Below are 57,671 nucleotides of genomic sequence, written 5' to 3' on the forward strand. Positions count from 1 at the left end.
CGACGATCCCGGCACGCGGTGGCGAACAAGCCCGGGCAATCCAGCGAACTCAGAAAGCGTGCCGAACACTATTGGCGGGACGCCCCTCCAACGGACTGGGGCAAGATGCCCCAGCTACTTTTTTCAGACAGGCTCCGAAGAGATCAGATCTTCACCGTTTCGCCGAGCACCGCGACATCGATCGCGCCGTCGTGTTGGCTGGTCAGCGCGTCGCGGAGTGAATTCGCGCGCTCGGGTTCGCCGTGGATCAGCCACACGTTTTTCTTCGGCCCGGTCATGCGGTGAAACCAGTCGAGCAACTCCGAGTGGTCGGCGTGGCCGGAGAAGGAGTCGATCGCTTCGATCGTCGCACGGACCTTCACCGGTTTGCCAAAGATGTTCACGACCGGCCGACCGTCACGGATCGCGCGACCCAGCGTGTGGTCGGCGCAGTAGCCCACGAAGAGCACGGTGTTCCGCGGGTTATCGAGCCCGTTCTTGAGATGGTGGCGGATGCGGCCCGCCTCGCACATGCCGGAGGCGGAGATGATGATACACGGACCGTTGGCGGAATCGTTGAGCTTCTTCGAGTCGTTCACGGCGCGGATCAGATGCAGGCCGTCGAAGAGGAACGGGTCGCGCTGGTCGAAGAGGAAGCGATATACCGTTTCGTTGAAGCACTCCGGGTGGATGCGGAAGATCTCGGTGGCATTCACTGCCAGCGGGCTGTCCACATAGACCGGCACCGGCTGCACCTTTCCGGAGTGGAAGAGCTGGTTGAGGATGTAGAGGAGCTGCTGCGTGCGCTCGACGGCGAAGGCCGGGATCATGACCTTGCCGCCTTTCTTCAGGGCGGTTTCCAGGATCTGCCCGAACTCGTCGGTGGCGCCCGTTGGCAGCTCGTGCTCGCGGCCACCGTAGGTGCTTTCCATCAGCACGAAATCCACGTCCCGCACCACGGCGGGGTCGCGCAGGATCTCATTGCCGCCGCGACCGATGTCGCCCGAGAAGAGGAAGCGCTTGGTCTTGCCGCCATCTTCTTTGTCGATGATCTCTAACAGCACCTGCGCCGCCCCGAGGATGTGACCGGCGTCGTAGAAGGTCACCGACACACCATCGGCCACTGGCATCGGTCGCTCGTAGCCGAGCGTCACGAACTGGCGGAGGCAGCGCTCGGCGTCTTCCTTTACATAGAGCGGCTTCACGGGTGGCAGGCCGTCCTTGGCGCGGTCCTTGTTCAGCCACTCGGTATCCTGCTCCTGGATGTGGGCGCTGTCCGCCAGCATGATCTGGCAGAGATCGCGGGTCGCGAAGGTGGTGTAGATGTTGCCGACAAAGCCCTGCTTGCAGAGATTCGGCAGGTTTCCGCTGTGATCGATGTGGGCGTGCGAGAGGATGACGATGTCGATCTCCTTCGGATCGAAGTGGGGGAACTTGCAGTTCACCTCGTAGCTGTCCTCGCGGTGGCCTTGATAAAGGCCGCAATCGAGCAGGATGCGGGTACCGTTGACCTCCAGCAAATGCTGTGAACCGGTGGTGGTGCCCGCGGCACCGCAGAATTTCAGTTTCATGGGCTTGTTAGGAAACAAGCACGGGGAGCGGGGGAGGGAAACGGGAAACTGAGATCAGAATGGAGTGGCGCGGGGGAATGGGATCTTCCTGTTGATTCGATCCGCTCCCAATCTATCGGGCCTTCAGCCCTTCGGAGTTCCTGCAACGCAAAACCCCGCCCGTTGGGCGGGGCTGAGGGATTTCGCCCCTTTGGGGCTGAAGAACTACGGCCTTTCGGCTGAAGAACTACGCCCTTTGCGGCTGAAGAACTACGCCCTTTGCGGCTGAAGAGTAAGGCCTGAAGCGTGAAGTACGTCACACCAGCTTCGCCTTCACCGCCTCGATCTCCTCGGTGAGTGACTCCCAGCGCGTGATGGAGGCTTCGAGCTTCGTGGTCACTTGTTCGATGGTATTGCTGACGAGGCGGAACTTCGCGGGCGATGCGACGACTTCGGGCTTGGAGAGGTCCGCGGTGGAATTGGCCTGCGCGGTTTCCAGATCGGCGATGCGCTTTTCCAGTGTGACGAGTTCGTCTTCCAGCGGCTTGAGCACCTGGCTGCGGAGCTGGCGTTGCTCGGCTTCCTGCCGCTTCTGGTCCTTGCGGGAAAGCGATGCCGCTGGCTGCCCGGGGTTTGCCTTGGCTTCCGCCGCGGCGGTGGCCGCGGCAGCGCGGGAGGAAAGCGTGGCTCCACCTTTCTCGTCTGCCGTCTTTTCGAGATAGTAGGTGATGTTTCCCTGGAACAAACGCGGGTCCTCGCCGGGACGGAACTCGAGGGTCTTGTGCACCACGGGATCGAGGAAGGCGCGGTTGTGAGAGACAATCATCACCGTGCCGGCGTAGTCGGCCAGCGCACGCCGGAGCACTTCCTGCGACTGCATGTCGAGGTGGTTCGTCGGCTCGTCCAGGATCAGAAAGTTGGCCGGTGCCACGAGCATGCGGACCAAGGCCACGCGGGACCGTTCGCCGCCGGAGAGCACGCCGATCTTCTTGAAGACATCGTCACCGCGGAACAGGAAGCAGCCTAACAGATTGCGCGCCTGCGGGGCCGCCTCACGGGAAGCGGCTTCCTCCACCGTTTCCAGCACCGTCTTGGTCGGATCCAATTCGTCGGCGTGGTTCTGGGAGAAGAAGGAGGTCGCGACTTTCAGGCCGAAGGAATGCTCGCCGCCGTCCGCGGCTTCCTGGCCGGTGATGATCCGGCAGAAGGTCGATTTGCCTGCGCCATTCGGTCCCACGATCGCGATCCGCTCGCCGCGATTGACCTCGAAGTCGAAGTTCTTGAACACCTGCAAGGTGCCGTAGGCCTTCGAAACCTTTTCGAGTTTCGCGACCAGATTGCCGCTGGGTGGGGCCGGGGGGAACTTGAAGTTCATCACCGCATCGGCGGCTTCCGGGGCGGGGATGCGCTCGATCTTGTCGAGCATCTTGATCCGCGACTGCACCAGCGTCGCCTTGTTGGCAGAAGCGCGGAAACGATCGATGAACCGCTGGATATCGGCGATCTCCCGCTGCTGTGAGGTATATTGCTTGAGCTGGATCTCGCGGCGCAGGACCGACTCCGTCTGATAGTAAGAGTAGTTGCCGGAATACTCCTCGCAACGGCCGTGGTGGAAAGCCAGCGTGCGAGTGCACAGGCCATCGAGCAGCGCGAGGTCGTGGGAGATCAGGATGATCGCGCCGGGGTAGGCGTAGAGATACTGTTCCACCCAGCGCTGGGTGCCGATGTCGAGGTGGTTCGTCGGTTCGTCCAGCAACAGGACTTCGGGCTCCTGCAGGAACAGCTTGGCCATCGCGATACGCATCTGCCAGCCACCGGAGAAGTGGCCGCAGTCCCGCTCGAAGTCGTCCTTGGAAAAGCCCAGTCCTTGCAAGACGGACTCCACCTTCGGCTTCATGCGCGCCGGGTCGGTGGAATCGAGCTGGATCTCCAACTCGCCGATTTCCTCAAGCAGTTCACCATAGGGTGACGATCGCGGATCCAGCTTTTCGAGTTCCGCGGAAAGCCGGTCGATCTTCTCCTGCAGCGCGATGGTTTCGCCAAAGGCGCGCATCGTCTCGTCCCACAGCGTGATGCCCTTCACGTGGATGCCTTCCTGCGGCAGGTAGCCGACGCGGGTGCCGCGGGGAACGACGACCTTGCCGCCGGAAACTTCCACGATCCCGGCGATCGCCTTCATCAGCGTCGATTTTCCCGCGCCGTTGTGACCGGCGAAGGCAATGCGCTCCCTCGGCAGGATCGAGAACGTGAGATCCGAGAAGAGGACGCGGGCGCCATATTCGACGCGGAGATTGTGGACGGAAAGCATGCGGCGGCGCGGAGACTTGCGGGACAGCGCCGCGGGGTCAAGGGAAGGGGTACGGAGCGATGCGTCCGAGCCGGCCGAGATTTGGGATAGAAAACGGAAAGAAAGTTCGTTAATTGGGGGCCGTGCGACGTTTTCTGCTGCTTCTGGCTCTGGTGCAAAGCGCTCCGGCGGAGGCGGACTATTGGGATCTGCCGCCGATCCGGTATTCGGACACGAAGGCGGTGGATTCGCTGGCAAAGCTCGCCGCCGACTTGGAATCCGGGACCCGGCGGATCGAGGGGGCGACGGCCTTGGACCGGCTGAAGTTCGTGCTGCGCGAGTTGCGGGTGCCGGCGGAGTCGCAGGTGCTCGTGTTTTCCAAGACCAGCCACCAGAACCCGCTGATTCACCCGAAGAACCCGCGGGCGCTCTTTTTCTCGGAGGATGCGTATGTCGGCTATGTGCCGGGCGGCGTGATCGAGGCGGTGGTCCACGATCCGGTGTTGGGGCCGGTGTTTTATACGATCGATGCGAGTCCCAAGGACGGCCTGAAAATCGAGCGGGATCTCTCCAACTGCATGTCCTGCCACGGCACCACGCGGACCGAAGGTGTGCCCGGTCTGCAGGTGCGCTCGGTCTTTCCCAATGTCGACGGTCACCCCCTGCTGGCGATGGGGACCAGCCATGTGAATCACGACACGCCGCTGCCGGAGCGCTGGGGCGGCTACTATGTGACGGGCCGCAGTTCGCTGCCGCATCTGGGGAATCGCACCTACGAGGAAGGTGGCGACGGAACGCCGCAGCCGAGCGATTTGGTAGAGGTCACCGGCTTGATCGACGCCTCGAAGTATCTGCGGCCGACGAGCGACATCGTGGCGCTCATGGTCCTGGAGCACCAATGCCGGATGCATAACCTGCTGACCGCGGCATCGATGCAGTACCGCCGCGCGCATTTCCTGAGCCGGGCGCTGGACCGGCAGGGTGACCCGGACGCGGGCAGTGCCGGGCGCGTGGCGGATGGAGCGGCGGAGAAAATCGCCGAGTGCCTGTTCTTCAAGGACGAGGCCGATCCGGGTGAAGGGATCGAAGGTGGCGAGGCCTTCCAGAAGACCTTCGCGGCGCACTATCCGCGGACGAAGAACGGTGAGTCGCTGGTGGATTTCCAGCTCTACGGCCGCATCTTCAAGAACCGCTGCTCCTACATGGTCTATTCACAGGCCTTCTTCGATCTGCCGCCACGGGTGAAGTCGGCGGTGATCGCAAAGATGAAGGCCGTGCTCGCGGGTGAGGAGCCGGCCTTCGACTGGTTGAAGGAATCGGAGCGGAAACGGATCTCCACCATTCTAACGGAAACGCTGCCGGACTGGCAGGGGTGACCGGGACCTGCGGTACCGGCCGGCTGATGGGAAGGACATCTTGGGGGGAGTAGGATGTCCTCCGTCACCGCCGGCCGGCCCGGTTAGGTCGGGGGGATGGGTGCAGAGGGTGAACAACCTCTTTGAAATCATTGACTGATCTCGCCCATTTGGGCGCGGATCTGAAGGGTGCGATCGACGGAAAAGGTGATGTGGCTGAGGCGCTCGAGTCCGAACGGGGTGCGGGTCAGCATTTCGATGGTGTAGATGCCATCGGTGGTAGCCAGTGAGCTGTAGTCGGAGACCGAGACGAGGTTGCCTGCGCTATACTCGTTGGTGTTATTCCATGTGGAGCCGGGAAGGACGGCACCCTCCGTGCCCAGTTTTTCCGGGCCCTTGTAGATCTGGAGCCAGATGCTGGAGCCCGGGTAAACATCGGTGTAGGTGGCCGAGAGCGTCGGCAAGTTGAAGCGGATCTTTTGACCGGCGGTGATTCCTTGGACGCCGCCGGAGGCGACCGGCCAGACTTGCACGAGGGCGGTGGCAATCTGGGATTGGGTGATGGTGCCGTCGCTCAGTGCATGGATCACGAAGTGCTCCTCGCCGTTGACCTTCGAGGGGTCGGCGGCCTTCAAGTTCGTGACCGGAAAGCTCAGGGCCGCGGTGCCATTGGTGGTGATGTAGGCGCTCGTCAGTGGCTTGCCGCCCAGGGCGGTGGTGAGCGGAATCGATGTTTGCTTGGCGGCGGTGTAGGCGGCGGTGTGATGTTCCATCAACACGCGGGTCGAGGCCAGCGGCAGGCCCGTGCCGGCGAGGAGGCCCGAGACGGTATAGGTCACGGTGAACGGTTGGTCAGCGCGGGTGCGGGGGACCTTGGTGTAAGGATCCAACGTCTTGACGGTGATGCTGGCGGCGGGCAGGTAGGCTCCGACCAGCTTCTGATCGAGCAGGTAGTCCTTGGCGTTGGCCTGCTCGATGGTCCAGAGCTGGAACAGCGAACCCTTGCCTTCCAGCACGCCCGAGGATGCGGCCTGGCCCTTGGAAACGACGGGCATGTTCCACGCCACGCCTGTTTCCTGCTGGGTCTGGCGGATGAAATTGGTGTAGCCTTCTCCTGCGGCGAATGCCTGCGAGCAGAGAACAAGGCTGGATAGAAGGAGCGCTTTCATCGGGTGGAGGCTACGGGAGTGGCAGGCGGCTGGGTGCGGACGGAGATCGGACCGCCGAGATGGACGGCCACAACGACCTTGTTGAACTTCTGCCATGCCTCGAGACGGCTGGGAGGAAGCGGCTTCTTGCCCGCGGCGTGATCAAAGGTGACTTCTTCGGTGAAGAGCCAGTTGCGGTTGACGGTGAGAAACTCGATCCAGGGAAGCAGGGTTCCGACGGGCTTGGCACCCACACGCGCGGCGAATGCCGGCGGGACATGAAGGACTGCGCCCTTCGGGACGATCGTCCAGTGGATGCCGTCGTTGAGGATATCGGATTGCTTGATCAACGATTGATCCCCCGGGCGAACCACCGGTGCTTCCGTGGCTGCTGCCGGTTGTGGGATGGCCGCGAGCGGGGAGGCGGACTTCTGACGCGCCGCGATTTCCGCGGGCGTGATGCGGTCTGTCATCGTCGGAGCGGCCAAGGTTACATTGGCGAGAGCGAGCAGGAGCAGGGTGGCTTTCATCCGGGGGGAGATGAGGGGGTGGGGGGAGACAGAGGGGTTATTCGAAGGTGACAAGGACCACGAGGTCCTGCAGGTCGAAGCCGGAGTTGGAGGTGTTGGTCTGGCCCAGCTCCATGAGCAGGATCAGGTCACGGTCACCGATCTTCACGGTCTTCGTCACCGTGTCCATGTAGGGCTTGAGGAAGCTTTCGATGGAACTGCCGTTGAGCGCCGGTACCGTGGTGGGGACACGGTCGCCGTTCGTCAGCATGACCAGGTTCTTGGTGGTCTGCGCGGTGTTGTAGAGAGGCAGCCAGCCGCCGTCGCGGTAGCCGCGGCCGGCGAAGTTGATGGTATCGCCTTTCTTCACGTTGGTCTGTAGCACCGGAATGCCGGGCAGCACGTTGGTCTGAAGACCATAGTAGATCCGCGACCAAGAGGCGCTGTTCTTGCTCCACATGACCTCGACCGGGAGGAACGAGAGAATGGATTCCTGGAACGAGGCACCAAGCACGCGGACCTTCATCTTGAGATCCTTCTTCGGCTTGATGATGTTCGGCGGGACAATTTCCACCACGCTGGTGACCGGCGCGGGGTATTCGATTTCCCAAGTGAGCTGGGACTTCATGCCGACGCGCACCAGGTCACGATCGACGCTGAGAGTGCCGCGGGGGATGTCGAGGTCGGCTGCGGAGGCGATGCCAAGGAGAGACAAGCACGCAAACGCGCCGATCGCCAGGCATCTGCCACCGAGGGGCAGAGGGAATTTCATGGGGGGTGGGGGGGGTGACAGCGTCAGCGGGGGGGCTGACGGGGACCATGAAACGGCCGCGGGGCCCGAAAATCAAGAGGTCCGGCGCATACTACGCGATTGCGTAATCCCGGTGAGGGTGGGCGAAAATTCGATGTAGATCATTGATTTATAGTGCTCTTATACCCCAATAAAAATCCCCGCGGTTGGCATATGGAACGCCGGCCGCAGGGATGGGATTTAGTTCGGAAAACTTAATCAAGTTCTCAACCCAGCTCTCAATCGAGCTTTATTTGTCGAGGATCGAGTTCCAGTGCTCCACGTGATCCTTCTGGCTTTCGAAAAGCGCGGTGGTGTCGTCGTGGATGGTGATCGACTTGATCGAATCGCCCTGGCGGATGGCATTCACCACGTCCTGGCCCTTGGTGACTTCGCCGAAGACGGCGTGCTTGCCATCGAGGTGCGGGGTTGCGAGGTGGGTGACGAAGAACTGGCTGCCATTTGTGTTCGGACCGGCGTTGGCCATCGAGAAGAGGCCCGGCTTGTCGTGCTTGAGCGAGCGGTCGATCTCATCGGCGAACTTGTACCCGGGACCGCCACGGCCGGTGCCGGTCGGGTCACCGCCCTGGATCATGAAATTGGCGATCACCCGGTGGAAGGCCACGCCCTCGTAGTAGCCGCGCTTGGCGAGATTGAGGAAATTGGCGGAGGTGATGGGCACCTTGGAGGCAAAGATGGTGCCTTCGATATCTCCCTTGTCGGTGTGCAGCGTGATGCGGATGTCGGACATGGCCGCTAGCCTCACCGAAGGCAGCGACCGGAGGCCAGAAGGAAATGCGTTTCCCGCGGGCTCACGCTCACACGTCGTGGTGGAACCACAGTGTCACGCACAATGCGGCTCCCACCGACCAGGTCACCCATGCCCACGGGGTAAAGTAGGGATAGATCATGAGCGCGAGACCGATCGCGACCGGCTTCCAGCGGTCCAGCGCCTTCCCATATCGCCACGCACCGATGCCGATGATGCTGAAGAGCAAGCCGGCGATGATGTTGGATGGCTGAAACATCGGGAGAGGCTTAGCATTTGCTTCCCGCCTACGCAAGCCGGGCGACCACATCCGCCGGAGAGGCTCCGGCCTCACGCAGGCTGCGGATCGAAAGTGCATCGTGGCGCTTGGCGAGCCGGACGCCCTTTTCGTCCGTTACCAGCTCGTGGTGGAGGTAGAGCGGTTCGGGAAACCGCAGCAAGGCCTGGAGGATCCTGTGGACGTGGGTCGAGGGCAGCAGATCCTCCCCGCGGGTCACCAGAGTGACCTGCTGGAAGGCATCGTCCACGACCACGGCGAGATGGTAGGAGGTGCCGATGTCCTTGCGGGCCAAGACCACGTCGCCCAGCAGGCCGGGATTCACGGCGATCCGGCCGTGGCGCGAGTCGGTGAAGGAGAGTTCGCCGGTGATGGCCGCCGCCTTTGGGGCATCGAGACGCCAGGCCGGTTGCTGTCCGGCGGCGAGGCGGGTGTTTCGCTCGTTCTCCGACAGCCGCCGGCAGGTGCCGGGATACAGCGCGCCCTCCGGGCCGTGCGGCGCGCTGACCATGCGGGCGACTTCTTCCTCGATCTCCCGTCGCGTGCAGAAACACGGGTAAGCGACTCCCAAGCGACGGAGATCCTCCAGTGCGGCAGAGTAGGCTGCGGTCCGCTCGGACTGCCGCAGCGCGGGGCCGTCCCATTCGAATCCCAGCCAGCGCAGGTCTTCTTCAATCGCCTCGTAGAACTCGGACTTCACCCGGGTGTGATCGATGTCCTCGAAGCGAAGCAGGAATCGGCCGCTGTCCCGGCGGGCCTGATCATGGGCGACCTTGGCGGCGTAGGCGTGACCGAGGTGCAGTCGGCCGGTCGGACTCGGGGCAAAGCGGGTGACGGTAGCGGGCATCGGGCATCGGGCGAGGCGGCGCCAATCTAGCAGCCTGAACCCGCGATCGAAAAGAGCAGGATTCCGTCCCCGGGCTCGGCCGTTTTTTCCCGAATTCGTCCGGTCCATCCCGCCATGAAGGGGCGATAAATACACCATCAGCCACGACGGCGTCCTACTTTTCCGAATTCGACAGGCTGCTAGCCGTGGCGCATGCAGTAGACGAAGGTGATGACGCCCGCGATTGCCGCGAGGGCGAACACGATCTGTCCGGCTAGAACCGCCAAGGTGGGTGGCAGTCCCATCAGTCCCAGCAGAAGCGCTCCGACAATCGTGCAGATGCAGCCGGCAACGAGCAGCGAGAAAGTTGCCACCATGAGCACGGGAGCGAGAGCTCCACGGTGTTCCGGTTCAGCCGCGGCGCGCAGGAGCCCCTCGGACGCATCGAGGCGGTACCGCTGGCCCGTGCCCGTGTCCTTGCTCTGACCCGATGCGGGCGCTGGAAGAACGGGGCAACAAGCCCGAATGAAAGGAGCACTGAACCGCCTGTGTGCGTTTGCGGATGGGGGATTCATGGCGTCAGATATTTTTGGTGATTCAGAATTGGGCTGCACGAGGCACCTGAATTTTTGTGAGGCCGGGCGTTTTCCGCGATGAGATGATAGCACATGAAGCCGGATCCGCTATCATTTCTACATCCTATGTTTGCCTCGGTGGTCGTCATGCCGGGCAGGCGGGTGAGCCCGTCTCGAGATACTCCCGCGCATGTCGAGGCCGAGCCGCCGATGTTGGGCGGCGCGGCCGCAACATCAGGCAACGCGTCGTCGGCGGCCCATGAGCAGCATTCCGGACAGCACCCCCATCACCGCAATGCCCGGTTCCGGGATCGCCCCCAGGCCCGAAATTGACTGGCCCACCACGATATCGCCGGTGATTGCCGAGACGGCGCCAAAGTTCACGGCATTAAGATACACATGCAGGGCATTGGTGGTCAGACCGGTGCCACTGATCCCGTCTCCAGTAGCGATCTGCTCATTCAACACGATCGTCAGACCGATGATCCCGCCGGCATCCAACAGGATGGTATTCGGTGCCGGCGAACTGTCGATGTTCACAAAGATGGCGTTGCCGCCGACCGTGATGTTAAGATCCTGGAACACGCTGGTCCCTACCGATCCCAAGACCCCGAAATCACCCGAACTGGTCGAGGTCGATCCCAGGGTGGTCGCGGTGATGTTCAGCAAATCGCCGGGCAGGACGCTTTCCACCAGCAACACGGTCAATCCGTTGATGGTGCTCGTGCCGGAGGCCAGTCTAGTTCCGGCGAATCCATCGACGTTGGAATTGGCTGACGAGTTGATCGCGCCGTCGCCATCGTCGGTGGCCGCGCCGCTCCCGAGAACCGCCGAGACATTGACGGTGAGTACGGAGTTGGTCGTGGCGTACATCGCGGGCGCGGTGCCCGAAGAAGTGCCCAGCGGTCCCGCCTCCAGGTCCGCGAGGCTGAGCGCTGAGACATCGACGTCGATCCCGGTACCGCTTGAGGTGCCAAAGGTGACCACCGCCTGACAAGGCAGTGCTGCCGACATCAGAAGGATTGCCGCGTGGATTGAGCGGACCGTGGATTGTAGTTTCATATGGAGTCCGTTGTTATGTAGTCTTATATTCAGATGCCGGGGAAATTCAGAGGGACAGGCCGTCGTTGAAATGCCTGTCCCTCTGATGGGCGAATGCCCCACGGCGGCGGTTGGATGACCGTGACACCTTCCGTGCCGCACCCCGGGTTTCGGACGGTTTTATCTGAGGCGCACAATTACAAGATGTGCGGAAACCGCATGGGTTCCTCCCGCAACGGGCGTAATGGTTAACGCAGGCGTATTGCCTGTAGGATTGAGCACCGTGAGCGTCGAGCCAGGCACCGTCGTTTGGACCAAGCAGGTACCCACGATCTGACTGGTGCCGGTAGCCCTGCCGACAGTCGTGTATTCAAGCTCGATGATCGTTCCGTTTCCCGTCCCCGACGAATCGAGGCCGAGCACCAGTTGGCCGGGTTCCGTCACGCTAACCTGAAAGTTCACTTGATAAACGCCGATCTCCGGCAAGAGGAACTCATTGTTGCTGACACGGATGATGTTGCTGAAAGGGCCGTCCCGTGGGAACTCCACAGGACTTCCGGCCGCGACGGTCGCCGCGTTGTCGAGGGGCATCATGGCGTAGAAATCTCCATAATAACTGCCTGACACGCTTTCAGCGCCGTCCACTCCATCGGTTCCAGCCTGTCCCTGAGGTCCAGCCGGCCCTGTGGCTCCGGTTGGCCCCACAGCTCCTGTGACTCCGATGGATCCTGTCACTCCGATCGGGCCAATCGGTCCTGCCGGCCCAGTGGCTCCGGTGGGTCCTGCGGCTCCATCTTGGCCATCGGCTCCATTCATTCCCGCTGGTCCTGCCGGTCCCGTGGCACCTGCTGGTCCTGCTGGGCCAACGGCTCCAGTCATTCCAGTGGCTCCCGCTGGTCCTGCAACTCCATCTTGGCCGTCGTTTCCATCCATTCCCGCAGGTCCTGCGGGCCCCGTGGCACCTGCTGGTCCGACGGACCCTGTCACTCCGATCGGTCCAATCGGGCCAACCGGTCCTGCCGACCCCGTGGCACCTGCTGGTCCTGCTGGGCCGACGGCTCCTGTCATTCCAGTGGCTCCCGCTGGGCCTGGAGCTCCATCTTGTCCATCGGCTCCATCCATTCCTGCAGGCCCTGCCGGCCCCGTGGCTCCCGCTGGTCCAACGGACCCTGTCAGTCCAACCGGCCCAATGGGTCCGATCGGTCCTGCCGACCCCGTGGCTCCCGCTGGTCCAACAGACCCTGTCAGTCCAACCGGCCCAATGGGTCCAATCGGTCCTGCCGATCCCGTGGCACCTGCTGGTCCAGCCGGGCCAATGGCTCCGGCGGTTCCATTCGCACCCTTCGGTCCGGCCGGCCCTGGGGCTCCGTCGTCACCATCGTCCCCGGTGGCACCCTTAGGTCCGGTCGCTCCGGCGGACCCGGTGGCACCCTTCGGTCCGGCCGGTCCTGTGGAGCCGGTGGCACCCTTGGCACCGGTTGCTCCTGTGGAGCCGGTGGCACCTTTGGCACCGGTCGCTCCTGTGGATCCCGTGGCACCCTTGGGTCCGACCGCACCTGCGGGGCCTACGGGACCAGCGGGGCCCGCCGGTCCTGGCGGCCCAGGCGGGCAGTCACAGTCTTCTTCGTCGTCGTCGGGCGGGACACCGTCACATTCGCAAAGCTGAATATTCTCCCTATCAAGCACCCGGTTGTCCGGACTCGTGGTGAAGACCAGGGAGTGGACGCCAGGGCCGAGGCCGGTTGGCCGCATTGCGGTGTAAGTCTGCCTCGCATAATCATAAACGCCAACCAGGGTCACTCCGTCCAGTTTGGCCGTAATGGTGCCGTAGCGGGGGAAATTATCCAACTTGACGGTCAGGCTGATGCAGTCACAGGCGGTGACGCCGACGATGGTATTTGCCACGGCGGTTGATCCCATCGCCACAACGGCGAGCGGAATGAGCCAGGACCGGGAGAAGGAGCGGAATACCCGCCCGGATGCCTCACGCCAGCTTGTGGGCGGTGAATGCGGTTTGAAAATTTCTGGGCCAATGGTTTTCATGGATGCTATTTCTTTCTGCTCGATGGTGATAACTGAAGTTGGATGACGTCCTTGTGGGGGCGGATTGATTCCGGTGGGTGAGGCGTCTCTTCATGGACGCCCCGCCTTACGTTCAAGAACGCGACTTCAGGGTGACAAACGCATTGCTAGCGTTCATTCATAACGATATTGAATTGGGGGGGACTGAATATTCCGCTACATCAGCAGCGGGCACTCCCTCGGAATTCAACGGCGTAACTTTTCATGTCACATCGTAACTATCCCCGTTACGGCGGCAGAAAGGGGCGAAACAATCAGAACCTCCACGACACCGGCCGGTCCGGGTGTGGGGTGTAGGAGCAGAAATAGCCGGTCTTGATCCGGGCGGAGAGGTGGTGGCCGAGTGGGGGGATGGCGTCGGCGATCCTTTGGATGGCCTGTTTGATGCGCTTGGTCACGGCGCAGCGGGCGCGTTCGGCTTCGAAGGAGGTCTTGCGGTCGCGGCCGCCGAGGCCGGTGGCGTCGGCGAGGTACTCGGCGATGGCGTTGATCTCGGCGCGGGCTGTGGCGGACCGGTCGGGATCGTTGAAGCGTTCGGATTCATCCTCTTGCTCGCGCAGGTCGTCGAGGCGGCGTTTGCATTCCGCTTTGGCCTGGGGATCGAGCAAGGGGGTGCCGTCATGGCGGCTGGTCAGGACGAGTTGACCTTGGTCTCCATGGAGACGGCAGCTTGGAATCGCAGCGGGACGAGAGGATGATGCTTCAGAATCGCAGGCGACGAGATCGCTGACATGAAATTCGCGTCCGGGCGAGCGTAGCAGGAAGGCGAGGCTCTCCATGCCCTTGTTGCTTTTCAGCAATGCGAATTGCCCGTGGTAGCGGACGGTCCAGAAATCGTTCTGCCGCAGGAAACCGGCCTCGTCATGCGGCTGGAAAGCGGGTGGCCGGGAAACGGGTGGCTGGGCAACGGGTGGCTGGGAAACCAATCCGCCGACATTCTCCATCAGCGCGCGGGTGGCCGTTTCGATGTCATGCGAGCCGTCGTCCAAGGTTTCGGGGAGACCGATGGTGTCCCGGGTGGTTGGCAGAGCATTCGGGAATTCCCCTTGGTCGAGTTCAGCCATCGCGTTCGCCACGATATCGATCCGTAAAATATGCGGATGCCATGGCTCGAGGAGCACGCGGCCCTCGGCGCAGCACGCGTGCTGTCCGATGAACTCGAGGAGACGGAGGATCTGGTGGGCGTCGCGTTTGACGCGGGTCCAGTCCTTCATATCCAATAGCATGACCAGGCGGTCATAAAACGAGCTCGCCTCCCGGAATAACTCCGCGCAATCCCCGGCGGTGAGCTCGAATGGCATAGCCGGGAGGGTCCGCCTCGCCGCATCAAGGCGGGCATGTTGAAAGTGCAGAACCGTCTCCTCTCCCCGCACGCGGCATCCATCCGGGCGTCCGTCCATTTCAAATTGCTGGAGGCCCATGGGCTGGCGGACGAGAATGATTTGCCGCCCATCCGCACCCGAGCTGAGGAGGACATTGAACGCGGGATCATAGGGCCAGCTAGCCAGGCAATTCCTGAGATCCACCTCCTGAATCACGGCCGGGCTTGGGCGGCGGCTCAATTCTGATCTGGCCTTGAGACCAATTTCCAAAAGTTCGATGGCCCGTTCCACGGGTTGGTGCCCTTCAGGGGGGGCGTGGGATTTCATCTCTCGAACCAAATCGGGGGGGAGATAAAAGGGGGTTTTCATCGCGGGGAGCGTGAGGTTGGCGACGGGAGTGCCGACATTCCTGGTGGTATGGGCAGTGGTGGATCGGCGGGGATGGATCTCCGCTCTGGGTGCCGCCGTCGGGTTCAGAACGGGCGCACTGGGGGATTCACGCGCGCGGGGGGATTCACATCGCCAATGATAATTTTTTGATTCTCGGTTGTTCAGCACTAGGTAAGCTCGATTGTTATCATTCCAAACTCTATTTTGATAAATTCCTGTCTCGAATGCTGATTTAGCAGCTTTCCGATAGTTTTCGCGGTGTCCCGGCCACTTCAGCCTCAGCGTGATCGCTCCCGGCTCGGCACCAAGGCGCTGGCCCTGGCCCTGGTCTGGAGCAGGCGGGGGGTCTCGATTCTGTAACTCCTGCTGGGTCGCGACGGCTTTGCGGGTATCCCGGCGTGTCTGACCGGGATACCCGGAAAGCCTGTTTTTCGAGCCGGAAGATCCTTTCGCGCTTTCCCGATCTGGTGTTAGGATGACGGGAACCCTGTTTCTCTCCCCATGCCGCGGACCCACATTCTCGCGCTCGATCAAGGAACCACCTCCTCGCGAGCCGTCGTTTTCGACCACGAAGGCCACCCGGTGGCGGTCGGCCAGCGGGAATTTCCCCAGCAGTATCCACGACCCGGATGGGTGGAGCACGATCCGCTCGCCATCTGGGCCAGCCAGTGGTCCACCGCGGTCGAGGCGCTCGGGAAGGCTGACCTGGTTGCGGAGGACGTCGCCGCGATCGGCATCACCAACCAGCGCGAAACGACCCTGGTGTGGGAGCGTGACAGCGGCCGGCCGGTTTACCCGGCGATCGTCTGGCAGGACCGCCGCACCGCCGACGATTGCGCCCGGCTGAAAGCCGACAGCGTGGAGTCGCTTTTCACTGCCAAGACCGGTCTGCGGCTCGATCCCTATTTCTCCGGCACCAAGCTGCGGTGGATTCTCGATAACGTCGAAGGTGCGCGAGCCAAGGCGGAGGCGGGCAAGCTGATGTTCGGCACGGTTGATAGCTGGCTGCTGTGGCGGCTCACGGGCCGCACCGTCCACGCCACCGACGCGACCAATGCTTCCCGGACCTTGCTCTACAATATTCATCGCGGGGATTGGGATGACGAACTGCTGGGGATCCTCGGCATTCCTCGCTCGATGCTTCCGGAGGTGAAGGACAGCAGCGGAGTCTTCGGCGAGTCGATGGAAGGGATTCCCATCGGGGGGATTGCAGGTGACCAGCATGCGGCGCTCTTTGGCCAAGGTTGCTTCTCGCCGGGCATGGCGAAGAACACCTATGGCACCGGCTGCTTCATGCTGATGCATACCGGAGATGAGGCAGTGACCTCGCGGAACAACCTGCTCACCACGGTGGCGTGGCAGATTGGCGGGAAAAGGGAGTATGCGCTTGAAGGGTCGGTCTTCATCGGCGGCGCATTGATCCAGTGGCTGCGTGATGAACTGCAGCTCGTGCGGTCTGCCGAGGAGTGCAACCAGCTCGCGGCGAGCGTTCCGGACAGTGGCGGCATGTACCTCGTGCCGGCCTTTGCCGGGCTCGGTGCTCCTTACTGGGATCCGTATGCCCGTGGCGCGGCCTTTGGCATGAGCCGCGGCACCAACCGCGCCCACTTTTGCCGCGCGGCGCTCGAAGCCATCGCTTACCAGAGCGCCGAACTCGCCGAGTGCATGGTGCGTGACAGCGGCATCGACTTGAAGGATCTGCGCGTCGATGGTGGCGCGGTGCGCAGCGACTTGCTGATGCAGTTCCAGGCGGACTTGTTAGGCGTCGATGTCGTGCGGCCGAAGGACATCGAGAGCACGGCCGCCGGTGCTGCGTTTCTTGCGGGTCTCGCCATTGGCTTCTGGAAGGACCGGGATGAAATCCAGCGATGTCGGGAGGTGGAACGGGTCTTTTCACCACAGCGGCCAGGTTCGGAAATGGTTCCGCTGTTGGCCGGTTGGCGCAAGGCGGTCGAGCGCTCCGGGGCGTGGGAATCATGAAGCGCGCCGAACACCTCGCCGCGCTGGAATCGGAGCGCTTCGATCTGTGCATCGTGGGTGGTGGTGCCACCGGGCTCGGTGCGGCTGTCGATGCTGCGGCGCGCGGCCATCGCGTGGCATTGGTCGAGCAGGCCGACTTTGCCAAGGGAACGTCGTCGCGCTCCACCAAGCTGGTGCACGGGGGTGTGCGCTACTTGAAGCAGGGGAATGTGGCCCTTGTGCTCGATGCCTTGCGCGAGCGTGGCCGACTCGCCCAAAACGCGCCGCATCTGGTGAAGGACCTGCCCTTTGTGATCCCGACCTATCACTGGTGGGAAGGGCCCTTCTACGGCGTCGGCATGAAGGTTTACGACGCGCTCGCGGGGAAGCTCGGCTTCGGTGCCAGCCATCAACTTTCCAAAGAGGAAACGCTTGCCCGCATCCCAACGATCGAGCCCGATGGTCTGACCGGCGGGGTGATCTATCACGATGGCCAGTTCGACGACGCGCGGCTGGCCATTCATCTCGCGATGACGGCTGCGGATCTTGGTGCGAAGTTGGCGAACTACGTGCGGTGCGTTTCGCTGGTCAAGCAAGGTGGCAAGGTTCGCGGCGTGGAAGTCCTTGATGTCGAGAGTGGACGCACCTTCAAGATTCGTGCGAATGCGGTAATCAACGCCACCGGTGTTTTCGTCGATGAGTTGCGTCGAGCCGATGAACCATCGGCGAGCGAGATCGTGGCGGTGAGTCAAGGCATCCACCTGGTGCTGCCGAAGGATTTCATGCCCGGTGATTCCGCGATCATGATTCCGAAGACGGCGGATGGCCGCGTGCTCTTCGCGGTGCCGTGGCACGACCGCGTGGTGCTCGGCACCACCGACACGCCTCTTGCGGAGAAGTCGCTCGAACCGCGGGCGCTGCCGGAGGAGATCGATTTCCTGATGACCCATGCGGCCCGCTATCTCACGCGAGACCCGCGGCCCCAAGACGTGCTGAGCGTCTTTGCCGGACTGCGGCCCTTGGTGAAAGCGGGAACGGGCGCGAACACGGCAAGCCTTTCGCGGGATCACACTATCCTCGTTTCCGACAGCGGGCTGATCACCATCACCGGCGGCAAATGGACGACCTATCGCAAGATGGCCGAGGATGTGATCGATCGCGCGCAGGACATCGGTGGCTTCGAGAGTGTCTCGTGTCGCACCATGCAACTCCCCATCCACGGCGCAACGACTGAGGAGATCCCGGAGTCGAATCTACGTCCCTATGGCAGTGATGCCACGTGGATCCGCGCCTTGGAAGAAGCGGATCGCCTGCATCCCGCGCTCGACCTAACCGGCGCCGAAGTCCGCTGGCACGCGCGCGCCGAGATGGCCCGGACCGTGGAAGATGTTCTGGCCCGCCGCAGTCGCTGCTTGCTGTTAGATGCCCGTGCATGTATGGAGGCGGCTCCTGCCGTTGCGGCGATTTTGACTGAAGAGCTAGGAAAAGGAGACGGTTGGCGCGATGAGCAGATCAAGGAGTTCGGAACGCTGGCCGCAGGCTATGTCTTCTCCGGATGAGGTGAGTTAGGCGGAGATTTTGCGCGAGCCTTCCGACCGGCGGCCCGCTACGTCTTGGCTGTGCTCCACGTCTGGGAAACCCTTGGAACCCTCGTCTTCTGCGTGTCTGGCGCGATCGCGGCGCGGGAGAAGGAGATGGATTGGTTTGGCATGTTCGTGGTCGGGCTGATCACGGGCACGGGTGGGGGACTGCTGCGCAGCGTGCTGATCGGCGATGTGCCGCCGAGGATACTGACGGATCCGCTGCCTTTCGCCCTTGCGCTCGCGGGGGTGGGGATCGCGCTGTTAGGAGCGCCGTCGTGGAAGAAGATCCGGCGGGTGGTGTCGATCATGGATGCCCTGGGACTCGGGCTTTTCACTGTGACGGGTATTCGGATCGCGGAGGGCAAGGGCTTGCCGTGGTGGTCGTGCCTGGCGCTGGGGGTTGTCAGCGCGACCTTCGGCGGACTCTTGCGGGACGTACTGCGCAATGAAGTGCCGCTGGTATTGCGGAAGGAGATTTACGCGACGGCCTGCATCATCGGCGGGCTGGCGATGCTGGGCATGGGCCGGCTCGGATGGCCGGACGGCGTGGTGCTGGCGGTGACGACGACGATCATCGTGACCATTCGGTTGTTGGCGATTCGCTATGCGATCCACCAGTCGCAGGCGGGGTGATGGGCTGTGGCGGGACTGCGTGCTTCCGGGATGGCTCGGGCTATTTGATGAATTGCGCTTGCGAGTCTCCATTCAGGCCGTCCCCTGCCGGAACGACGAAGTCGTCCCGCTACATGAAGAGGAACGACGGAGTCGCTCCGCTACGAGAAGTGATCTCTAGGCCGGGGTTCCGAAGAAATGCTCAAGCGCTTCGACGCAGCCTTCGCTGTGGTCGAGAAGGCAGGCATGGCCGCCCTGGGAGGTGACGTGCTTGCGGATTTCCGGCACGGCATTCGAGGGGCAGGCGAACATCGCCGCGGCCTCGGGGCTGAGCATCTCGAAGTCGTTGTGGCTGTCGCCGATGGCGAAGGTCTGCAGGTGGGTCAGCCCGAAGTGCCGGGCGACTTCCATCAAACTACTACCTTTCTGGTACTTCGTGTGGCCGAAGCGCAGCCAGATGGAGTTGCGCTGCCAGCCGAGGAACGGTTCTTCCGCGGCCAGCGCTTCGACCCGGCCGATGATCCATGCCATTTCCTCCACGGTGCGGGCGACGAGACCGGCGGGGTCGCCAGGTTGCTCGATCCAGGTCGCCCCGGTGTGTTCCTCGACCTCGCGACGGATCGCCTCCAGGATGTGGTGCACTTCCTTGAAGAAGCGGTGTTGATCTTGTTCGCACTGATTGTTCCATGGCTCCAGCGGCTCCCAGCGACCGGATGAGGTGGGTAACCAGATCTCGCGTTCGCGGGCGACGACCCAGTCGGGCACGAAGGGGAAACGGCAGTCGGCGAGGCCCTCGGCGACATGGCCGATCGAGCGGCCGGTATTGATGCCCCAGAGCGCACCTTTTTCGCGGCGCAGGCGCTCGATGGTGGCGAAGAACCGCGGGCTGACCGGTGGCTTGCCTGCAGGGTCGTGGAGGGTGCCGTCGAAATCGAAGGACAGGATGGCCCCGGGCAGGGCAGGGGATTCGAGCGGCTTCACGGCCCGGGGAATAGCGGGCCGGGGGCGGCGGTCAAGCGGTCACTCGACCGGGATGGCGCGCTGAGGCCGCGGCTCCTCGATCACCTCGGCGGCGCGCGGGGGCTCACCCTCCACCGGCTCGGCCTTCGGCGGGGCCTCCTCCACCGGGCGTGCCTTCGGGGGCTCCGGCAGCGGAGCGACGCGTGGCGCGGGTTCCTCGACCGGCATCGCACGGCGGGGAGGGGCGGGAGGGTCTTCCTCGACGGGCAGGGCGCGTTGCGGCTTCACTAGCACCGGGGCGGGCGGTCCCTGCTGCGGGGCGGGCGCGGGTGCCGCCGGTTCGACCTTGGGCGTGATGATGATCTGTGGCGGTGCCGGCTTATGGCGCATGCGGATTTCCACGCGGCGGTTCGGGCCCTGCTCCTCGACGCTGCCTTGCTTGAGGATTGGCTTGGTCTTTCCGAACCCGCGGGGCTCGATCTTGTCGCCCGGAAGGTAGAGCGTGCCGGTCAGGTAGTCCTTCACGGTGGCGGCGCGGCGCTTCGAAAGCTCGAGATTGTATTGATCGGTGCCGAAGAGGTCGGAGTGGCCCTCGATCCAGCAGTGGAGGCCGGGATTTTTCTCGATGATCATGGCCAGCTTCATCATGCCGACGCGGGCGCTCTCGCGGAGCTCGGCGCTGTTGTATTCGAACAGCAGGTCGCTCGGCAGCATGGTCGATTTGCCCACCAGCACCTCGACTGGCAGGCCGACCATGTCGTCGAGGGTCACCACGCCATCAAGGGTGCCGGCCTCGGCGTTGCCACCGGCTCCTTTTTTCAGGAGATCCTCGGCGAAGCGGTCGATGGCGCTGTCGTCGTCGGCCACCGCGGCACCGGGATCGACGATGATCTGGGCGTCCGCGGCCAAGGGCATGGGTTCCGCAGTGCGACCCAGGTCGGGCAGAGCGGTGTCGATATCGAAGCCCGCGGCTGGATCGACCACCACGCCAGCAGGGTCCCCTTCCTGTGCGGGATTGGTCAGGCGGATGGCGAATTCCGGATCATTGATGTCCGGCTTGAGGTCCATCTCGGTGTTCTCCGGGAGCTTGCCGAGGATGTCGATTTCCTCGAGCAGCGCATTGGTGTCCGGGGGTGGAGGGGCGACGTCCTCCGGCGGATCGAGCGCTCGATCCGGAGGCAGGATTTCCACCTGCTCGATCTGCACGGGGCCGGTCTCAATCTCCGCGCCTTCGGTGGAGCCCAGGCCGATCTTGATATGGCCGAGCGCGAAAAACGCGGCGACGTGGAGGATCACGGCCAAGAAAAACGCGACGCCCGCCCACCAGCCGAGGTTGTCCGGGCCTGGCAGGCGCAGCGGCATCGATTCGCGCGATTCGCGCCAGCTATAGCCGTCGTCCACGAAGCGACTATACGCAGCAACGGCACCGTGACAATCACCTGCTTGTGTTCGATCTTGCCGCTTGGCACCCACTGTGCTGACTTAAGCTGCCATGCCTGCCAAGAAAGCCGCCAAGAAAGCCGCCGCAAAGAAGGAAGCTCCCGCCAAGGAAGTTCCGGCCGCGAAGCCAGAAGTGCCCGCCGCCGTCGAAGCTCCCGCCAAAAAAGTAGCGAAGAAAGCCGCCAAAAAGGAAGCTGCGCCCAAGGAAGCCGCGCCCAAGGCCGGAAAGAGCGCGCCAAAGGCCGAAAAGAGCGCGCCGAAGCCTCCCAAGGATGTCGCCAAGGCGGCCTACCTCAATTACTTGGACCGCAAGGCGAAGGGGCTCCCCGGCAATCCGGAGAGCGACTGGCTTGCCGCGGAGAAATCCGAGTAATCCTGACCCGCTTTGGGCTTTTCCGCGCACGGGTGTGGGCCGACAGTCCGCCCCGTGAGCTGTTCCTCCCTCGGTATTGGTTTGGCGGGCCTCGGCACCGTCGGTTCGGGTGTCGTTCTCGCTTTGGAACGCAACGCCAGCCTCATTTGCGACCGCACCGGCGGCCAGGTGAAGCTGGAAGTCGCCAAGGTGCTGGTGCGCGATCCCGCGAAGGTCCGTCCCGTCAGCCTGCCCGCTGAAACCATCACCACCTCGTGGCGCGAACTGGTCGAGGATCCGGCGGTGGATATCGTCGTCGAGCTGATTGGCGGCACCACGGACGCGTTTGAAATCGTCGCCGCGGCGTTGAAGGCGGGGAAGCCCGTCGTCACCGGAAACAAGGCGCTGCTTGCCGAGCGCGGGGCGGAGCTGTTTGCCCTGTCGAAGGAGTTCGACGCGCCGATTCATTTTGAAGCCGCGGTCGCCGGTGGCATTCCGATCATCAAGACGGTGCAGGAGAGCTTCATCGGGAATCGGATCCACTCGATCACCGGAATCATCAACGGCACCTCGAATTATATCCTCGAGCGGATGACCACCGGTTCGCTGGAATTTTCCGCGGCCCTCGCGGAGGCGCAGGCACTCGGCTACGCCGAGGCCGATCCGGCGCTTGATGTGAATGGCTGGGATGCCGCCCACAAGGCGATCCTGCTCGCCACGCTGTCCTATGGCTTCCCGATCGATCCGGCGCAGGTGCATGTCGCCGGCATCGAGCAAGTTCGCCCGATCGACATCGAGTTCGCGACGCGGCTCGGTTATGTGGTGAAGCTTTTGGCCGTGGTGCGCGAGCATCCGGATGGTGAAGTCGAGCTGCGCGTGCAGCCTTCGTTCATCGCGAAGAGCCACATTCTTGCGAGTGTCCACGGCGTGTTCAATGCAGTGGCCGTTCATGGCGATGCCGCTGGTGAGTCGCTCTTCTATGGCCGCGGCGCGGGTCAGGACCCGACTGCTTCGTCGGTGGTGGCGGACCTGGTGGAAGCGGCGCGTTCGCTCCGCCAGGCTACGGGTCATCGTGGGTTCCTTCCGTATCGCGAGAGCGGCACCTTGCTGCCGGTGGACGATACTGAAACGGCCTACTACGTTCGCTTCGATGTGACGGACCGCCCCGGCGTGATTGCCGAGGTGGCGCGAGTGCTGGCCGACGCGGGCATCGGGATTTCCGGCACCCACTCGCCGGTGAAGCCGGACCAGCCGGATGCCGAGTTTCTCGACATGGTCTTCCTGCTGCACACCTGCCGCTTTGGCCTATTGCAGGAGACGCTGGCGAAGATCGAGGCGCTCGATTGCATCAACAGCACGCCAGTGGTGTTCCGGATTGAGAAGCTTTGAGGCCGCGGCGAGCCCGTGGGACTCGCCGCGGTGCGCTTGCCATGAAATCACTTCCCTTGATGCTCGGTCGTCCCGGGCAGTGAGAGGAGATAGGCCCGGCGCTGGTCGGCGAAGGTCTTGAGGGGCATGCCGCCGTGACCGAAGCCGCGCGGTGCTTCCGCTTCGGCGGGCGCGTCGGAGGTGAGGTTGTCGAACTCCGCCGTGGTGGAGGTCTTGCGCGTGTCCGCGGCGAGTTCCTTGCCGGCCAACTCGCGGTAACCTGCCACCACTGTGCCGAGGTTCTTCCAATCGAGATCCTTGTCGGCGAGCGTGCGGACATTTGTTAGATAGCGTTCGCGCAAGGCGGGGACGGCGAGCAGCTTCGAGCGCAGTGGCTTCTTCGCATCGTCGAGGCCAGTGAGGGGATCGAGCTTCACGCCGCCTCCTTGCGGGGCTGCGGCTTGAGGGCGTGGTGCTTCATCGGGCTGGCCTTGTGGTTGCGGTGGGCCGCCGGGGCCGCGTCCGCCGCCACCTCGCGGTCCGCCAAAGCCGGGGCCGCCGGCAGCGCGGAAGGCTTCATTCATGTCGCCGGGGATCAGGTGGAACCTGCCTTCCTTGTCGCGATAGAGGCTGTAGTCGCTGGCGCGAGTCCAGTAGCCGTCGCTATTCAGCAGGCCGCAATCGAGGGCGAGGAACCAGAGGACGCTGTCAATATCGAGGAGGGGGGAGACGGCGGCTTCGAGTTGGTCGGAGGGTGTTTCCGAGAGGGTCTTGCAGAGCTGGATGAGCGACTTCCAATCGTCGTCATCGCCCGACTTCATCTCGTAGCGCTTCTTGTAGTCCTCGATGTTGTCGCCGATGTAATCGAGACCGCCTTGGCCATTCGGGGAGCCGGGGACTTTCCAGCGAGCGCCCTTCGAGGTGCGGAAGTTTTCCTGGATGAAGTCTTTGTTGAACTGCTGCTGGTTCACATAGACGCCCCAGTTCTCGCCATTGATCACGACGCGCACGAGGTTGACCTTCGGCGCGGCGATGTATTGTCGCGCGATGTGTGAATAGAGCACCGCGCTGAGGAAGCTGCCGTCGCCGTTGCTGTTGAGAAGATTGAGGGTCTTGTATCCCTCCAGGCGTTGCTTCTTCTCGGTGAAGTCGATCGCGACATTGAGCGAGCGCTTCTTGCCGGCGGGCACCATCATGTAGCTCGACATGCCGCGGAAGTGGATGCCGACGCCGGGATAGCTTTTGCCATCGACCGTCATGGTGGCGGGCACTTCGACATCGGTGCTGTGGAAGGCTTCGAGCTCGGCTTCCCAGTCGGCGTTTTCGAAATCGAGGAAGATCGTCCGCAGGGTATTCGCGGCATAGAGGTCACCGGATGCCGGCTTTATGTCGGCGGGAGAAATGCGGGCGCCGGGCGTGACTGGTGTCTCTTCTTCGCGCGGGCCGAAACCGCCGGGACCGCCGCGAAAACCACCCCGTGGTCCGCCGCGTTGTGGGCCCGGGTTTGCCTTGAGAAATTTGCGGGCGGCGGCGCGCTCGTCCTTGTCGAGGCGCTGGTTGGAGTCCTTGTCGAATTGGTGGAGGACCTTGCGATCCTCTTGCATCATCGGACCGCCGCGACCGGGGAATCCACCGGGCGGACCACCTTCGGGCGGTTGTTGGGCAAGCAGGGGAGAGAGAAGAGCGGCGGCGACGGAAAGGTGAAGTTTCATGAGGCTTGGAATCGGCCTCGGAGGAGAGAGACGGGGGAGGAACACCGGGTGGTGGGAAAGGTTTCGAGAACAATGTGGTGCGCACTTGGAGGGTGCGGTTGCGGAAGTACCGGAGGTTTCCGTCTGCCGCGAGAACGGCTTCGTGCCGCACGCGGAGCGTGCGGACCACCATGAAAAAGCCCGGGTCCTTGCGGTCCCGGGCTTTTTGTTAGAGGCGCTTCCTTTCCGCGGTGCGAATCAATGCTCGCGGCAGAATTGCTCGAAGCGGGTGAGGCCTTCGTTGAGCACGTCCAGCGTGGTGCAGTAGCTCATGCGGATGCCATCGTCGTAGCCGAAGGCGATGCCTGGAACGGCGGCCACCTTGTAGCGGCTCAGCAGCTTGTCGGTCAGGTTCATCGACTTCAGGCCGAGCTGGCCGGTGTAGATGAAGAAGTAGAAGGCACCCTTCGGCTCCACGACGCGGATATTGTGGATACCCTTGAGGCGCTGGAACATGAACTGGCGCTTCACGTCATACTCGTCGCGCAGGTCGCTGATGAAGGTCTGGTCGCCCTGCAGCGCGGCGATCGCGGCGTACTGGCAGAAGGTGGTGGCGTTGGAAACCGTGTGGTTCTGGATCTTGTCGATCGCATCCGCGAGCGGCTTCGGTGCGGCGGTGTAGCCGAGGCGCCAGCCGGTCATCGAGTAGGCCTTCGAGAAGCCGTTGACGGTGATCGTCAGGTCGTAGAGTTCCTGGCTAAGCGAGGCGATCGAGACGTGCTTGTTGTCGCCATAGACGAGCTTTTCGTAGATCTCGTCGGAAAGGATCACGATGTCTTCCGAAAGGGCGACTTCGCCGATGTCGCGCAGTTCCTTCTCGGTGTAGATCGCGCCGGTCGGGTTGGAAGGTGAGTTGAGGATGACCATCTTGGTGGCCGGGGTCATGGCGGCCTCGAATTGCTCGGCGGTCATCTTCCAGCCGTTGGACTCCTGGGTCTCGACGAGGACCGGCTTGCCGCCGGCGATCTTCACCATTTCCGGGTAGCTGACCCAGTAAGGGGTGGGGATGATGACTTCATCGCCTTCCTCGACGACGGCGAGGATGGCATTGAAGCAGGCCATCTTGGCACCGGCGGTGACGCAGATTTGCTTCGGGTCGTAGGCCAGATCGTTGTCGGCGATGAGCTTGGCAGCGAGCGCGTCGCGCAGCTCCGGGATACCGCCGGACGGGGTGTACTTGGTCTTGCCCTGCTGGAGGGCGACGATGGCGGCAGCCTTGATATGCTCCGGGGTATCGACCTCGGGTTCGCCGCCGGCCAGTCCGTAGACTTCCTCGCCGCGGGCGAGCATGGCCTTGGCCTGGTTGGTGACGGCCAGGGTGAGGGAAGGGGTAACCTCTTGGATTCGGGATGAAATGCTGTCCATGGAAGCGCGCGGATGGTGTTTCTCGCCCGGTCGGGGCGGGCACGGAGTTTTCGCGCAGCCCCCGGTCGGAGCGGGCGGCTTTTCTGACGGGCGGGAGGCCCCGGCGCAAGTGAAATGGTCAGCGGTTGACGGTCAGGGGTCATTGGGAAACGACGGGTGACCACGGGCGGGTCTGCTTTTTTCCAAGTGCGGATCAGTAAGCTTAGATGGTTGATCATCAATTAGTAGAGCCGAACGTCGGTCTTTTCGGGGCCCGTGCTTGGGAAGATCATAGTCGTCCGTGCTGCCGCATCGTCCGTGAAGGATCGAATATGAATTTCCGTCCGTCGCCGGAGCATGGTTGAAAAGACATGTCAGGCGTTCTACCCTCCAGCCGTGCAGCCCAGACCTGTCGTCAACGTGGAGGAATTCATCGGCAAGACCGTGGGTCGCCGAATGCCTCCTTCCGGTGCGGGTCTTCAAAAAACGCTCAATCAAGTGATGGCGGGGCAACAGCGCGGCATCTGCCCCCGCGGTATTTTTCGTTTCAAAACCCACGAGGACGCGGACGCATGGATGACGAAGATGACGAGCCGCAAGAGGGCGAGCTAGTTTCGCGTGCGCCCACCGAAGACGATCTGGTGTCCATGTGCCGTCTGCTGAACGCCATCGACGCACGCTATCTGATCGTCGGTGGTTTTGCCATCATGTATGCCGGATACGGCCGCACGACGGGGGATGTGGACCTGCTGCTCGACACCAGTTCCGAAAACGAAGCCAAGGTTTACCGTTGTCTGGAATCGCTTCCCGACAAGGCCGTGCTGCAGCTTCAGCCCGGCGAAGTGGAGAAATATACTGTCGTCCGCGTCGCCGATGAAATCGTGATCGATCTCATGAAGTCGGCTTCCGGGATCGACTACGAAGAGGCCTCCAAAGAAGTGGTCATTCGGGCAGTCCAGGGGGTGCCGATTCCCTTCGCCTCTCCCCGCTTGCTCTGGCGCATGAAGCGCAGCACCCACCGCGAGAAGGATGCCGCTGACCTGATCTTCCTGCGGCAGCAGTATCCCGAAGTGACCGGCGACTAAGGCTCAGGCCGTCAGGTCATTCATCCAGCCGCCGCGGGCGGTGACCCATTTGCCTTTTTTGATGACTTCGGGGAAGCCGAGGCCGTGGGAGGCGGCGGCGGTGAAGACGTCCCATGCCTGGCTGGCTAGAATCCCGGAGAGAACGATGTCGCCGCCGGGTTTGAGGGTCTTGATGATCACCGGGAAGGCTTGGATCAGAACGGTGGAGAAGATGTTGGCGAGGACGACGTCGTATTTCTTGCGCGGCTTCCACTTCAGGATGTCGAGTTCCTTGACCTCAACGCCTTCCACGTGGTTGCGGGGGAAATTCCGCTCGGCGACGGCCAAGGCGAAGGGGTCGTAATCGCAGGCGAAGGTGTCGCCGGCCCCGAGCTTCTTCGCGGCGATGGCGAGCAGGCCGCTGCCCGTGCCGAGGTCGGCGCAGGACCATCCGGGGGGGCGGGATTTCGCGACGTCCACGAGGAAGCGCAGGCAGGTCGAGGTGGTGGCGTGATCGCCGGTGCCGAAGGCCATTTCGGGCGGGATGCTGATGACATCGCGGCCGGGGAAATCCTTGGCGAGCTGCTTGAGATCCTTTGCCGTCGAGGCCTGGGTCACGATGAACTTGTCCCGGACCTTGAGCGGCGGCGGGACTTCCGGCGCGGCTTTTTTCCAATCCGCGGACAGCTTGCGGACCGAGCCGCCGAACTGCTTGGCGATGGCTTCCGCCTCCGATTTCGTGGCGCAGAAGACTTCCACGCGGACGGATTTGCCGCCCTTGATGATATGGAGCACGAAATTCGGATTGCCGTGGAAGCGATCTTCCCAGGCATCGAGCCACTTGGAGGCAGAGAGTTTCGACCAGACGAACACGCCGCGGTTTTAAGCGCGGGCAAGAAAAGTCCCAACATCAATTTTGCGGACCGAAAGACGGCGTGAGTCCCGTGGGTATCCCGTCGAACGCGTTTTTCTAGCCATGCCCTCGATCCATCGCCGCAAATTCCTCCAACAGTCCGGCCTCGGTGCCGGTGGTCTCCTGCTCGGTTTCCCCGCCATCGTGCGCGGGCAGAATCTGAACAGCCGCATCAATGTCGCCTGCATCGGTGTCGGCGGGAAAGGGGACAGCGACGTCAATGACGCGGCCAAGTGCGGCGGCACCATCGTGGGGTTGTGCGACGTGGACCGGCGCTCCCTCGACAAGAAAGCCGGCCAGTTTCCCGAGGCGAAGAAGTTCGCCGACTACCGCAAGATGCTCGCCGAGCTCGGCTCGTCGATTGACGCGGTGACGATCTCCGGACCCGACCACATGCACGGCCCGGCGGCGATGATGGCGATGGGGATGGGCAAGCACATCTACTGCCAGAAGCCGCTGACCCAGACGGTCTTCGAGGCTCGCGAGCTGAAGCGCGTCGCTTCCGAAAAGAAACTGGCCACCCAGATGGGGAATCAAGGCAGCGCCGCCGACGGTCTGCGCCGGGCGGTGGAGGTCATCCAAGCCGGCGTGATCGGCGCACCGAAGGAATTGCACGTGTGGAGCAACCGGCCGGTCTGGCCGCAGGGGATGGACCGTCCGAAGGGGTCGAGCCCGGTGCCGGAGCATCTCGATTGGGACCTCTGGCTGGGCCCTGCGGCGGACCGGCCGTTTGTCGAGAATGCCTACCATGCCTTTGCTTGGCGCGGCTGGTCCGACTTCGGCACCGGTGCGCTCGGCGACATGGCCTGCCACACGGTGAACATGCCGTTCCGCGCGTTGAAGCTGGGCTTTCCGACCGTGGTCGAGTGCGAGATGGCGTCGCGCGTTTACTCGGAAACCTATCCGCTGACCTCGCGCATCCGCTTCGAATTCCCCGAGCGTGATGGTCTGCCGCCGCTCAAGTTCTGGTGGTACGACGGCGCGCCTAACAGCGACTTCAAGCCGCTGCGCCCATACCCGAACATCGTGAAGGACGTGGTGGCCATGAACGGCAGCCTGCCGGCCAGCGGCTGCCTGATCATCGGGGACAAGGGAATCCTCTTTTCTCCCGATGACTACGGCTCGCAATTCTTCATTCAGCTCAAGGATGAAAAGACCTTCACCAAAGGCGATGACCATGAAGCTGTCAAAGCCGTGGCGCAGAGCATTCCCCGTTCGCCGGGGCACAATCAGGAGTGGTTCGACATGATGAAGAACGGCACTCCGGCTTACTCGAATTTCGAGATCGCCGGCTACCTCACCGAAATCATCCTGCTCGGCTGCATCGCCCTGCGCGTTGGTGAAGGAGTGAAGATGGAATGGGACGGTCCCGGCATGCAGTCGAAGAACTGCCCGCAGGCGGCGCAATTCGTGAAGCGAACCAATCGCGCTGGCTGGTGAGGCAATTCCTGCTCCCGCTTCTCGGCGCGCTGGCTTGCGGCCTGCTGGTGCCTGCCCTCGCGCAGGTGCCGGATGCTGGCGCGTATCGCCGCCACGCGCTGAGTCGTTCCGGCGATGCCTTGCGGGGTAAGGCGTTCTTCAATGACGAGCGGCTGCTCTGTGCCCATTGTCACTCGGTCGATGGCAGCTCGAGCAAGGCCGGTCCGGATCTCTTTGCGGCGGGCGATGCCTTTGGACGGCGCGACCTGATCGAGTCCGTTCTGAAGCCATCCGCCACGATTGCCCCGGGCTATGGTGCCGTGATCGTGCAGACGAAGGCCGGAACTGCTTTCCAAGGAACGCTCAAGCAGAAGAATGACGAGGGAGTGCAGATCATGGGCGTGGATGGGAAGCTGGTGTCCATCGCCGCCGCTGACATCAAGGAACAGTCGGGGCTAACCGTTTCGCTGATGCCGGAGGGGCTGCATGTCCAACTTACGACAGGGGAGTTCACCGACCTCATCGAATACCTGACCACCCTCAAGCAAGCCGAGGCCACGCTTGCAAGTGATCGCGGGATGCCGCTGGAGATTCCCGTGCTCGCAAAGCCGGTGACGGTCCGGCCTTTCTTCGCGAAGGAATTCAAACTGCCGCGTGGCCGGGCGGAGAGTGGTCTCACCTCGCTGCGCGCGATCCCAGGATCGCCGGGTGTGTTCATGCTGCTGCATCAGGGTGGCACGATTTGGCAGGTGACGAAGACGGCGACGGGAGAGGAGAGCGTGGTCTTCGCGAATCTTTCCGAGGTGGTCTTCAGCGAGCGGGGGCCGAATGGGCTGCTTGATGTGGCGTTTCACCCGAAGTTCCGGGAGAACCGGAGGTACTACCTTTTCTATCAGACGCTGGAAGAGGGCGAGGTCGTCACCCGGATCGTCGAGAAGAAGTTCGGTGCCGGTTCCAACGCGGACTCCGGCGAGCCGCCGCGCGTGATCTTGAAGATCGCCAGCGTTGCGGAGGATCACAGCGGCGGCTGCCTCGAATTCGGGCCGGATGGCTTTCTTTATCTGGTGATGGGTGACACCGGTCCGCACCACGATCCCAATGGCCATGCGCAGAATCTCGACCTCTTGTTAGGCAAGGTGATGCGCATCGACGTGGATCGGGAAGAAGACGGTCGCCCCTATGCGATCCCGCCGGACAATCCCTTCGTCGGCAAGTCCGGTGTGCGGCCGGAGATCTGGGCCTATGGATTCCGCAATCCCTGGCGCTTCAGCTTCGATCGTCGCACGGGCGACCTGTGGCTCGCCGATGTGGGGCAGGACCGGCTGGAGGAAGTGGCCATCGTTCGTCGCGGAGAGAACCATGGCTGGAACGTTTTCGAAGGTTTCGAGCCGTTCTCCAGCCAGTATCGAAAGGAGGATCGCACCTTCACGCGACCGGTGTTCGCCTACCGCCGGAAATTCGGCAACTCCATCACCGGAGGGCACGTCTATCGCGGCTCTGGCAACCCCTCGTTCCAAGGGGTCTATGTCTTTGCCGACTACACCTCGAAGATCATCTTCGGCATCACATTGGAAAACGGCGTTTTGAAAACAGCGCGCCAGATCGGCGTCGCTCCCCAGCGGATCGTTTCCTTTTGCGAAGACGAGGCGGGCGAACTTTACGTCGTCGGCTATGAAGGGATGATCAGCCGGATCGACTTTTCCGGTGCGCACTTCGAATGACGCGAACCCACCCCTGATGAAATCCCTCCTGCTCACCACCTTTGCGGCGCTCGCGCTTCTCGTTTCACCGGCCCACTCCGCGGAGCATGCGGAGGGGATGATGCGTGTGACCTTCAAGCTCTTCAACAAGGACTCCACCGCGACGTGCTTCCTGCTGCGCGATGGTGCGGACGTGTTTCTTGTCACCGCGGCCCACACCTTTGAAAAGGCAACGGGCGAATCATCGATACTGGTGCTGCGCGAGGCGGGGGAAGAGGCAACTTGGAAGCGCCAGGACAAGACGGTTGCCATTCGCGAAGGCGACCGCCCATTGTGGACCAAGCATCCCCATCAGGACCTCGCGGTCATGCGGGTGGTCCTCGAATTGCCGGAGGATGCGACCTTGCCGATCGACGCGGTGAAGACGGATGGCTTTCCGTGCTTCGGCGATCCCGTCATGCTGCTGACCTACCCGGCGCGGGTGGAGGCGAATGGCGCGGGCTTTCCGCTCGCGCGTCAGGCGGTGGTCGCGAGTTTCCCCGCGGAGACGATGGAGAAGCATCCCGAGTTCATCATCGATGCCACCGCGTGGGATGGCGACAGCGGTGGTCCGGTATTCATCGATGCGGGGGAGGGGAAGCCTCAAGTCGTGGGGCTCGTGACCGCGCGGATCAACCACGTCGAGAACATCAAGAGCGAGCGCGAGACGCGGAAGATCGAAACACCGATGGGCCTGAGCAAGGCGCTCGCCGCACCGCTGATCCTCGAGACGATCCGCCTGGCGAAAAATACGGTGGATGTCCCTGCTTCCGGGCGTTGAGAAGCTGCCTGAAAATCCCGTCGGAAGGGTGATCTCAAAGACCGGCCATTGAAGAACCAAAAGGGAGGGGCGGGATGCCCCTCCAACGGACTGGGGCAAGATGCCCCAGCTACTTTTTCAGAGGCTTCGAGAGGGGCTGGCCGCCTCACGACGAGGGCAAGAAATCCGCTACCACCATGCGGTGGTCACTGCGGCGCGTGGTCACGGCGGTGCAGCGCATCGCCTTGAAGTGGCGCGAGTGATGGATCTGATCGATGCGGTGGATGGGAATGCGGCGCTGGAAGGTGTTTCCCCAGCCGACGCCGGCCTCGACGAATGCATCGCGGAAATCCGAACGCAGCAGGCTCTGGATCGGGTCGCCCGGCGGTGCATTGAAGTCGCCGCCAAACAATGTGGGCTTCCCCGGTGCCGTGTCGGCCAGGATGGTCAGGGCGATCGCCAATTCCTTGCGGCGATGGGCGCGGTTGATGGCATGCGTGCGCCAGCATTCGCGCTGCCAGAGGCGCAGGTCGGTGGCGGCGCTCTGGAGGTGGACGTTGACCACCTCGACATCGAGGTTGTCGGGCTTGCGGACGGTCACCTGCTGGAGCCGGTAGCCCGGTGTGCTGGGGTTCACCTCGCGGACGATTTTCCAGCGGCTGACCACGCCATTGGTCGCGTAGATCCGGTAGTCGCCGCGGCCCTGATAGAGTGCGTCGGCGATGTGCCGGACCTGGTGCGGATGGACTTCCTGCAGCAGCACGATATCCGGATCCCAGCGGCGGAGGTCGGCGGAAGGGTCGCCGCCGCTGCCCTTGTTGCCGCCGTACATGAAGAAATTGCAGTTGAGCGACACCACTCGCATCAGTTGCCGGCCGTCGGCAATGCCCGGTGCTCCCGGGATGGGCGCGGACTTGCCGATGTTGCCGATCACCCGCGCCTCATCGGCACCGAGCAAAACCGTCATCGCCCAGATGCCGGTGACGATCAGCGACAGCGGCGCGCGCAGGAACCAGAAGGCGATGGTGGAGCAGAGCAGGCCGATGCCGCCCCAGACCCAGATGGGCATGACGGTGAAGGCCGCCAACTTGTCCGGTTGCTCGGCGAAGGCATAGACCGTCGCCATGTGGAGCAGGAGCGAAAAGCCGATGAGCGTCCATCCGGCGCGGCGTCGGAAGCGGGACGATTTCATCGGGGAGGGAAACAAAACCGGCGGTTGCTGTTAGAACGGCAGCCCCATGCCGCCGGTCAGCTTCTTCATCTCCGCCGCAGCAACTTCCTTGCCTTTATTGACGGCTTCTTGAACGCCCTTGAGAACGAGGTCCTGGAGGAAGTCGACGTCCTCCGGATCGACGACCGACTTGTCGATCTTGATGGACTGCACGTCACCGGCGCAGGTGGCGACCACGGTGACCTTCCCGCCGCCGACGCTGGTCTCGACGGTGCGCTTGGCGAGTTCTTCCTGCGCAGCGGCCATCCCGGCCTGCATCTGCTGCGCCTGCTTCATGAGTTTCTGGATGTTCATGGATCTGGAATTGGAGATTTGAGATTGAAATCTGAGATCGGGGATCAGTGAAAGGAGATCACTTCTTGATCGTGGCCGCGAACATTTCGAGCGCGGTCTGGATGAGCGGGTCCTTGTAGAACTCCTCCATGGGGTCGACCTTCGGAGCCGGCGGCTCTGGGGGCGCGTCGGGTTCGGGTTTCCATGGCGGGGCGTCGGAATGAACCGGTGGAGGGGTGGGATCGAACGAGGATCCTTCGGGAGCCTGCTCGATCAGTTCGTCGAGAGAGAAGACCTTGTCCTGCCTTGCGGGCGGTTCTTCCTGCAAGGCGTGGGGGACGGGCTCGGGGATCTCCACGGCCATCGCTTCCGGGGCAGGAGGCGGTGCGGGAGCGGCTGGCTCGGGGGCGAGCTCGGGAACTGCTACCGCCGCCGTCACCGCTGGAGCGGCAACCGCAGGCGCAGGTGCAGGTGCTGCAATGGTGACCGGTGAGGTGAGCTGGTCGGTGGCTCCGGCGAGCACCTTGATCACGTCGGAAAGCCGGACTTCGGCGAGCGTCTGGACCGCCTTGATCATGCCGATCTCAAGATGGAGGCGCTTATTGGAAGCCCACTTCATGCGGCCTTCCGTTTCGGCAAAGACGTCGATGACCGAGAGCAAACGCTCCGCCGGGTAGGCTTCGGCGGCGGCTTTCAGCGCGGTCCAGATTTCGGTGGGAATGCCATCGCCGCCGGTGGTGGAGTCGAGCTTGGCGACCAGCAGAGCGCGGACGGAGCCGATGAGCTCGCCGAGGAGCTGCGAGAGTTCGCGGCCGGCCTCGGCTTCGCGCTGGACGGTGGTGAGGGCTGCCGGCGTGTCGCGGGCGAGCAGGCTGCCGATCACCGAGGCCACGGTTTCCCGCGAGGTGAAGCCGAAGACATCCAGCACGTTCGCCTCGGTGATGGTTTCGCCACAGAAGGCGACGAGCTGGTCGAGCATCGACTGGGCATCGCGCATGCCGCCGTCGGCGCCCTTGCCGATTGCCCACGCCGCGGACTGGTGAAGGTTCACGCCTTCTTCCTTGGCGATGTAGAGCAGGTGATTGGCGATGATCTCCGTGGGAATCGGCCGCAGGTCGAAGCGCTGGCAGCGGGAGAGGATGGTCGGTAGCACCTTGTGCGCCTCGGTGGTGGCGAAGATGAACTTCACGTGCTCCGGCGGCTCTTCCAGCGTCTTCAGCAGCGCATTGAAGGCCGCGGTGGAGAGCATGTGAACTTCGTCGATGTAGTAGATCTTGAACTGCCCGCGGGCCGGGGCGAAGCGGACGGATTCGCGGATGTTGCGAACGTCATCCACGGAGTTATTCGAGGCACCGTCGATCTCAAGGACGTCCAGTGAGCGGCCTTCGGCGATTTCCACGCAGACGTCCTCGTCCGGATCGAAATCGGCCTTGGGGCCGTTCGTGCAATTCAGCGCCTTGGCGAGGATGCGGGCGGTGGTGGTCTTGCCGGTGCCGCGCGGGCCGACGAACAAGTAGGCGTGTGCCAGTCGCTGCTGGGCGATGGCATTTCTCAACGTCCGCACGACATGATCCTGGCCGAGGACGTCGTCGAAGGTTTTCGGGCGGTATTTCCGGGCGAAGACCTGGTAGCTCACGCGCGGGAGGCTATGCCGGATGACCGGGAAGGGAAGTGTGGAATCGCCCCGGCCCCGTCATTTGCCCGCGGCCCATGCAGGCCGGGCTCCGGCGGTGACTTCGCGGTCCAATTCCGCCATCCGGGCGGTCATCGCTGCGACGCGGTCCAGCTGCCCGTCGGCGATTCCGGCGGCCAGGATCAGGGTGGTCAGCTTCATCAGGGCGTTGCCTAACGCCCCGCCGGTCGCCAATCTGTCGGGGTGATTCCGGGACCAAGCCACATCGATGGAGACTGGAGAGGTTCATACTTCTACGACCTTGAGCAGCAGCGTCTCCCGGACGGTTTGGGCGTGGGATTCGAGTTGCACTTGCGCCAGTCGTGGGTGCAGCGCGTGATCGGGCGGTTTTCCGGCACCGTGACTGATGAGCCGCAGCGGGGCATGCCCGGCATCGGTCAAATCACCGGCGGTTTTCGTGGGCAGTCCATCCGTTTCACCAAGCGGATGCCGGTTTCATACATCGTCCAGGAAGGACGCAGTATTTCGGTTCGCCAGTGGCTTTGTGAATTGGGATACGACCCTGGTCGCGACATTCCTCATCAGCCTGTCCTTTATCGTGGCAGGTTTTCCAGCGCCGATGCTGCATCGGGCACTTGGCGAATTCCAGGCGGCAACCTGAATGTTTCCCTGAGCTTGAGCATCCCAATGCCGGAATGCACCGGCACTTGGACGCTGACCCGATGAAGACGAGCACTTTTGATCCGCCCCTATGATCCCTACTGCCGACGAAAAGAAATCATACTACGCCGCTGCCCGTGAACGCCTGCATGCGCTGTGGGCCGGGGAGCCGGACATGATCGCGCGCATGGCTCTGGCGGCTTGTGTGCTGCATGAGGCGATGCCGCATGCGTTTTGGACGGGATTTTACCGGGTGGTTGGGGGGCAGTTGGTGATCGGGCCTTATCAAGGGACGCCGGGGTGCTCGCGGATCGGGTGGGGGAAGGGTGTCTGCGGGGCGGCTTGGGCGAGCGGGGAGACGCAGGTGGTGCCGGACGTGCATGAATTTCCCGGTCACATCGCCTGTGACAGCCGGGCGGAGAGTGAGATCGTGGTGCCGGTGAAGGACGCCCGGGGGACGGTGATCGCGGTGTTTGACGTGGATTCGGCGGAGAAATCGGCGTTCGACGAGGTGGACCGGGTGGAGCTGGAGGCGATCTTCGCGGGGTGGGGGGGGTCTGAAGAAATCACCAATCATCAATCCCTCAATCACCAATCGAAGTGCCTGAGGAGAGATGACCGCTGACGCCAGGTGCGGAGTTCTTCTGGAGGATCGGAGACGTGGGAGGGGGCCTGCTTTCAGTGCGCGCCGACTGGGGCGAGAGCCCTTTTCATTCTTCCAAACACTTCGATTGGTGATTGGAAGATTGGTGATTGGTGATTTCCCACCGGTGTGACGGTGGTGTCATCGGGCTGGCCAGATTCTTCGGAGTGGTTTATAGACGGCGCCCATGCCGACCGAATTCAACCCCTCGGGCCTCCTTGAAAGCGGAGGGCTGATCATTTGGCTGCAGGCGGCGCTCGCGTTTTTCGGGGCCGTCTTCGTGGTCGAGCGGCTGTTTTTCTTCCATCGCGCCCGGATCAATGTCGGTGACCTGCTGGTCGGGCTTTCCAATCACGTCCGCCGCAAGGCTTACGCCGAGGCAATGCATGAAGCGGCCCGCGCCCCGGGCCCGGTGGCCCGTGTCGCCCATGCCGTGCTGCTGAGGCACTCGATGGAGCGTCCCGATCTGCGGGACATCGCCCAGGAGGCCGGCCAGCTTGAAGTCCCGCGGATCGAGAAAAACCTGCGCGGCATTCTCGGAGTGGCCGTTTTGGCACCGCTGACCGGGATGCTTGGCACGGTGCTGGGTTTGTCGAAGACGTTCGAGCAGATGAGTGCGCGCGGCGGCTACGCCGGTCCGGCCGAGCTGACTGCCGGGGTGCTCACCGCGCTGGTCACCACGGTGGTCGGGCTGACGATCGCGATCCCTGCCTACCTGTTTTACCTGTATTTCCTTGGCCGGACGAAGCGGCTTTTCCACCGGATCGAGCGCACCGGCATCGAGATGGTGAACATGATCTGCGACGCTAGGATCGACACGGGCATCGTCTCGATGCGCGATGAACTCGAAGCCCGCCGGCGCGAGGAGCGGAAAAAATGAAGTTGGAATCCACGCTGCCGGAACGGCCCGGATTTCTTTTCGTGGTGCCGGCCTTCAATTTGTTCGCGCTGCTGCTGGTGTTTTTCCTGCTCGGCGGACAGTTCGTCAGCCAATCCGGCGTGGCGGTGGAGCTGCCGGTGTCGCGCTTCCAGATGGAGCGCCAAGCGGATGCCACCGTGGTAACGGTCACCGCCGGCGAGCCGCCCGGCTACTGGCTGGAGCGTGAGCCGGTCTCGCTTGCCCAGCTTTCCGAGCGTCTCGACGCCCGCCGCGGCAGCGAGTCCGCCCCGACCACCACGATGCTGCTGCGCGTGGACAAGGGCGTGCCGGTGGAAATTCAGCGCAATGTGGCCGAGGTCGCGTTGCAGAAGGGGCTGCGGGTGTATTTGCTCGGGCAGCCGGAGACGGGTCAACCCAAGGCACCCGAGTAAGGGAACGGCTGATGAATCTCCTCGCGAATGAAGCTCCATCTTAAGGAAGAGTCCTCGTGGACGGGAACTATGTACGATTTGATCATCGGCTCCGATGCGGTGGTATTCGCGGGATTTGAAACCTACCGTGATCGCTTTCCGGCCAAGTTCTCTCTGAGAGAAGGTTCGCTTGAGCGCTTGGAAGCAGCCCTCAAGCTACTGGAGTTGGAGAGCTGGAAGGCGTCTTATCGTCCTGAGGATGTCGGATCCGTTGTAGATGACGGAGGTTCTTGGACCTTGGACTTTGAGTTCCGCGATAGACGCGTTTTGTCCAATGGGGTCAACGCCTATCCAAGCTTCAGATATCCAGCGGAAACCAGCCTCCACGAAGAGCGCTGGCATCTTCTCAAGGAGGCGGTTTTCTCGACAATCGGATTCAGCGTTCCGTTCGGATGGAACGCAAAGAGACAATGAGCACCCCAAGCCGCCCAATCAAAAATTGATTCAGGTCATTTCATCGCCTTGATTTAGCGACTTCATGTTCAATCTCCGCCACAAACGCACGACGCGCGACCGCCAGAGCGGTCTCGTTTTCCAGTGGCGCTTGCCGGTGGGGAATACCGGCCGCTTTCTGCTGGCATTCGTGGTGGTGGCGTTGGTCACCGCCGGGCTCGCTGCCAGTGTGCGGGTGCGGGTGGGCAGTGTGTCCCGCCAGCCGGAACGGCGCGGGTCCTTGATCCTCGTTCCGCAGGGCAAGGAATGGCAGTCGCTTGAAATGCTGGCGCTTGAAGCGGGGCCGATGCCAAGGCGCGCGGATCCCGCCGGTGATCCGGCCGTGAAGGACTTGATCGACCGGTCTATGGCCGCGGCGCGTCCGCCAGGCTACCGTTACGAACCGGAACTCCGGGCGGTGACGGTCGAAATCCCGACGGCCGTGATGAGTGAGGAGGCGGATACTTCGCCCGGCGTTTTGCCACCGCTGCCGGTGCCCGAGCCTCCTTCGCAGAATCCGCCGCTGCCCGATCCTTCGCGGCCGCTAGTCCTCTCCAATGGCGGTGTTCGCGCCATCGCGCCGGCTGCGATGCTGCCTGCCTCGCTGGCGCGCGGGAATCGCTACCTGCTGGGCTACGATGCCAATGGCCGCGTGACCCGTGTCACCACGCTTTTCACCGCCGAACCTGCCGCTGACGACAGCGGCCAGCAGTGGCTCCGCCAGATCATCATCGAGGGCGGGGACAAGGCCGGTGGCTGGACCGCGGTCGAAATTTCAAGTGGATCATGACATGATCGAGCTCTCCCTCACCGAACTCGCCGCGGGGGCCATCGGCATCGCGATGGTCATCGTGATCTTCTTCGAGTGGGTTTCCCGCTGGTCGAACCGCAATGCCGAGCGCCGGTCGCTGCGCAAGCGCGTCAGTTGCCGGCTGTGTTTGCTGGTGGTTGAGGACGAAGGCCGCGGGCGTATTTTCCACTGTCCCCACTGCGGGGGCGAGAACGAGCGGGGGCGCAATAAGAGTCTCGGTTGAAAATTTACAAATGCGCGGCTGGAAGCTGCATCCACGGTTTGGGATGAGGCTTGCCACCCATCCCGGTAGCCACTAAGGACCCCCGAAATATCCGCCACGCCACCACGCCCAAGTCACACATCATGAGCGAAAGAAGAGTCGTCATCACCGGTATCGGCTGCGTCAGCCCCCTTGGCAACGATCTGCAAACCACGTGGGACGGCATGAAAGCCGGGCGCAGCGGCATCGGCACGATCACCCTGCTCGATCCGACTCCCTACGAGTGCAAGATCGCCGGCGAGGTGAAGGACTTTTCGCCGGATCCGTACTTCAATGTGCCTAAGGACTCGCGCCGCTCCGACCGCTACGTGCAGTTCGCCGTGGCCGCATCCAAGATGGCGCTCGCAGACAGCGGAGTGGATCTGGACAAAGTGGACCGCCGCCGTTTCGGCGTGATGGTCGGCAGCGGCATCGGCGGCCTCGGCACGCTGGAGCGCGAGCACGAGGTCTGCCTGACCAAGGGACCGAAGCGCGTCTCGGCCTTCACGATCCCGATGATGATTTCCAACATCGCCAGTGGCATCATCTCCATGGAGCACCACCTCTATGGCCCGAACATGGTGATTGTGACCGCTTGCGCGACCTCGAACCACAACATCGGGGAAGCGTGGCGCATGATCAAATTCGGCGACGCCGATGCCTTCCTCGCCGGTGGTGCGGAATCGACGATCCTGCCGATGGGCCTCGCGGGCTTCGCCAACATGAAGGCGCTCAGCACCCGAAACGACGCGCCGGAAAAGGCGTCCCGCCCCTTCGACAAGGACCGCGATGGCTTCGTGATGGGTGAAGGTGCCGGCGTGGTGGTGATCGAGGAGCTCGAGCACGCCAAGGCTCGCGGTGCGAAGATTTACGCCGAACTCGTCGGCTATGGTGTCAGCGCGGATGCGCACCACCTCAGCGCTCCATCGCCCGATGGCACGGGTCCGGCTTACGCGATCGGCATGGCGCTGAAGCACGCCAAGCTGAACCCGGAAGACGTCCAGTATCTCAACGCCCACGCGACCTCGACCGGTCTCGGCGACGTCGCCGAAACGCGCGCGATCAAGCTGGCGTTCGGCGACTACGCCACCAATGGCCTGATGGTGAGCTCCACCAAGTCGATGACCGGGCACATGCTCGGTGCGGCCGGCGGGATTGAGATCATCGCTTCCATCATGTCGATCGTGGACGGCGTGGTGCCGCCGACCATCAACGTGGAAAACCAGGATCCTGAGTGCGACCTGGACGTGGTGCCAAACACGGCCCGCGAAGCGAAGGTGGATGTGGCGCTCAGCAACAGCTTCGGCTTCGGCGGGCACAATGCCTCGCTGCTGGTGAAGCGGTTCTAAGGCTGCGGTCTAGCGTTAATTCCGGGCTTCGATTGCCTGATCGAGTTTTTCCAAGCGAGTCCGGTCCACCGGATCGGTTTCAGCAAGAGGGCGGGTGGTGCCGGTTGTTAGATCAGTGGATTGCCAGACGGGTTTTTCGAAGCCCGTCGGCAGTTCCCTGGGGTAGTCCCCATTGGTCACTCCCTGATTCTTCCAAAGGGCGAGATTGCCTTGGACATGAAGGCTTCCCTCGATGCCATTCGCCTCGTGATGTTGCCACAAATCGGAATTTTCGTCGGGTAGGGCCAGGCCGGGATGCCATGTCGTCCAGAGGATCTGGTGGTCGCGGACCTCGCCCTCGTCATCAAAGAAGAGCCGCGACACGAAGGGGTATGACCACGACCCGCGAGTGGGCCGGGAGGCATCCTTGGCGATGTGGAAATGGCCGCAGCAAACCAGTATGTCCTGGCCCCACGCGAGATCACCGATGGAGAAGCCTTTGAATTTGGGCGCGCTCTTCAGGAAACGGTCGCTGCGGAGCTTGCGGATTTCCACCGGCTTGTATTCGGGAGAGAAGAAAGTCTTCAGGCCTGGATAGTACGGAACAGCGACATCGCCGCGATGGTTCATGCGAGCACTCAGCTGGGGGACACTCGAGGGCGCTTCGTAGAGGATGAATTGCCGACCGTCCGGTGCCTCTGCCACGAGGCGGTGATAGAAATTAACTACATGGATTCTGGGGTCATGGTCGGAATGGAGTAGCAGGCGCGCGCCACCGCCTTCACCGATAGCCCGTGAGTGGTCGAGATAGCGGAGGGATGTCGGGTAAGGAGAGTCCGGGTTCGTCCGGTCAGTGATCCGAGGAGGGTTTGGCGGCGTTGCTGCATCCTGTGCCATCCCGGTCGGGATGATCACGGCGAGAATGCCGGAGAGAACGGGTAAGGGAAAAAGCTTCATGGACTCCATGATGAACGTCGCGGAATCTGAATCGTCCTGCCGGGAAAGGTAAAATTTCCGTCAATAAGACATCAAACGGGGTCAGCGGGGGCCGAGACAGTCTTGCGGCTCAGGTCACCTTCGCGGCTGCCGATGGCAGCGGCTGGCTGCACTTCCCGAAGATCTTCCGCCATGAATCGGTTCTAAGGTCGCGGCTTGCGGCTTGGCTGCGTCTTCTCGATTTCTTGCTCGATCTGCGCGAGGCGGTCCCGGTCCACGGGATCCGCTTCGGCGAGAGGGCGGGTGATGCCGGTCTCTAGCTCGGTGCATTGCCATCCGGATTTCTCGAAGCCGGAAGGCAGTTCATTCGGGGATGTTTGCTGGCGTGGTCCGGCGTTCTTCCAGAGGACGAGCTGTCCTTGCACGTGCAGGCTTTTCGCGAGGCCGTTCGCCGCGGGATGTTGCCCGTTGATGGATTGCTTGCGCAAGGCGATGCCGGGTTTCCACGTGGTCCAGAGGATCTGGTGGTCGCTGACCTCGCCCTGATCCGTGAAGTGCAGGCGGGAGATGAACGGGTAGTCCCCGGAAGCGATGCTGAGTTGGCCGCTGCAGACCAGCACGCCTTCCCCCCAAGCCATGTCCCGGATGGTGAAACGTTCGACCCTAGGGGTGGCCTTGAGAAAGCGGTCGCTGCGAAGCTTGCGGATGGTCACCGGCTTGTAGTCGGGGGCGAAGTACGCCCGTATGCAGGACCAGCGGAGAACGGTGGCGACATCGCCGCGGGCATTCACGCGGGCTACCGGCTCCGGTGCCCGTGATTCATCGTGGTAGAGGACAAACCGGCGTCCGTCCGCGGTCGCCGCCACGACGCGATGAAAGAAGGAAGGCTTCACCGATACCGGATTCGCGTTGCAGTAGTGAAGCAGGCGAGTGCCGCCGCCTTCGCCGATGAGTTGCGAGGGTGCGAGGTCCTTGGCGGAGTCGAGGGGCTTCGAAACGGAGCCGGGGTTCACCCGATCGATGACGACATCCTCCTGGAGGGGCGGAAGAAGATCCTGCGCATCCTCCAGGGGCGGTGGAAGATCCTCCGGGAGAGGAAGAAGGTCCTGCGCCGATGCCGGAAGAATGAGCCCGGCAAGAAGCCCGGAGAAAATGACGAGACGCTCCAATCCCATTGGCCGGTAGTGAATCGCAGCGCAGCGGAATTGTGGAGACGGAAAAGGGGAAAAATCCCCGGGCCGGTTCCGGCCGTCGTGAATCCCATGGGCCCGTTCTTGCGGCCTGAAGCTTGGCTCGTCATACCATGGGCATGCTCGATCCGCTCTACGTTCATCCGTCCCATGTGACCTTTGGCGACACCGATTGCAGCGGCTGGATTCATTTTCCGAAGATCTTCCGCCACGTGGAGGAGGCGGAGCACGCCTTTCTCCGCGAGCGTGGGATTCCGATCATCAGCCGCGAGGAAGGTGGCTGGCCGCGGGTTCACGTGTCGTGTGATTTCAAGAGCCCGCTGCGCTTCGACGATGTGATCGAGGTGCAGCTCGGCATCGAGCGCATCGGTGCGGCGTCGGTGAACTGGGTGTTCGAGGTGCTGAAGGTGGGGGAGGTCTGCGCCTTTGGGAAGATGACCACCGTGCGGGTGGATCACGAGGGCAAGCCGCTGGTGATCGACGAGGGGACAAGGGGGAAGTTTGGAGGGAACTTCTGATCCGCCCGCTATCGCCTACCCTTCCGTGATTTTTTCACCTGATGGTGCAAGAGCGAGGCTTGAGCTCCATTTAGAAGGCAAAGGATCAGGGAAGTCCCCGCGAAATAAAGCAGCAGATTGGATTTCCAATTGATCAGCCAGGTGCCCCACGCGGTAGTTGTCATTGCGGGGATCGCAAAAAAGCTGCTGAGGAACACACCGATGATTGCGACCAAAAACCAGAGCGCCGAGCGTTGCTGATGAAGCACGATCCTTTCGGTCGCCTTTCTTGCCTCACTTGACGCGAGGAGAGGGTCATCACCAGGTGACATCAATCGGGGTGCTGAATTCCGGGCGGTCGAGTTTTCATACGTCGAGCTTCACTTGTTTGGGAGTGAATGCCAACCGCGGCTGACTTTGCCGGGGTCCTTCAAGAAAAAAGAAGCCGTATAACGCGCCCATTTCAAGTGACGTGTTAGCCCAAGCGTTCTACGGGGAGTTTCCGGCGGAGGAGGAAAGACGTGGCCGACCTGTAGCCAGATGCCTCCTCCACCGGAATCACACACACGGAAAGTCAAATCACTTGGCCGAGGCCGTCATCGCGCCATCGATGCCCGGGCTGAAATCCTTGATGCGCTTGGCGCTCGCTTGGAGGGTGCCGTTCACTTCCTCGACCACGACCGTGGAAGGGAAGAATCCGTAGCCGTTTTCCCGCCACTCCGACCACGCGACCATCGGGCCGTCCCAGATGCGGTGGGCCTTGCAAGCGAGCTTCGCATGGTAGCGGCGGGTGATGCCCTTGGCGGCATCGGCCTCGGTCAAGGGGACCTTGGTAATTTCATGGACGGTGAGGTCCTTGAACTCGATGCGGGTGCTGAAGCTGCCGAGCTGGTGGGTGGCGCGGGCGGTGCCGTCCTGGCGGATGTCCAAGGTGCCGGCGAGGAGCGCGGTGCTGGCACTCATCACTTCGCGTTGCTCGGTCAGACGCATCTTTGACGCTTCGGTCGCCTCTTGGGCGGCGAGCGGGAAGATCGAAAGCAGCAGTGCGGTGAGGAATGCGCGTTTCATTTGCCGTGACAATGCGGGATCCGTACGACGGAAAACATTCCGAGATCGCGGAAGAGCCGCCTACGTGATCACGGGACCACGGATCGGCATCGACAAGTGGGGCCACGGGCGGCACAAGGCTGCCCCATGAAGAAGACCTTTCCCCTCGAAGTGCCGGACCGGAAGCCCGGGCTGGTGCTGGATGCGATCAAGCACGACCTCCGCAAGTATCTGAAGCGCGAGCGTCGCAAGCCGCTGCCCGAGGGGATCGATTTCTGGGACTTCGACTGCAAGGTCGGCTCTAGCAGCGCGGATGCTGCTGCCACGCACCCCGGCGATGTGGAGAAGGCCGTGGCCGCGGTGGCGACCGGCGGTGGCAAGGAGGTCTATGTGGAGATCCTTGCCAAGCCCGGCCACCGGGCGAAGAAGGAGGAAGAAGGCGGGAAGGTGGATTAGCGCCCCTCGCCGAAGTATTTCTCGCTGCGGTAGCGCAGCCATACCCGCAGCGTCTGCGGGACTTTTTCGCGTTCCTCCGGCGTCAGCGTCTCGTAGAGGGCGATCGCTTTTTCCCGCTCGCCGCGGCAGGCGGCATTCCGGTGCGCGTCCCACAGGCTGCGTGCCAGCCGGATCCGGCGGCACACTTCCTTGACCAGCGCGGGGCCGGTCAGGGGCTTGGCGTTCGGCTTTTTCTTCGGGGGCACGGCGGCGATGATCCTATTAGTGGAAAATTCTTCCAAGGATTTCCGGGCTGTCGTGTCTTTATCGATGAGAGCCATGATTGACACCCCGCATGGAAACCGCGTCACAGCCCAGGGCTAAAGCCCCGGCGGTGCTTCCTTTCGCCACGATGACCGAGGAGAAACCCACGCTCCGACAGATCTTCGAGGCGGAAGAAAGTCCGCTCCTGCGCTTCGCCCACGGCATGGTGGGCCGCCGCGAATGTGCGGAAGACCTCGTCCAAGAGGCCTTCCTCCGCCTTCACGCCCATTGGGACGAGGTCGCCAATCCGAAAGCGTGGCTCTACCGATCTGTCAGAAATCTCGCCCTCAACTATTTGCGCGACCACAAGCGCGAGACCCTCGTCGAGGAAGCTCCCGAGTGGGATGCCGCCGCCGGCCACGATGACGACCCTGTCGGGCGTCTCGAGGCTGCCGGCGCCGTCCGACTCCTCCTCGCCGAACTCCGCGATGACGACCGCGCGCTGCTCCAGCTGAAGTATCACGAGGATCTCAAATACGACCAGATCAGCGAACGCACCGGCCTGAGCGTCGGCAACGTGGGCTACAAGCTCCACCACCTGTTGAAATCCCTGGGCGAAAGCCTGCGCCGCATGGGGATCGAGAGTGCGAACGGTTAGAGACGCGAGACTTCAAGACGCAAGACACAAGACTGGAACCTAACACTATGAACGACGATACGGACAAGCCGCTGAATCCCGTGGGTGATGCTGCGCTCGAAGCGCGCCTCACCGCGTGGGTGCTAGGCGAGGCTTCGCCGTTCGAAGCGGCGGAGTTGGAAGAGATCTGCGCCCGGGATCCCGAGGTGCGATTGTTCGAGCGGCGCCTGCGGGTGCTGCATGGCTTCATCACTGCGGATCGCAAGGCGGGAGCGGATGATGAATGGAAGCTGCCGGCGGAGAAGCGCGCGAAGATCGAGGCGCTGTTTGAGGAGCCGGTGGTTCTAACAGAGGATGACCGGGAGAAGGAGAAGGTGGGCGTCCGCTACGTGAGGAAGCCGGTGCCGCCGCGGCAGACGGGTCGCCGAGCGCTGCTGGCGCTGGCGGCTTGCACGGTGGTGAGCCTCAGCGGCTGGGCCTTGATGTCATCGGTTGGCCGGACCTCCAAGGATGCACTGGCGATGGAGACGAAAGCGGAATTTTCTGCGAAAGCGCCGTCCCGTGAGTCCAAGGAGCGTGCTTTGGAAGAGCTTCGCAAGGCGGTCATCGCCCAAGAAGACGCTGTGGAGGACAAGCGGAAGCTGCTTTCGCAGATCATCAGGACGGAAGGCGTTATCTACTCTGGCGAGAAGAGTGCTTTTCAGGGATCGAGGGGATTCGATGGGGCGGATGATGCCGAGTCCGCGTCTAGAGCCTACACTCAACTCGAACAGGACAAGATCCAGTTGGAGAGTCAGATCGAGACTTTGTTGAAATACGACGGAGACCAGTTGCTGAGCTATGCATCAGGAATCGATCTGCCCGACAACATCGTTCCAGTCTTGAGACCCCAACTCGAGGAAGCGAAGCGCGAGCATCAGTCTTTGAAGCGGCAAGGTTTGGCAGAAAACGATCCGAAGATGAGGGCAAGTTCCCAGATGATCGACGGGATGGAGAAGGACGTCGCTGATTCCGTTTCGAATCTCCGGGAGACCCTCAAGGCAAAGGTGGCGCTGTCGAACGAACAGCTCGCGAGCCTGAAGGGTAAGGAGAACGAGGGGATGAAAAGTGGCATCGCCGTCCAGAGCGTCGTGGATGCGAAGGGCGACTTCGAAGCCAGCCAACGCCTTCTGGAACAGCTCAAGGTCAAGCTGATCACGGAGGAGCTGCAGGCGAAGATTTCCGGGGACGCCATTGCGCTGAATGAGCCGGATTCCCCCGTCTTGCCTCTCGCTCCTACGGCAAAAAGTAGAAAGCCAACGCCCCCCATGGCAACGCCTGCTCCAGCCGCGGAGCCCGCGCCACCTATGGATTCCCCAGAGGTTTTCACAGCGAAGTCCGATCGCGAACAAGCAGCGGACGAGTCCTTGGCCCAGCTTGCGGATGGTGGCACGGTACGGAGCAAATCCTCCCCAGCCGGACCTCCGGTGAAGAAGCCGGTGACGTCTCACATGCACCTTTCGCAGAACAGCCCGTTTAGCACCAAGTCTGCGCTTGCAGCGGAGGCTCGGCATGACATGCCGCTTCCCCAGGCCGCGGCTTCCGCGCCAGCGACGCCGGCCGTCACGGGGGCGATCGCTTCCAAAGAACTCGCCGAACAAGAAGAAGCGGCACCGCGCCTAACAGCGACTCGCGACGGCAAGCCCGCAAACATGGACGCTGGCGGGCCTGAATGGTTCGGGCGATCCTCTAAGGCGACTCCGTCCGGGGAGGGCTCCGACTTGCAGACTCGTTTCCGCAGCGACGCATCGGCAGCGGACGTGGAACGTCAGACTGGCGAGGGGCTCGCTTTCAATTCCTCCCTATTGTCCAACCCCACGGGCGGCCCTGCCGCAGGGGATCGGCCGATGGATGATCCCTTTGCAACTGACGGCCCCGCTCAGCCCGCAAGTCGCCCGGCGACTGCCACCGCCGACCAGGCGTTTGCCAGCGGTGGCGCGGCCGGTGCAGGTCAGTCCCCGACGAAGACCGACTTCATCGGCGATGGGGCAGGCGTGACCATCCCGGGTGTCCCGGCCGATCCGAGCGCGGATGTGACCGATATCGTGACGGCGGGTAACCGTTCCGGTCTCGGCGCGGTCAACCGCAACAGCATCGACGCCATCCTGAACAACACCGACCGCTCTGGCACGAACGCCCTGGCCAGCGGGAAAGATCTCTCGCTCGGATTGGACGGAGGCGCAACGAATGCTCCGGCCAAGTCCGATCTGGAGGCGGCAGGGAAGGAGGTTCCATTGGTCGGGGCATTCAATTTGAATGCAACGGACCAGAGCGTTTGGAGAAGCTGGCTTACGCAGGACGAAGGAACGAAGGGCCCGGAAGGTTTCGGAACTACTGCGCCTCCTTCGGTGAATGGCTTCATTGAAACGGACGCCCGTCAGAAGTCGGCGACCGTGGACTTCTCGAATCTCGAAGGGATGGCAGATTTGGCGGCCACGACTCCTTTGGGTTCGAATTTCGATATCCAGAGCCGGTTCCGTGGCGAGCTGAGCAAAAACTTGGGAAATGCCAAGCTGGGTGGGGAACTCTACTACTCCGATGCTCAAGATGCCGTCCTACCTGGCGAAGCCCTAATCGGCGGGCTGAATTTCGATCTCGCGACGAGGGGGGAGGGATCGGAAAACGACAGACAAGTCCCGAGGTTCGGGATGAACCTTCGTCTTGGGTCCGAGCGTTCAAATTTTGGTCCAAGAGATGAAGAGGTAACCTCAGGCATTGGTGGCTTGGGCGATCTGGCCAAGAAGCAAGAGCTGAACGAACTCGAGGGGGGCAAGGACGACCTTTCCAAATTTGCGAAGTCGACGGGGAATCCGGAGGAACTCGTTCCGAGGCTGGAAAAAGCGATTCGCGAAGGGGAGGAGAGATTGCAACGCGATCCCAACAGCCCGGAGATCCAGCATCAGCTTCAGCAACTCGGAAAGGTGCGGGAAGATCTCCGACTCGAGATTACGAAGGCCAAGGGTGCCAAGGTGGAGCAGCAGCAGGATGAGGCACCGTCACCGGTTCTCTTGGCTGAAACCCTGACATCCGCGGAGCCCTTCTCGACTTTCTCCCTTCACGTCAGCGACGCGTCCTTCAAGATGGCCAAGGCGGCGCTGGATCGGGGCGAGGTGCCGGCGGCGGATAGCATCCGGCCGGAGGAGTTCTACAATGCCTTCGACTACGGCGATCCCGCGCCGGCTACTGGTGAGCCGGTGGTGTGTGCCGTCGAGCAAGCGGCCCATCCCGCGCTGCCGCAGCGCAATCTGCTGCGCATCGGTGTGCGGACCGGATCGCAGGGCCGCGGTGGCTCGACACCGCTGAATCTAACACTTCTGCTCGATAGCTCGGGCTCGATGGAGCGCGAGGACCGCAATGCCGGACTTGCGAATGCGGTCCAGCAGCTCTCCGGGCTGCTCAAGGATGGCGATACGGTCAGTGTGATCGGCTTCGCCCGGCAGCCGCGCTTGCTGGTGGATCGCTTGCCGGGAAACCGGGCGCAGGAGCTGAATGCGATCTTTGCCCAGACGCCACCGGAAGGCGGCACGAATCTGGAGGAGGGCATCAAGCTCGCCGAACAGCTCGCCTTGCGGCAGTTCAATCCGGCCGCGCAGAACCGCATCGTGCTCTTCACCGATGGCGCGGCGAACCTTGGCGACGCGAAGCCGGAAACGCTTCAGACGAAGGTCGAGCAGATGCGCCAGAACGGCATCGCCTTCGACGCCGCGGGCTTTGGCACCGACGGACTCAACGACAAGTTGCTGGAGCGGCTGACCCGCAATGGCAACGGGCGCTACTACATCGTGGATCGCGCCGAGGACGCCGATGCGAGCTTCGCGAAGCAACTCGCCGGTGCCTTCCGCCCCGCCGCGGAGAACGTGAAGGTGCAGGTCCGCTTCAATCCGGCCCGGGTGGCGAAGTACAAGCTGATCGGCTTCGAGGAGCACCGCTTGAAGAAGGAAGACTTCCGCAACGACGCGGTGGATGCCGCGGAGATGGCGGCCGAGGAAGCGGGCAACGCGCTCTATCAGATCGAGGCCCTGCCGCAGGGCGAGGGCGAGGTCGGCGAGGTCAGCGTGCGCTTCCGCGATGTGGCCAGCGGCCAGATGGTCGAGCGGACGTGGACGATTCCCTACGAAGCGCAGGCACCGGCGTTTGACCAGGCAGCGCCAGCCATCCAGCTCGCCGGACTGGCGGCGTTCGCCGCGGAGAAGCTGCGTGCGGCTCCGCTCGCCGATGCGGTGGATTTCCAACAGCTCGCCCCGGTCATGGCGAAGGTGAGAGCCCGCTATGGCAGCAGCAAGCCGGTCGCGGAGCTGGAAGCGATGATTGGAAAGCTGAAGTGACCCGGGGCCTGAAGCGAGCTGTCGCCGGTCTTTACTAACAATTTACGCGTTGCCGGCAAACCGGTGGCGTTCTCTCCCCACACCCTTGATGCCATGAATACCCTGTATGTAGTCCCGCCTTCAGGCGGACCGAATGGTTCCCCAAAGCCCGCTGCTAGTGGAGGCCGGCTCTGGAGGTGGCTTCGTCCGGCTAAAGCCGGGACTACGTGCCTTTTGATCGCGGCGTTGTTAGGTGGGTTCTCGCCTGCGCAGGACGAGAAGATCGTGCTGGTGCCCGTAGATCGTGAGAAGCCGGTGCCGCTGTTCTTCTCCGCGCAGACCGACACCGTGATCAAGGCGGGGATCGACCGGGTGGAGGAGGCCGTCACTGCGAAGCTGCGCGTTCACCAAGGACGGCCGGACGTGCTCAGCATCGGCCTCACAGGAGTCGGCGAGATCACCGGGGTCAGTGGCCCAGGGTTGAAAACGTGGACGGTGCGCCGCGAGGCCGATGGCGCGCGGTTTCTCGATCTCAAGCCCGAGTTGCCCGCTGACCTGAAGGCGGAAACGCCGAAGGAGTTCGACGTCACCTTTACCTCGCTGCATGACAAAACCGAGCAGCCCATTGATCTGCTGATCCCAGCACCGGGCGCGGCGGTTGGCTTTGCCTCGACCGTCAGCCTTTCCGGCGATGGCACTACCACACCCCGGGTATTGGCGGTGGAGGGTCTCCAATCACTCCAGGGCGATGCCGAAACGCAGCGCTTCAGCGGAAGTGTCGCGGCCCGGCTGAATGTGAAAGTGGAACTGAAGGGTGCGGCGCCCCGTGCGGTGGAACTGACGAATGCGACGCTGGACGGAGAGGTGACCGCCGACGCGAGCAGCGTTTCCTTCACACTGAAGGGGGAGGTCCGCGTCTTGAAGGCCGGGGAGGCGATGACTTTGTTAGAAGGGGTCGCCTTGAGTGGCGCGACCTCCGGCGAGGGCTGGTTCATCCGCCTGAAGAAGTCCGGTGAGAACTACATCCACGAGCTGGTCGGCGAGCGTGAGGGAAGCTTTCCCATCGTGCTTTCCTTTGAGTCTCCGCTCGGTCGCCAGGGCGACTGGCGCGGCGTGGATTTCAAGGTCCACGGTGGCGCGGTGGTGCCGGTGCGGATCGCCGGGCTCGATGAAGGTGTTTCCTTCAAGCCTGACGAGGCGGTAGTTCCCGAGCGCCGTGATGGCACATGGACCGGCTTCCTGCCCGCCACGGGTCGCGCCGGTCTGGCGTGGAAGAGCGGACGCGAGGAAGGTGATGGCGCGTTGTTTTTCTCCAGCAGTGAGATCGCGGAAACCCGCGTGGGCGCGGGGCTGGCGCGGCGCTACTCGCGGCTCGGCTTCCGTGTGCTGCAAGGGAAGCTGGAGTCGCTGAAGATCCGCATCGATGGCACGGGCGAGATCCTCGCCGTGAAAGGCCCGCTGGTGCTGGCATGGAGCGTGGCCGAGGAGGGTGGCGCTCGTTTGTTAGACGTGCGGCTCAGCCGGCCGATCGAGGGTGACGGCGAGATTGAGATCGAGGCGCAGGCTGCTTTGGGCGTGTTTCCCGCGAAGATCACACCACCGCGGTTTTCGCCGCTCGGAGCGATCCGCCACAGCGGCTACCTGCGCGTGGCGAATGATGGCGCGGTTCGCCTGGAGGTCGCCGCGAAGAAGGGGCTGATGCAGCTTTCCCCCGCGCAATTTCCATGGGCGAAGGATGATGAGAACCTGCGGCAGGCATTCGTCTATCGCTTCCCGTCCGCGGACTACGACTATGAGGTCGCCGCGGATCAGGTGCTGCCGGAAGTCGGCGTGACCGAGGTCACCGTGCATGAGCTGGCCGAGACCGACCGGCGCATCGTCACCGATCTGGAACTCGACATCCGCGAGGCACCCCTGCGCGAGTGGAGCGTGGCCGTGCCCGCTGACTTCGCAGTGGCCGGCGTGGAAGGAGCAGGCGTGGCCGACTACAGCGTGGCCACCGATGCCGTGGACGGGAAGCGCGAGCTGAAGATCCTCTTCGGTCAGGCGCTGATCGGACGGCAATTGATCACCGTGAAGCTGGAGAAGAATCTCGCGGCGGCGGCTGGCGATTGGGTGTTGCCGGTGCTCGGTCATCCGGGTGCGAAGTCGACACGCGGATACCTCGGCGTGGTCGTTACCGCCGGGTATCGTGCGGTGCCGGGAGCGACGAAGGGTCTCGCGGAAACTCCGGTGGATTACTTTCCCAAGAAGCAGGCGGGGCTTCAGCAGGCGTTCCGCATCCGTGAGGTGGACTGGAGCGCGACGATGAAGGTCGAGGCGCTGGGTCAAAGCGTGCAGGCCGACGTCTTCCATCTCTACTCGCTGAAAGAGGGGGCGATGACGGGCAGCGTGCTGGTGAACTATTTCGTGGTCGGCGCACCGGCGAGCCAGTGGCGGATCCGCGTGCCGGAGAGCTTGGGCAATGTGGAAGTCATCGGCCAGAACGTTGGCCGCGATTGGCGACGCGAGGGCGATACACTGGTGATTCCGCTGGCGCGGCCCTTGCTCGGCGCGGGGACGGTGCTGGTGACCTTCGAGCAGCCGATGAGTGCCCGTGGCGGCGATCTTTCGCCCGGCGAGGTGCGGCCGCTCGACGTGCAATCCGAGCGCGGCCACATCCAGGTGGTCAGTCCCTTGCAGGTGAAGTCCGAGACCACTCGTAGCGAAGGCTCGGTGTTGAAACTCGATGCCACCGAACTGCCGACGGAATACCGCTTGCTCAGTAGCGCGCCGACCCTGGCCGCATGGCAATACACTGCCGGCGACGTGTCGATTGGCATGAAGATCGACTGGTATCAGCCCGGAGAAACCGAGGATCAGGTCGTGGACTTCGCGAAGCTCGCCAGCCACGTCTCGCGTGACGGCCAGGTGGTGACGGATGCCCGCTTCTTCGTGAAGACGCGAGGTCGTTCGGTGCTGGAGCTTTCCCTGCCGCAAGGCGACCTGTGGGAATCCAAGGTCGATGGCCAGGTGGTGAATGCCCGCCGCGATGGCGCGAAGATTCTGGTGCCGCTGCCTGCCAAGGCGGATCCGAATGAGCCGGTCGAGGTGGTCTTGCGCTACGGTGCGAAAGGCGATGGCGCGCGTTCGCCTGCATTGGCTGCGCCGGTGTTGTCCGCGCCGACTGTGATTGGCGAGTGGAAGGTGAGCGGGGATGACGGCCGCCAACTTGTCCCACGCGGTGGCCTGCGGCCGGTGAAGCCGGTGCTGACCGAGACCGGTCTTGAGTGGATCTCGTCGCGGGCGCGCATGGGTGCGCTGTCCGTGCTGCTGGTGGCGCTGGTTGGCTGGATCTTGCAACGCATCCGTGGCCTGCGGATTCCCGGCGTGCTGCTGATGCTGCTCGCGGGTGCCGCTTCGTGCTGGCTCGCGTGGCAGGCGCTTCACGAGCGCCGGGTGAACATTGCGACGCTTGAATACACCGCGCCGGTGGTGCCCGCGGAGAAGCAGGTGGTGCTTGAACTCGGCAACGTGCCCTCGTGGCAAGCCATGCTCAGCGTGCCCGGCGTGCTGCTCGTTTTGGGCGGCCTCGCCTTGGTGGGCTATGGACTGTGGACGTCGATGGTAGGGACGCGCCCGCACTCCGAGGGAGAGGCAAGTGAGAAGAAGCCATTCCGGTTGGCCGGTGGCTTTCGATCCTACGTTGTCGGCGGTCTGGTGCTGATTGGCCTCGGCGTGTTGGCGCAGCGCTTCGGCGCGGTGTTGTTCTTCGGCGGATTGGGTGCGCTGCTGCTGTTAGGGAAAGGATTGCCGGGCTTGGTGGGGCTTTTCCGCAGGGGAGCTGCGCCAGTGGCGGCGACGGCCTTGCTGTTCTTCGCTGGCACGGATGTTGGGAAGAGCGCGGAGCTGATTCCCGCGGAGTCGATGATTCACACGTGGCGTATTCAGGACGGGCGCTTGACCGGGGAGATCGCCGTGGAAGCGCGTGGCAAAGCGGACGAGCGCGTGCTGCTGCTCACTTCGCCGGCCGTGCTGACCGGGTTCACTGGGGAAGGATGGCGCGTCGTGAAGGCTGCCCACGGGGATGCGGAGGCCTACTTCCTGGTCGCCAGCGCCGAGGGAAAGAAGACGGGGCGCGCGACCTTCGAGATGCCGTTGCCGGCACCGCAGAATGGCTGGCGCTTGCCGGCGGGTCCGGCGGCCGTGCAGCGCGTGAAGGTGAGCTGGAATCAGCCGGGGTGGGAATTCGTTTCGCAGCGCGCGGCCAAGGTCACGCAACTGGCGATCGACGGCGGCAGCAGCGCGGAGCTGGTGCTCGGCCCGGCCGATGAGATCACGCTGCAAGCCCGTCCGCTGCGGCGCGACGCGACCAGCGAAGAAAGCCGCTTCTTCGTGGAAACCAATGACCTCTATCTGCCGGGTCCCGGCGTGGTCAGCGGACGCCATCGGGTGGCCGTGCGGCCGTCGCGCGGCATCGTGAAGGAGTTGACGATTCTCATTCCCGCAGGCTTCACGGTCGGCGATGTAACAGACGGACCGGTCGGAAGCTGGCGCTTCAATCCGGAGACGCGGGAGCTGAAGGTGGGCATCGAGCCCGCGCAGGACCAGGCGTTCGCGTTTTCCATCGGCACCCAGCGCGGCACCGCCACGCTGCCGGTCGATCTCGTGTTGGAGCCGGTGAAGGTGCAGGGCTCGGCGGGTGCGGTCGGGTTGTTAGGCTTGGGCTTCGGCGATGAGGCGCAGGCGGAAGCGGTCAATGCGAAGGGCATGAGCGCGGTGAACCTCGATGATTTCGGTGCGAAGCTTTTGCCCCACGACCGCGAGGGCCGGGCGCTGGCCGTGATGCATCGCGCCTATCGCCATACCGGCGGCGACGCGACGCTGGCGCTGAAGGTGACTCCGGTCGCGCCGGAACTCCGGGCTGACATGAAGCAGACGCTCTCGCTCGGTGACGATCGCATGGTGCTGGCGGTTGACCTGATGGCATCGATCACCCGGGCTGGTTTGTTCAAGCTGGAGGTGGAGATTCCGGCGGGCTTTGAGGTTGAGTCGGTGACGGGTGCGGCGCTTGCGCATTGGGCGGAGGCGACGACCGATGGCGTGCGTCTCTTGAACCTGCATCTCAACGGCCGCACGCTTGGCGAGCAGGCTTTCGCGATCACGCTGGCGGCTCCGTTCCCCGGTGCTCAGGCGTCGTGGCCGGTCCCGCGGGTTTCGCTGCGCGGGGCGGCACGGCAGACCGGCATGCTGACCGTGGTGCCCGACCGCGGCCTGCAAGTGCGGGCGGTGTCGCGGACCAATGTCTCGCAACTCGACCCGCGCGAGGCCGGTGTGCCGCGGCCGGGAGCGCTTGCCTTCAAGCTGCTCCAGGCCGACTGGTCGCTCGCGCTGGCGGTGGCGAAGCTGGATGCCTGGGTCACCGCGCAGGTGCTGCATGAGGTGACTCTTCGGGAAGGTCAGACGTTGAGCCGAGTGCGACTCGCGTATCGCATCGACAATGCGGCGATGAAGGCGCTGCGCGTGAAGATTCCAGGACTGGATGAAAAGGCTACGGCCACCGTGCGGGCCAGTGGACCCGCGGTTGGTGACTTCGTCCCGGTGGCGGGCGAGGACGGCTTGTGGGAAATCCGCTTCCAGCGTGGCGTGGCAGGAGAAACCACGGTCGATATCGAATTCCAACAGACGGCCGGCAATTCGGTCTCGGTCGCGCCGGTGACGCCGATGGAAGTACGGCAAGCATCGTATTTCGTGGCCGTGCGGACCGGAGGTCGTCTGGAGACTGAGATCCCGGCCTTGCCGCGCGGGTGGCAGCGCAGTGATTGGGGCGTGGTTCCTCAGTCCTTGCGCGATGCGTTTTCTCCTCAAACCCCGGCGGCGGTATTCCGCGCTGCGGAGGTGGAGGGGCCGCTGGCGGTGAACCTGAAGCGCCATGAGCTGGAGAAGACCCAAGACCTGCGAGTGGAGCGGGGGAGTCTCACCACGCTGGTATCGCCGGATGGAGCGTCGCTGACGGCGGTCGATCTGAACGTGCGGGTGGCGGAGAAGGGAACGCTGAAGCTTGAACTCCCGGAGGGTGCGGATCTCTACAACGTGCTCGTCAACGAGGATGGCGTGTCGCTTGTGAAGGATGGTTCGGCGTGGCTGTTCCACGTGCATCCGGCACCGGAAGGTGACCGCCCGGCGAGCGTGCGCTTCGTCTATGCGATGAATGGCAAGGGGACGGTGTTGGAAGGCCCGCGGCTCGACGTGCCGCTGGAGAACCTGACGTGGCGGGTGATTTTGCCGGAGGGCTGGAAGCTCGCGAAGCATCACGGCGACTTCGAACTGGAGGGACAGTCGCGGAAGGTCGTGAAGGAGGATTATCGCAGTTACGTTTCTCGCCAGCGCGCGGCGGGCAAGCAAGAGGCCGTGGCGCTGCTCGATCAAGCGAACCAGTGGATGCAGGCGGGCGATCAGGGCAAGGCAAGTCAGGCACTGGGCAAGGCGGCGCGCAACGGACTGCTCGACAAGGCTTCCAACGAGGACGCCCGCGTGCAGCTCCGCAATCTGAAGACGCAGCAGGCAACGCTCGCCCTGAATACCCGGCGCCAGCGGCTCTATCTGGACAACAAGGCGGAGTTGCCGACCGGCAATGCCCAGCTTGAACAAGCGGCGCAAGAGAACCCGCTGCTCCAAGGCGATCTCAACTTCGATCCCCAGCAGTTCGATCGTTTGTTAGAGGGAAATACGATCGATGAGAACGCCGCGATGAAGGCGATCGCCAACCGCATGGTGACGCAGCAACTCGCTGCCGATCCGGCACCGGCTGCGCTCGACGTGACGATGGCCGAACGCGGGACGGTGCTGGACTTCAAGCGCAGCGTCCAGGTGGACGGGAGCAAGGCGATGCGGCTGGAACTCGTGATCGAGCCGCAGCAGTCCCGCGGCTGGATGTTCGGGATCCTGCTGTGCGCGCTGACTGCCGGTGTGGTGGCGACCCTCTGCCGTCTCAGGAAAGCGTGAGACAGCTTACTTCCACCGCTCGATCTCGGCGCGGACGTTCTCCACGGACGGAGCGCCGGGATTGGTGCGGGCGGCGAGGGCGCGCTGGAGATTGAAGACGCTGCTCGCATCCGCGGTGTAGGCGGCGTCGATCGCGGTCAGGTCCAGCTTGTCGAGTGGCACGCCGGTCTTGACCGATTCGGCGACGGCCTTGCCGACGAGTTCGTGGGCGTGGCGGAAGGGGACGCCTTGCTTCACCAGCCAGTCGGCGAGATCGGTGGCGAGTAGCATCGGGTCGCTGGCAGCGGCGAGGCAGCGGTCCTCGCGGATCTCCATCGCGGCGACCATCTCGGTATTCACCGCGAGGATCAACTTGAGCGTGTCGATCGAGTCGAAGAGCGGCGGCTTGTCCTCCTGGAGGTCGCGGTTGTAGGTGAGCGGCAGGCCCTTCACGGCGACCAGCAGGTTCATCAGGTTGCCGATGAGACGGCCGCTCTTGCCGCGGGTGAGTTCGCAGACGTCGGGATTCTTCTTCTGCGGCATCAGCGACGAGCCCGTGGTGTGGGCGTCGGAGAAGACAACGAAGCCGAACT

The 57,671-nt window shown here is 63.1% G+C and carries 50 protein-coding genes (1 of these 50 running past the window's edge); 24 read left to right on the top strand and 26 right to left on the bottom strand.

The annotated features are described in order from the left end of the window. Positions 1-143: 143 nt before the first annotated feature. Together OKA05_RS26615 and OKA05_RS26620 are read right to left on the bottom strand one after the other, a co-directional pair. Complete coding sequence (locus OKA05_RS26615) at positions 144-1,550, bottom strand: MBL fold metallo-hydrolase RNA specificity domain-containing protein (protein WP_264490262.1); 1,407 nt, start codon at positions 1,548-1,550, stop codon at positions 144-146. A 295-nt stretch (positions 1,551-1,845) separates the two neighbouring features. After that, positions 1,846-3,837, bottom strand: coding sequence for an ABC-F family ATP-binding cassette domain-containing protein (locus OKA05_RS26620; RefSeq protein ID WP_264490263.1), 1,992 nt, complete (start codon positions 3,835-3,837; stop codon positions 1,846-1,848). A gap of 122 nt (positions 3,838-3,959) precedes the next feature. On the opposite strand from OKA05_RS26620, the gene OKA05_RS26625 reads away from it, so the two are divergent. Beyond that, the gene (locus tag OKA05_RS26625) at positions 3,960-5,192 is read left to right on the top strand and encodes a hypothetical protein (RefSeq protein ID WP_264490264.1); all 1,233 of its coding nucleotides are present in this window, start codon (positions 3,960-3,962) and stop codon (positions 5,190-5,192) included. Between the two features lie 128 nt (positions 5,193-5,320). Here the strand turns inward: OKA05_RS26625 and OKA05_RS26630 are convergent, their stop codons facing one another. The 9 genes from OKA05_RS26630 to OKA05_RS26670 all read right to left on the bottom strand — a co-directional run bounded on the left by OKA05_RS26630 (position 5,321) and on the right by OKA05_RS26670 (position 11,700). After that, positions 5,321-6,340, bottom strand: coding sequence for a hypothetical protein (locus OKA05_RS26630; protein WP_264490265.1), 1,020 nt, complete (start codon positions 6,338-6,340; stop codon positions 5,321-5,323). Then, entirely contained in the window at positions 6,337-6,849 is a 513-nt protein-coding gene (locus OKA05_RS26635) for a hypothetical protein (RefSeq protein WP_264490266.1), read from the bottom strand. Before OKA05_RS26635 ends, OKA05_RS26630 begins: the two co-directional genes overlap by 4 nt. A gap of 37 nt (positions 6,850-6,886) precedes the next feature. Next, positions 6,887-7,600 carry a hypothetical protein gene (locus OKA05_RS26640; RefSeq protein WP_264490267.1) on the bottom strand — a complete coding sequence of 238 codons (714 nt, stop codon included), beginning with the start codon at positions 7,598-7,600 and terminating at the stop codon, positions 6,887-6,889. A gap of 268 nt (positions 7,601-7,868) precedes the next feature. Further along, complete coding sequence (locus OKA05_RS26645; RefSeq protein ID WP_264490268.1) at positions 7,869-8,369, bottom strand: peptidylprolyl isomerase; 501 nt, start codon at positions 8,367-8,369, stop codon at positions 7,869-7,871. 67 nt (positions 8,370-8,436) lie between these two features. Further along, positions 8,437-8,646, bottom strand: a complete 210-nt coding sequence (locus OKA05_RS26650) for a hypothetical protein (protein ID WP_264490269.1) — start codon at positions 8,644-8,646, stop codon at positions 8,437-8,439. A gap of 28 nt (positions 8,647-8,674) precedes the next feature. Beyond that, positions 8,675-9,511 carry a tRNA glutamyl-Q(34) synthetase GluQRS gene (gene gluQRS, locus OKA05_RS26655; protein WP_264490270.1) on the bottom strand — a complete coding sequence of 279 codons (837 nt, stop codon included), beginning with the start codon at positions 9,509-9,511 and terminating at the stop codon, positions 8,675-8,677. A 179-nt stretch (positions 9,512-9,690) separates the two neighbouring features. Further along, entirely contained in the window at positions 9,691-9,867 is a 177-nt protein-coding gene (locus tag OKA05_RS26660; RefSeq protein WP_264490271.1) for a hypothetical protein, read from the bottom strand. A gap of 432 nt (positions 9,868-10,299) precedes the next feature. After that, complete coding sequence (locus tag OKA05_RS26665) at positions 10,300-11,079, bottom strand: hypothetical protein (protein ID WP_264490272.1); 780 nt, start codon at positions 11,077-11,079, stop codon at positions 10,300-10,302. Positions 11,080-11,286: 207 nt separating this feature from the next. Beyond that, the gene (locus OKA05_RS26670) at positions 11,287-11,700 is read right to left on the bottom strand and encodes a hypothetical protein (protein ID WP_264490273.1); all 414 of its coding nucleotides are present in this window, start codon (positions 11,698-11,700) and stop codon (positions 11,287-11,289) included. A gap of 1,255 nt (positions 11,701-12,955) precedes the next feature. On the opposite strand from OKA05_RS26670, the gene OKA05_RS26675 reads away from it, so the two are divergent. Continuing rightward, positions 12,956-13,195, top strand: coding sequence for a hypothetical protein (locus tag OKA05_RS26675; RefSeq protein WP_264490274.1), 240 nt, complete (start codon positions 12,956-12,958; stop codon positions 13,193-13,195). Positions 13,196-13,442: 247 nt separating this feature from the next. On the opposite strand, the gene OKA05_RS26680 is transcribed toward OKA05_RS26675, so the two are convergent. Then, complete coding sequence (locus tag OKA05_RS26680; protein ID WP_264490275.1) at positions 13,443-15,434, bottom strand: hypothetical protein; 1,992 nt, start codon at positions 15,432-15,434, stop codon at positions 13,443-13,445. Between OKA05_RS26680 and glpK the strand changes: the two genes are divergently transcribed. Genes glpK through OKA05_RS26695 form a run of 3 tightly spaced genes read left to right on the top strand, consistent with a single transcriptional unit; the run spans position 15,402 to position 19,075 of the window. Continuing rightward, a complete protein-coding gene (gene glpK / locus OKA05_RS26685) occupies positions 15,402-16,880 on the top strand; it encodes a glycerol kinase GlpK (RefSeq protein WP_264490276.1) in 1,479 nt (492 codons plus the stop codon). The genes OKA05_RS26680 and glpK overlap by 33 nt on opposite strands. Beyond that, entirely contained in the window at positions 16,877-18,418 is a 1,542-nt protein-coding gene (locus OKA05_RS26690; RefSeq protein WP_264490277.1) for a glycerol-3-phosphate dehydrogenase/oxidase, read from the top strand. The genes glpK and OKA05_RS26690 overlap by 4 nt, the downstream gene beginning before the upstream one ends. 60 nt (positions 18,419-18,478) lie before the next feature. Beyond that, positions 18,479-19,075, top strand: a complete 597-nt coding sequence (locus OKA05_RS26695; protein WP_264490327.1) for a trimeric intracellular cation channel family protein — start codon at positions 18,479-18,481, stop codon at positions 19,073-19,075. Positions 19,076-19,231: 156 nt separating this feature from the next. Here the strand turns inward: OKA05_RS26695 and OKA05_RS26700 are convergent, their stop codons facing one another. Both OKA05_RS26700 and OKA05_RS26705 read right to left on the bottom strand, forming a co-directional pair. Then, on the bottom strand, positions 19,232-20,035 hold the full coding sequence (locus OKA05_RS26700; protein ID WP_264490278.1) for an HAD family hydrolase: 804 nt from the start codon (positions 20,033-20,035) through the stop codon (positions 19,232-19,234). Positions 20,036-20,074: 39 nt separating this feature from the next. Next, positions 20,075-21,415 (bottom strand): OmpA family protein, encoded by a 1,341-nt coding sequence (locus OKA05_RS26705; protein ID WP_264490279.1) that lies wholly within the window; start codon positions 21,413-21,415, stop codon positions 20,075-20,077. Positions 21,416-21,506: 91 nt separating this feature from the next. Here OKA05_RS26705 and OKA05_RS26710 point away from each other — a divergent pair, with 91 nt between their 5' ends. After that, positions 21,507-21,827 (top strand): hypothetical protein, encoded by a 321-nt coding sequence (locus OKA05_RS26710; protein WP_264490280.1) that lies wholly within the window; start codon positions 21,507-21,509, stop codon positions 21,825-21,827. A 54-nt stretch (positions 21,828-21,881) separates the two neighbouring features. Next, positions 21,882-23,195, top strand: a complete 1,314-nt coding sequence (locus tag OKA05_RS26715) for a homoserine dehydrogenase (RefSeq protein WP_264490281.1) — start codon at positions 21,882-21,884, stop codon at positions 23,193-23,195. A 47-nt stretch (positions 23,196-23,242) separates the two neighbouring features. Here the strand turns inward: OKA05_RS26715 and OKA05_RS26720 are convergent, their stop codons facing one another. Both OKA05_RS26720 and OKA05_RS26725 read right to left on the bottom strand, forming a co-directional pair. Further along, positions 23,243-24,886, bottom strand: a complete 1,644-nt coding sequence (locus tag OKA05_RS26720; RefSeq protein WP_264490282.1) for a CotH kinase family protein — start codon at positions 24,884-24,886, stop codon at positions 23,243-23,245. Between the two features lie 237 nt (positions 24,887-25,123). Beyond that, complete coding sequence (locus tag OKA05_RS26725) at positions 25,124-26,290, bottom strand: pyridoxal phosphate-dependent aminotransferase (RefSeq protein ID WP_264490283.1); 1,167 nt, start codon at positions 26,288-26,290, stop codon at positions 25,124-25,126. Between the two features lie 551 nt (positions 26,291-26,841). On the opposite strand from OKA05_RS26725, the gene OKA05_RS26730 reads away from it, so the two are divergent. Further along, complete coding sequence (locus tag OKA05_RS26730; protein WP_264490284.1) at positions 26,842-27,354, top strand: hypothetical protein; 513 nt, start codon at positions 26,842-26,844, stop codon at positions 27,352-27,354. 3 nt (positions 27,355-27,357) lie between these two features. On the opposite strand, the gene OKA05_RS26735 is transcribed toward OKA05_RS26730, so the two are convergent. Further along, complete coding sequence (locus tag OKA05_RS26735) at positions 27,358-28,206, bottom strand: 50S ribosomal protein L11 methyltransferase (RefSeq protein WP_264490285.1); 849 nt, start codon at positions 28,204-28,206, stop codon at positions 27,358-27,360. Positions 28,207-28,309: 103 nt separating this feature from the next. Between OKA05_RS26735 and OKA05_RS26740 the strand changes: the two genes are divergently transcribed. The 3 genes from OKA05_RS26740 to OKA05_RS26750 are packed head-to-tail and all read left to right on the top strand — an operon-like array spanning position 28,310 to position 32,185. Continuing rightward, a complete protein-coding gene (locus OKA05_RS26740; RefSeq protein ID WP_264490286.1) occupies positions 28,310-29,686 on the top strand; it encodes a Gfo/Idh/MocA family protein in 1,377 nt (458 codons plus the stop codon). Next, on the top strand, positions 29,683-31,386 hold the full coding sequence (locus OKA05_RS26745; RefSeq protein WP_264490287.1) for a PQQ-dependent sugar dehydrogenase: 1,704 nt from the start codon (positions 29,683-29,685) through the stop codon (positions 31,384-31,386). The genes OKA05_RS26740 and OKA05_RS26745 overlap by 4 nt, the downstream gene beginning before the upstream one ends. Before the next feature lie 16 nt (positions 31,387-31,402). After that, positions 31,403-32,185, top strand: a complete 783-nt coding sequence (locus OKA05_RS26750; protein WP_264490288.1) for a S1 family peptidase — start codon at positions 31,403-31,405, stop codon at positions 32,183-32,185. 145 nt (positions 32,186-32,330) lie between these two features. On the opposite strand, the gene OKA05_RS26755 is transcribed toward OKA05_RS26750, so the two are convergent. The 4 genes from OKA05_RS26755 to OKA05_RS26770 are packed head-to-tail and all read right to left on the bottom strand — an operon-like array spanning position 32,331 to position 35,502. Beyond that, entirely contained in the window at positions 32,331-33,356 is a 1,026-nt protein-coding gene (locus tag OKA05_RS26755; protein WP_264490289.1) for an endonuclease/exonuclease/phosphatase family protein, read from the bottom strand. A 30-nt stretch (positions 33,357-33,386) separates the two neighbouring features. Next, the gene (locus OKA05_RS26760) at positions 33,387-33,689 is read right to left on the bottom strand and encodes a YbaB/EbfC family nucleoid-associated protein (protein ID WP_264490290.1); all 303 of its coding nucleotides are present in this window, start codon (positions 33,687-33,689) and stop codon (positions 33,387-33,389) included. 58 nt (positions 33,690-33,747) lie between these two features. Continuing rightward, positions 33,748-35,304 carry a DNA polymerase III subunit gamma/tau gene (gene dnaX, locus OKA05_RS26765; RefSeq protein ID WP_264490291.1) on the bottom strand — a complete coding sequence of 519 codons (1,557 nt, stop codon included), beginning with the start codon at positions 35,302-35,304 and terminating at the stop codon, positions 33,748-33,750. A gap of 57 nt (positions 35,305-35,361) precedes the next feature. Further along, entirely contained in the window at positions 35,362-35,502 is a 141-nt protein-coding gene (locus OKA05_RS26770) for a hypothetical protein (RefSeq protein ID WP_264490292.1), read from the bottom strand. A 132-nt stretch (positions 35,503-35,634) separates the two neighbouring features. Here OKA05_RS26770 and OKA05_RS26775 point away from each other — a divergent pair, with 132 nt between their 5' ends. From OKA05_RS26775 to fabF, 8 genes are all read left to right on the top strand, one after another. Then, a complete protein-coding gene (locus tag OKA05_RS26775; RefSeq protein ID WP_264490293.1) occupies positions 35,635-36,027 on the top strand; it encodes a hypothetical protein in 393 nt (130 codons plus the stop codon). Positions 36,028-36,052: 25 nt separating this feature from the next. Further along, positions 36,053-36,586 carry a free L-methionine (R)-S-oxide reductase MsrC gene (locus OKA05_RS26780; RefSeq protein WP_264490294.1) on the top strand — a complete coding sequence of 178 codons (534 nt, stop codon included), beginning with the start codon at positions 36,053-36,055 and terminating at the stop codon, positions 36,584-36,586. 205 nt (positions 36,587-36,791) lie between these two features. Continuing rightward, positions 36,792-37,484 (top strand): MotA/TolQ/ExbB proton channel family protein, encoded by a 693-nt coding sequence (locus OKA05_RS26785; RefSeq protein ID WP_264490295.1) that lies wholly within the window; start codon positions 36,792-36,794, stop codon positions 37,482-37,484. Further along, positions 37,481-37,915, top strand: coding sequence for an ExbD/TolR family protein (locus tag OKA05_RS26790; protein WP_264490296.1), 435 nt, complete (start codon positions 37,481-37,483; stop codon positions 37,913-37,915). Before OKA05_RS26785 ends, OKA05_RS26790 begins: the two co-directional genes overlap by 4 nt. Positions 37,916-37,942: 27 nt before the next feature. Then, positions 37,943-38,368: a hypothetical protein gene (locus OKA05_RS26795; protein WP_264490297.1), complete on the top strand. Its 426-nt coding sequence runs from the start codon at positions 37,943-37,945 to the stop codon at positions 38,366-38,368. Between the two features lie 64 nt (positions 38,369-38,432). Next, positions 38,433-39,176: a hypothetical protein gene (locus tag OKA05_RS26800; protein WP_264490298.1), complete on the top strand. Its 744-nt coding sequence runs from the start codon at positions 38,433-38,435 to the stop codon at positions 39,174-39,176. A 1-nt stretch (position 39,177) separates the two neighbouring features. Beyond that, positions 39,178-39,420, top strand: a complete 243-nt coding sequence (locus OKA05_RS26805) for a hypothetical protein (RefSeq protein WP_264490299.1) — start codon at positions 39,178-39,180, stop codon at positions 39,418-39,420. Positions 39,421-39,542: 122 nt separating this feature from the next. Next, entirely contained in the window at positions 39,543-40,787 is a 1,245-nt protein-coding gene (fabF, locus tag OKA05_RS26810) for a beta-ketoacyl-ACP synthase II (protein WP_264490300.1), read from the top strand. Positions 40,788-40,802: 15 nt separating this feature from the next. On the opposite strand, the gene OKA05_RS26815 is transcribed toward fabF, so the two are convergent. Then, positions 40,803-41,396: a hypothetical protein gene (locus tag OKA05_RS26815; RefSeq protein WP_264490301.1), complete on the bottom strand. Its 594-nt coding sequence runs from the start codon at positions 41,394-41,396 to the stop codon at positions 40,803-40,805. Between the two features lie 509 nt (positions 41,397-41,905). Then, entirely contained in the window at positions 41,906-42,877 is a 972-nt protein-coding gene (locus OKA05_RS26820; RefSeq protein ID WP_264490302.1) for a hypothetical protein, read from the bottom strand. Between the two features lie 134 nt (positions 42,878-43,011). On the opposite strand from OKA05_RS26820, the gene OKA05_RS26825 reads away from it, so the two are divergent. Next, on the top strand, positions 43,012-43,410 hold the full coding sequence (locus OKA05_RS26825; protein ID WP_264490303.1) for an acyl-CoA thioesterase: 399 nt from the start codon (positions 43,012-43,014) through the stop codon (positions 43,408-43,410). A gap of 558 nt (positions 43,411-43,968) precedes the next feature. Here OKA05_RS26825 and OKA05_RS26830 read toward each other — a convergent pair. After that, a complete protein-coding gene (locus tag OKA05_RS26830) occupies positions 43,969-44,457 on the bottom strand; it encodes a hypothetical protein (RefSeq protein WP_264490304.1) in 489 nt (162 codons plus the stop codon). 126 nt (positions 44,458-44,583) lie between these two features. Here OKA05_RS26830 and OKA05_RS26835 point away from each other — a divergent pair, with 126 nt between their 5' ends. Continuing rightward, on the top strand, positions 44,584-44,892 hold the full coding sequence (locus OKA05_RS26835) for a DUF6172 family protein (RefSeq protein ID WP_264490305.1): 309 nt from the start codon (positions 44,584-44,586) through the stop codon (positions 44,890-44,892). On the opposite strand, the gene OKA05_RS26840 is transcribed toward OKA05_RS26835, so the two are convergent. Beyond that, positions 44,889-45,137 (bottom strand): Precorrin-3B methylase, encoded by a 249-nt coding sequence (locus OKA05_RS26840; RefSeq protein ID WP_264490306.1) that lies wholly within the window; start codon positions 45,135-45,137, stop codon positions 44,889-44,891. The genes OKA05_RS26835 and OKA05_RS26840 overlap by 4 nt on opposite strands. A gap of 146 nt (positions 45,138-45,283) precedes the next feature. Here OKA05_RS26840 and OKA05_RS26845 point away from each other — a divergent pair, with 146 nt between their 5' ends. The 3 genes from OKA05_RS26845 to OKA05_RS26855 all read left to right on the top strand — a co-directional run bounded on the left by OKA05_RS26845 (position 45,284) and on the right by OKA05_RS26855 (position 57,099). Then, positions 45,284-45,793, top strand: a complete 510-nt coding sequence (locus OKA05_RS26845; RefSeq protein ID WP_264490307.1) for an RNA polymerase sigma factor — start codon at positions 45,284-45,286, stop codon at positions 45,791-45,793. A gap of 47 nt (positions 45,794-45,840) precedes the next feature. Continuing rightward, on the top strand, positions 45,841-50,136 hold the full coding sequence (locus OKA05_RS26850; RefSeq protein WP_264490308.1) for a YfbK domain-containing protein: 4,296 nt from the start codon (positions 45,841-45,843) through the stop codon (positions 50,134-50,136). Between the two features lie 93 nt (positions 50,137-50,229). Then, positions 50,230-57,099 carry a hypothetical protein gene (locus OKA05_RS26855; RefSeq protein ID WP_264490309.1) on the top strand — a complete coding sequence of 2,290 codons (6,870 nt, stop codon included), beginning with the start codon at positions 50,230-50,232 and terminating at the stop codon, positions 57,097-57,099. Between the two features lie 6 nt (positions 57,100-57,105). On the opposite strand, the gene argH is transcribed toward OKA05_RS26855, so the two are convergent. Beyond that, positions 57,106-57,671, bottom strand: partial view of an argininosuccinate lyase gene (gene argH / locus OKA05_RS26860; protein WP_264490310.1) — the final stretch only. The gene runs 778 nt beyond the window's last position; 566 of the gene's 1,344 nt are visible here — the last part of the coding sequence; its start codon lies off the right edge, out of view — the gene reads right to left on this strand; the stop codon is at positions 57,106-57,108.

The organism is Luteolibacter arcticus, assembly GCF_025950235.1.
Lineage (GTDB): Bacteria > Verrucomicrobiota > Verrucomicrobiia > Verrucomicrobiales > Akkermansiaceae > Haloferula > Haloferula arctica.

Bases quoted from the DNA above. Each gene is read 5' to 3' on its own strand.
- OKA05_RS26615 (WP_264490262.1), bottom strand. From the start codon at position 1,550: ATGAAACTGAAATTCTGCGGTGCCGCGGGCACCACCACCGGTTCACAG.
- OKA05_RS26620 (WP_264490263.1), bottom strand. From the start codon at position 3,837: ATGCTTTCCGTCCACAATCTCCGCGTCGAATATGGCGCCCGCGTCCTC.
- OKA05_RS26630 (WP_264490265.1), bottom strand. From the start codon at position 6,340: ATGAAAGCGCTCCTTCTATCCAGCCTTGTTCTCTGCTCGCAGGCATTC.
- OKA05_RS26635 (WP_264490266.1), bottom strand. From the start codon at position 6,849: ATGAAAGCCACCCTGCTCCTGCTCGCTCTCGCCAATGTAACCTTGGCC.
- OKA05_RS26640 (WP_264490267.1), bottom strand. From the start codon at position 7,600: ATGAAATTCCCTCTGCCCCTCGGTGGCAGATGCCTGGCGATCGGCGCG.
- OKA05_RS26645 (WP_264490268.1), bottom strand. From the start codon at position 8,369: ATGTCCGACATCCGCATCACGCTGCACACCGACAAGGGAGATATCGAA.
- OKA05_RS26650 (WP_264490269.1), bottom strand. From the start codon at position 8,646: ATGTTTCAGCCATCCAACATCATCGCCGGCTTGCTCTTCAGCATCATC.
- gluQRS (WP_264490270.1), bottom strand. From the start codon at position 9,511: ATGCCCGCTACCGTCACCCGCTTTGCCCCGAGTCCGACCGGCCGACTG.
- OKA05_RS26660 (WP_264490271.1), bottom strand. From the start codon at position 9,867: ATGGTGGCAACTTTCTCGCTGCTCGTTGCCGGCTGCATCTGCACGATT.
- OKA05_RS26665 (WP_264490272.1), bottom strand. From the start codon at position 11,079: ATGTCGGCAGCACTGCCTTGTCAGGCGGTGGTCACCTTTGGCACCTCA.
- OKA05_RS26670 (WP_264490273.1), bottom strand. From the start codon at position 11,700: ATGATGCCCCTCGACAACGCGGCGACCGTCGCGGCCGGAAGTCCTGTG.
- glpK (WP_264490276.1), top strand. From the start codon at position 15,402: ATGCCGCGGACCCACATTCTCGCGCTCGATCAAGGAACCACCTCCTCG.
- OKA05_RS26690 (WP_264490277.1), top strand. From the start codon at position 16,877: ATGAAGCGCGCCGAACACCTCGCCGCGCTGGAATCGGAGCGCTTCGAT.
- OKA05_RS26710 (WP_264490280.1), top strand. From the start codon at position 21,507: ATGCCTGCCAAGAAAGCCGCCAAGAAAGCCGCCGCAAAGAAGGAAGCT.
- OKA05_RS26720 (WP_264490282.1), bottom strand. From the start codon at position 24,886: ATGAAACTTCACCTTTCCGTCGCCGCCGCTCTTCTCTCTCCCCTGCTT.
- OKA05_RS26725 (WP_264490283.1), bottom strand. From the start codon at position 26,290: ATGGACAGCATTTCATCCCGAATCCAAGAGGTTACCCCTTCCCTCACC.
- OKA05_RS26730 (WP_264490284.1), top strand. From the start codon at position 26,842: ATGGATGACGAAGATGACGAGCCGCAAGAGGGCGAGCTAGTTTCGCGT.
- OKA05_RS26740 (WP_264490286.1), top strand. From the start codon at position 28,310: ATGCCCTCGATCCATCGCCGCAAATTCCTCCAACAGTCCGGCCTCGGT.
- OKA05_RS26750 (WP_264490288.1), top strand. From the start codon at position 31,403: ATGAAATCCCTCCTGCTCACCACCTTTGCGGCGCTCGCGCTTCTCGTT.
- OKA05_RS26755 (WP_264490289.1), bottom strand. From the start codon at position 33,356: ATGAAATCGTCCCGCTTCCGACGCCGCGCCGGATGGACGCTCATCGGC.
- OKA05_RS26760 (WP_264490290.1), bottom strand. From the start codon at position 33,689: ATGAACATCCAGAAACTCATGAAGCAGGCGCAGCAGATGCAGGCCGGG.
- OKA05_RS26770 (WP_264490292.1), bottom strand. From the start codon at position 35,502: ATGAAGCTGACCACCCTGATCCTGGCCGCCGGAATCGCCGACGGGCAG.
- OKA05_RS26780 (WP_264490294.1), top strand. From the start codon at position 36,053: ATGATCCCTACTGCCGACGAAAAGAAATCATACTACGCCGCTGCCCGT.
- OKA05_RS26785 (WP_264490295.1), top strand. From the start codon at position 36,792: ATGCCGACCGAATTCAACCCCTCGGGCCTCCTTGAAAGCGGAGGGCTG.
- OKA05_RS26790 (WP_264490296.1), top strand. From the start codon at position 37,481: ATGAAGTTGGAATCCACGCTGCCGGAACGGCCCGGATTTCTTTTCGTG.
- OKA05_RS26795 (WP_264490297.1), top strand. From the start codon at position 37,943: ATGAAGCTCCATCTTAAGGAAGAGTCCTCGTGGACGGGAACTATGTAC.
- OKA05_RS26800 (WP_264490298.1), top strand. From the start codon at position 38,433: ATGTTCAATCTCCGCCACAAACGCACGACGCGCGACCGCCAGAGCGGT.
- OKA05_RS26805 (WP_264490299.1), top strand. From the start codon at position 39,178: ATGATCGAGCTCTCCCTCACCGAACTCGCCGCGGGGGCCATCGGCATC.
- fabF (WP_264490300.1), top strand. From the start codon at position 39,543: ATGAGCGAAAGAAGAGTCGTCATCACCGGTATCGGCTGCGTCAGCCCC.
- OKA05_RS26815 (WP_264490301.1), bottom strand. From the start codon at position 41,396: ATGAACCATCGCGGCGATGTCGCTGTTCCGTACTATCCAGGCCTGAAG.
- OKA05_RS26820 (WP_264490302.1), bottom strand. From the start codon at position 42,877: ATGGGATTGGAGCGTCTCGTCATTTTCTCCGGGCTTCTTGCCGGGCTC.
- OKA05_RS26825 (WP_264490303.1), top strand. From the start codon at position 43,012: ATGCTCGATCCGCTCTACGTTCATCCGTCCCATGTGACCTTTGGCGAC.
- OKA05_RS26830 (WP_264490304.1), bottom strand. From the start codon at position 44,457: ATGAAACGCGCATTCCTCACCGCACTGCTGCTTTCGATCTTCCCGCTC.
- OKA05_RS26835 (WP_264490305.1), top strand. From the start codon at position 44,584: ATGAAGAAGACCTTTCCCCTCGAAGTGCCGGACCGGAAGCCCGGGCTG.
- OKA05_RS26845 (WP_264490307.1), top strand. From the start codon at position 45,284: ATGACCGAGGAGAAACCCACGCTCCGACAGATCTTCGAGGCGGAAGAA.
- OKA05_RS26850 (WP_264490308.1), top strand. From the start codon at position 45,841: ATGAACGACGATACGGACAAGCCGCTGAATCCCGTGGGTGATGCTGCG.
- OKA05_RS26855 (WP_264490309.1), top strand. From the start codon at position 50,230: ATGAATACCCTGTATGTAGTCCCGCCTTCAGGCGGACCGAATGGTTCC.